Raw genomic sequence first — 57,671 nt, 5'->3', positions numbered from 1 at the left:
GGCAAATACGCGAAGAACCTGAACTTCAATACATTCCTCGCGGCATTCCCCATGCACCGCCCTCGTTATTTGGTGCTGTCGATCATTGACGCCCCGCTTTCCGGTGAGCGTGGCGGGCGCCTGGCGGCCTTCAATGCCGCGCCGATGGTGCGCGACATCATCGAGCGCGCCGCACCACTCCTCGGGGTTCGACCGTCATTCGGGAACCCGCAGGCATATCCTTTGATGAACTACTGAATAGGCGATGAACCCATGTCATTCGCAGATACTGAATTTTCAGATTATTTGATGATCTTTCCCCCGACGGGCGACATTATCCATATTCTCTATTTCGTTGCGATTGTCGCAGAGGCCATGACAGCCGCACTCGCCGCCGGCCGTCGCGAAATGGATTGGATCGGCGTATTTCTGCTTGGATGCATTACCGCCCTCGGCGGTGGAACCGTGCGCGATGTTTTTCTGAACCACTATCCGCTATCGTGGGTCGAAAATCCCAGCTATCTCCTCGTGACGGGATTATCTGCGCTGACGACGATCCCGATCGCCCGATATATGTATCACCTGCGCAAGATGTTCCTTTTTCTTGACGCGATAGGACTGGTCGTCTTCACCGTCATCGGCTGCCAGATTGCGTCAAACCTCAACCTGCCGCTGGTTGTCGTGGTGGCGGCAGGCGTGCTGACTGGATGTCTGGGCGGCGTACTTCGGGATATCCTGTGCAACGAAGTACCGCTCTTGTTTCGTTCGGAACTCTATGCAACCGTCTCGGTCTTTACGAGCCTGATCTACTTGATCGTGCCCCTCCTGGGGGTTTCCCACGCGATATCCTCGCTCGTCGCAATGGCCCTCGGGTTGATGCTCCGGCTCCTTGCAATACGCTGTAACTGGTGTGTACCGACATTCATTTACACGAAAGACCCTCATTGAGGAGCGAGCGCATTTTTCACCGCCGCAAGGCCGCGGCGTAAAAACGGATCGGAGTGCACGTAAAAGAACTGCACTCCACGCGCCCGCCAGTGCGGGATTTCTTCCAGCGTTGCAAGCGTGCCGGCGATCTTTCCCGCTGCGCGAATTTTTTCGACGGCGACGGCGACCTTGTCGATCACCACGTCCGGGCGCGGTTCGCCGAATGGCGGTGCGGGCGGATATCCCATGTCCTGCGACAGATCGCCGGGGCCGATGAAAAACACGTCTATCCCCTCGACTGTCAGCATCTCCTCAAGAGCGTCGACTGCATCGACGGTCTCGATCATGGCGATGACCAGCCGCTTCTCATAATCGGACGGCAGGGCGTAACGCACCGCATCGACAATTGCCCGGGCCTCGTCGGCATTGCTGACCATGGGCACCATGATCCCGTCGGCGCCGGCATTGAGGTAGCGGATGATGATCGGCCGTTCGTGCGAATGCGGGCGCACGATGGCAGCACCACCCACCGAGCGCACCACCTGCCCGGTTGCCCGCACATCCTCGAAGCTCCAGGTGCCGTGCTCGCAATCGACGAAGACCGCATCCGCGCCAAGTTCCACCAGCCGGCCGGAAAGACCTGAATGTGTATGGTGCGGCGTGAACATGCTGATAGCCTCACCCGTCGCAAGACGGGCGCGCAACTTTGCTCCATTCATGGAAGTCTCTCCCTTACTTCTTTTTCAGCATATCTGGCGTGTCGTCCGGCGCCCCTACCCAGCGCGCGATCTCTATGTCTTTCGAGGTGTCGCGCATATGGGTCGGGCAGATGTGCAGTTCCGGAATGACCGCGCTGTCACTCAGGCTGGCGCAAAGCACGATGGCGCGGGCCACGTCATGCGGGTCCATCATCACGGCGCGTTCTTCCTTTAATGGCGGACGCGCGCGGTTGTTCATGATCGGCGTGTCGGTCTCACCCGGCAGGATGGTCGTCGCCCGGATACCCTGGTTGCGATAGGTATTGTGCAGGAAGGTCATGAAATTCTTCACGCCCGCCTTCGCCGCGCCATAGGCCACGCCGCCCAGCAGGTTGGGATTAAGCGCGGCGAGCGAGGAGACGGTGATGATGGTCCCCTCACCCTTTTCGATCATCTCCGGCAACACGGCCTGTGTCAGGTTGAACACCGCAGTCAGATTGACGTTGAGGGTGGCGTTCCACTCTTCCTCACTGATGAAGCGGGCGTTGAGCACCTTGCTGGCGGAACCGGCATTGTTCACGAGGATATCAATGGGACCGACGGCCTCCCGGATCGATTTGACCGTGTCGAAGATCGCCTCGCGCGAGGCGATATCCAGCGTGCGGGCGATGGCCTTGCCCTTCTTCTTTTCGATCAGTTCCGCGACTTCCCGCAGAGGATCGAGGCGGCGGCCGGTTAGCACGACCGTCGCTCCTTCCTTAGCAAGCAGGATTGCGGTTTCGCGGCCGATGCCCGAGCCGGCGCCGGTTACCAGCGCAATCTTTCCCTTTAGCAGTCCCATGTCGTCTCCTATTCGGCTGCGGCAGCAATAGCGCCAGAATAGCCGAAGATTTCCTTTGCCGCCTTCGAGGTTACCAGGCCTTCGGAAATATCCTGCTCGATCAATTCGCGCGAGCGTTCGGCGGCACGGCCCCAGCCGCCGCCGCCGGGTGTCTGGACCTCAAGACGTTCACCCGTCCGAAGCACCAGCTTGCCCTTCGGAAAATGCGACTTTCCTTCCTTCATCACCTTGCCCGCGGAGCCGCTCTGGCCTTCCACTACGCCGAAGCAGGGGTGGCGCACGCGTTCCGATGCGAGGTAGATGTTCATCGGGTTCTTGCCGAGATTGCGCAGAACGACACGCTGGCCAAGGCCGCCGCGATGTTTGCCGGCACCGCCGGAATCGGCGATCAATTCCTTGCGTTCCGTCAGGACCGGAACGGCGACCTCGAACATTTCAACGGCCGTGACCTTGCAGTTGGACGGGAAGCTCAGCGTATCCAGCCCGTCGAATTCGGCGCGCGCGCCCTGCCCGCCATGGAAATTCTGCACGGAGGCATATTGCGTTCCGTCGTTGCGCTGGCCGACGCAATTGGCCGCCCAGATCGGCGCTCCGCCGCTATCGCCCAGCACCTTTTCCGGCACGATGCCTTCAAGCGCCTTGAAGATCAGCGAGGGGATAACGTGACCGATCAGGTTGCGCGAATTGCCCGCCGTCCATTCCTGCGGATTGAGAATGCAGCCGAGCGGCGCTTCGTCAGTAATCGGAACGATGCAGCCCTCATTATTGGGGGTTTCCGCATCGAGCAGGCATTTCAATGCGTAGACCGAATGGGCGTAACGGTAGTTGGTGCGGCAGTTGATCGAGTGCAGCACCTGATCCGACGTGCCGGTATAATCCACATGGATGGAATCATCCCTGACGATGACAGAGGCTTTCAGTTTGACGTCGACATCGTAGCCATCGAGCAAGACCTCGGCGGAATAGGCGCCATTCGGCCATTCGCGGATGGCCTTGCGGGTCTGCGCCTCGGAACGGGTGTGGATGGCGTCGGCAAGTCCGTCGACATCGTCCAGCCCGTATTCGTCGAGGAATTTCACCAGTTCGCGGCCCATGACATTGTTGGCGGCGATCATCGATTCCAGATCGCCGCGCACTTCCGTGGGAAGGCGGACAGAGGCTGCGATGATGTCGAACACATCCTCATTCGGAACGCCGGCCTTGAGCAGCTTGACGATGGGGAAACGGATGCCTTCCGCGAAAATGTCGCTGGCCTCCGAATGCAGCGGCGCACCGCCAATATCGGGGAGGTGGGCGATGGACCCCGCATAGGCGACTACTTTGCCGTTCTTGAAGATCGGCGTGATCATCGTTACGTCAGGCAGGTGGCCGGTTCCGATTTCGGGGTCGTTGGTGGCGAGAACATCGCCCTCTTCCAGCTTTTCAACTGGAAACTTCGGCAGGAAATATTTCTGGGCGGCCGCAGGCAGAGAGGTGATGAAGACCGGGATCGACCAAGTGCATTGCGCAAGCGCCCTGCCCTTACTGTCGAGAAGTACGGTGACGTAATCATGGTTCTCGCGCACGATCGGCGAGAACGCCGTCTTGCCAAGCACGTTATCGGCCTGATCCGCGATGAAAATCAGGCGGTTCCACATGACCTGGAGGTTGATCGGATCGTTGAAATCGATAGCGGGTTTCGACATCTGACTGCCCCTTAGAGAATGTTGATCACGAGATTGCCGTGGGCATCGACGTGGAAGGTGCCGCTGGGCCCGACGACAGCCGTCGATTCACGCTGCTCGACGATGGCAGGTCCCTTGACCTCGTGGCCGAGCGGCAGCTTGTAGTGGTCGTAGACCGAGGTCTCGACATAGCCGCTCGCCTCCTGGAAATAGACCTGACGGCTGCCTTTTTTCGCTTCGGCAACGACGGTTTCATGCGGCCGGGTGACCTGATCCTTCTCGCCGCTGGCACGCAGACGCCAGGTGATAACTTCCAGCGGTGCGGCGACGGTACGGCCGAACAATTCGCGGTAGAGCTTGAAGAAGCTGTTGCGCAGTTCTTCGAGGAAGACTTCTTTCGGCAGGCTGCGATCAGGGAGCACCACCGTGATCTCGTGCCCCTGCCCTACATGGCGCATATCGACGGTATAACGATTGGTGATCGTTTCCTTCGGAACGCCGGCGGCCGAAACGACTTCGGCGCCCTGAGCGGAAAGATCATCGAGCAGACGGTTCATCGCTTCGATATCCCAGGCGTCGATCGCCATCGGATGGCTTGCGGAGAGATCGACGGCGACCGGCGCGATCAACAGGCCGATGGCGGAGCTGACGCCGGCGCCCGTCGGGCAGATGATGCGTGAGATGCCGAGCTTGCGGGCAATGCCATAGGCATGCACCGGGCCGGCGCCGCCGAAGGCGACCATCGGCAGCGAACGCGGATCGACGCCAAGGTCGGTCGCATGCATGGCGGCGGCCTTGCTCATGGATTCATTGACGAGATCGTGGATGCCCCAGGCGCAACGCTCGACGGACACATCGAGAGAAGTGGCCAGTTTGGACATCGCCTCATGGGCCGCGTCCTTCGACACCTTGAACGAGCCGCCGACGAAGGATTCCGTTCCCATGTAACCGAGCAGAATATCGGCGTCGGTTACCGTCGGTTCGGTTCCGCCGCGCTGATAAGCGGCCGGTCCCGGCATTGCACCTGCGGAATGCGGGCCGACATCAAGAAGGCCGAGAGGGTTCTTCGCCGCGATGGAACCGCCGCCTGCGCCGATCTCGATCATCTGGATCGACTGGATTTTCAGCGGGAAACCGGATCCCTTGCGGAAGCGCTGGTAGTGCGCGACTTCGAGATCGGTGCCGACATTCGGCTCGCCATCGGGAATAAGGCAGAGCTTAGCGGTTGTGCCGCCCATGTCGAAAGAGAGAACGCTCGCTTCGCCCGCCGTGCGGCCAAATTCGGCGGCGGCCACAGCACCCGCTGCGGGGCCGGATTCGATCAGCCGGACGGGAAGCTCGGCCGCGCGGCTGCTCGGGACAAGCCCGCCCGAAGACGTCATCCAGAGCACCTGACGGTCGATGCCCCTGTTGGCAAATTCCTTTTGCAGATGGGCGACGTGTCCGGACATTTGCGGCCGCGTATAGGCGTTGACCACCGTTGTCGAGGCGCGGTCGAATTCGCGCATTTCCGGGCAGACCTCGGAAGACAGCGAAACGAAGATGTCAGGGTCTTCTTCGCGCAGGAGTGCGGCGACACGCTGCTCGTGCTGCGGATACTTGTAGGCATGCAGTAGGCAGACCGCCACCGAGCGGATGCCCTTCTGCTTAAGCCGTCCCGCGATCTCGCGAATGGTCTCTTCCTTGAGTTCCGTCATGACCTCGCCATCGGCGGCGATGCGTTCTTCAGCACCAAAGCTGTTGGCGCGGGTAACCAGCGGATCGGGATATTTGATGTTCAGGTCATAGAGATCGTAGCGTCCCTCGTTGCGGATACGCAGCATGTCCTGAAAGCCGTCTGTGGTAACGAAACCGGTTTCCACGCCCTTGCGTTCAAGTACGGCATTGGTGACGACGGTCGTCGCACCCAGCACCTGCAGGTTCTCGATCGCAATCGCATGCTTTTCGAGCAGTTCGGACACGCCCTGCACAACGGCTTCGGCCGGATTTTTCGGCGTGCTCAGGACTTTGTGGAGGTGAAGTTCGCCGCTGTCATCCAGGAGCGCGAAATCGGTAAAAGTACCGCCAGTATCGAAAGCCAGTTTTGCCATTGTTTCCCTCGAGCGACCATGCAGCCTCTCTGGCTGCCTTGTGGACCCACAGATCGGGTCCGTTCACTGATGGAAAATTGAAGCCTTCAGCCGGTCTTTGCCAACACAACCTCGGTCTGCCGCCATAGGGTTTGCTTATAGCGAATTTACACGGCGCGAATGCCCGGATGGTGCCCGCTTTTGAGCTTGGTGACGATTTCGAGAAGCACGGAACGCGCCGCCAGAGCCGGTTCGGAAAGCGGCATGTGATCGGAGACGCAAAGCGAAACCGTGGCGTCGATGACGGGGGTTGTCAGCGGATGCAGCTGCGCGCCACTGAAGCTCGGGGTTTCCAGAACGACAGAGGCCGGAAGGATGGTCGAGCCGAGGCCGTCCAGTACCGCAGCCCCCAGCGCAGGCACGGATTCCAGTTCTGAAATGACCTCCGGTTTCGCGCGTGCCCGTGCGAGCCCTTCATCGATTAGCCGGCGAAGGAAATGCGCTTTGCTCGGCAGCAACATCGCGTGGCCATCGAGCGCTGAAAGAGGAAGCGGCTGACCGGGTGCGGCGGGCAGCTTCATGTCGGCGGGCGAGACGAGGAACATTTCTTCGCGAAACAGCGGTTCCAGCGTCACGCCCTTGATGGGATCGGAGGTGTAGATGAGCGCCATGTCCATCTTGCCGGTCATGATCAGCTCGCTCAGGATATGGCCGAAGCTGTCGTTGATATGGACCGTGATGGCGGGAAACCTTGCCCTCATCTCCTTGATGAGAGGCAGCGATAATGCACTCGAAGACGAATAGGTCGCAAGTCCGATGGAGACGCGGCCGGAAAGCGAGCGCTCGGAGCGGTCAATGTCGGTCTGGGCCTGCTCGATCTGCTTCAGCATGATCTGCGCATGGCGGTAAAGGATAAGCCCGGCTTCGGTTGGCGTGATACCGACATTGCTGCGCAGCAGAAGCTGGTGCTTGAAGTGCTGTTCCAGCGAGGCGATCTGCTGCGACAGCGCTGGCTGCGCCACACGAAGAATGCCGGCGGCACGCGACACGCTGCCGGTATCGACGATCTTGACGAAGCTCTTGAGTTTTTTGAAATCGACGCTCATCGGTCCCCACTTTTTGTCGAAACCCTAACGCATCGGGGCGGAAACAGGAATGGATTTCTGCAAGGACGATGCGTAATTTCAATGGGATAGAGCGCTTTTGCATTCATTCGAACACCAAGCGTTGCGGGACGCGCAAAAGAAGCGGACAGCTCCTTCCGCGCGCCCGATCGATTTGTTAGCGCAGCGCTTCCACCGCACGCTCGATGCGGTTGCAGGCATCCTCAAGCACTTCCATGGAGGTGGCAAAGGAGATGCGGAAATAGGGCGAAAGCCCGTAGGCTGCGCCCTGAAGAGCCGCCACACCGACGCTGTCGAGAAGATAGAGGACAAAATCGAGATCGTTTTCGATCACCTTGCCCTCCGCAGTCTTCTTGCCGATCACGCCGGCGCAGCTCGGATAGAGGTAGAATGCCCCGTCCGGGACCATACAGGAGAGGCCGGTGATCGCATTCAGACGCTCACAGGCGTAGTCGCGCCGCTTTTTGTAGACCGCAACGCTTTCCGTCACGAATGTCTGGTCGCCTGAAAGCGCATGTGCGGCGGCGGCCTGGCTAACGGATGACGGGCAGGATGACATCTGTGATTGCAATTTGTTGATGGCGGCAATGAGTGCGGCAGGCCCTGCCCCGTAACCGATCCGCCATCCCGTCATAGCATAGGACTTGGAAACGCCGTTGGTCAGTAGCACCCGATCCTTCAGTTCCGGAACGACGGCAACGAGGGTCTTCATCGGTTCATCCTTGAACCAGACCTGATCGTAAATATCGTCGGACAGAACCATGACATGGGGATGCCGCAACAGTACGTCGCCAAGCGCCTTCAGTTCCGCCTCGCTATAGGCCGCACCCGTCGGGTTTGACGGCGCGTTGAGGATCAGCCACATCGTCTTCGGGGTGATCGCCGCCTCAAGCGCCTCAGCTGTCAGTTTGAACCCCGTTTCCTCCGGGCATGCGACGATGACAGGCGTGCCGTCATTGGCGATGACCATATCGGGATAAGACACCCAGTAGGGAGCCGGGATGATGACTTCAGCACCATTTTCCACGCTTGCCATCAGCGCCAGAAACAGGATCTGCTTGGCGCCGCCGCCAACGCAGATTTCACTATCGCCATAGGTGATGCCGAGACGCTTCTGAAAGTCACCGATAATCGCCTTGCGAAGTGCGGGCGTGCCGTTGACTGAAGTGTATTTGGTCTCACCCCGGTCGATTGCGGCATGGGCGGCAGCTTTTACGGCCTCCGGCGTATCGAAGTCCGGCTCGCCCACCGTCAGGTCGGCGATATCGCGACCGGCGGCCTTTAGTTCCCGGGCACGGGCCGCAGCCGCCGTGCTCGGCGATACCTTTATTCTCGACACGCGTGATGCAGGCACAAAAGTGCTCATGGGATTTCCTCGTCTAGATCTATCGTTATGGGCTTGTCAGTGCGCGGCTTCGAGTTCGCCACGCATCTTTCCGGTCAGGAACAGTTCGCCGAGTTCGTCATGGGTGATATCCGCCGGCTTGCCGTCCCAGATCACCTTGCCGAGACGGAGGATGACCGCACGTTGCGCCACCTCCATGGCCTTCTTGGTGTTCTGCTCGACCAGCAGGATTGTCATGCCGTTCGCATGCAGGCGCAGGAGTTCATCGAACACGATGCCGATTGCGGCCGGCGACAGACCGACCGAGGGCTCGTCGACCAGTAGCACTTTCGGCCGCTGCAGAACCGCCATCGCCACTTCGAGCAATTGCTGCTCGCCACCGGACATGTTGCCTGCAAGCGTCGAGCGCCGTGTCTTCAGGATCGGGAAAAGGTCGTAGACATAATCCCTGTCCGCCTTCACCTTGGCGTCGCGGATGGTATAGGCGGCCATTTGCAGGTTTTCATCGACAGTCATGACCGGGAAGTTGCAACGTCCCTGCGGCACGAAGGATATTCCCTCGCCCAGAATGGCGCGCGACGACAATCCGGCAATGTTCTTGCCGCGCCAGTCGATGCCACCTTCCTTGATGGTGGTCATGCCGTAAAGCGTCTTGAGCAGGGTGGACTTGCCCGCGCCATTCGGCCCCATGAGGGCCACGAACTGGCCGCCCGGCACATCCAGATCGACACCGTTCAGGATATCAAGATTGCCGTATCCCGCGCGCAGGCCCTTGATGGAAAGATTGCTGTTAGCCTCCAAGATAGGCCTCCCTCACACGCTGGTCCTTGATGATGTCATGCGGCAGCCCTTCGACCAGTTTCGTTCCCTGATCGAGCACGACCACGCGCTGGCAGATGCTGGTGACGACATCGATATTGTGTTCGATGACGAGGAAGCTGACGCCCAGCGATTTGTTCGCATATTGGATCGTCTCCACCACACGCTCGATGATCTTCGGATTGATGCCTGCCATCGGCTCGTCCAGCAGGATGAGCTTCGGTTCCGGCATCAGCATCGAAGCGAACTGAATGAGCTTCTGCTGGCCGCCAGAAAGATTGCCGGCCGGCTGGTGGCGAACGTCCCACAGTCCTGCCGTCTTGATCAGCTCGCGCGCCCGTTCCCGGAGCCCGGCCACGCGACGGCGCGACATGCCGCCGAGACCGAATGTGGATAGCAGCGAGGGAAAGGTGAACATCTGGCCCGCGATGACAAGGTTCTCCTCAACGTCGAGCGCTTTGAAGGTGACCGTCTTCTGGAACGACCGCAACATGCGGCCTTCGCGGGCGATGCGGTTGAGCGACCAGCCGGTGATGTCCTGTCCGTCCAGTATCACTTTGCCGGTGTCCGGCCGGGCAAGCCCGGTGCTGCAATCGAAGAAGGTGGACTTGCCGGAACCGTTCGGGCCAATCAGCCCGGCGATTTCGCCACGATTGATGTGCATGCTGACATCGTTGACCGCCTTGACCGCGCCATAGGACTTGCTGAGGTTCTTTATCTCGAGAATGGGAAGATGAGCGGTCATTTCGAACCTCCGATCGCGTTCCAGAAGCGATTAATCAGGGGGGCGAAACCCTTCTTAAACCAGAAGACGAGAACGAGAAGGCAGAAGCCATAAGCGATCATCCGCACTTCAGGCGCGACGCGAAGCGCCTCTGTCAGTCCGACGAAGAGCAGGCTGCCGAAGACGGTTCCGGAAATCATGCCCGCGCCGCCGCCGAGAACGATGATCAGCATCGTCGTTGAATAATACATCTGGAAAGTCAGCGGGCTGACCACCGTCAGATAATGGGCGTAAAGGCAGCCCCCGACCCCGGCAAAAACGGCGCTGAGCATGAAGACGATCAGCTTATAGCGCCATGTCGGGACACCGAGGGATTCCGCCAGCGTCTCGTTTTCACGGATGGCGACCATGTTGCGACCCGCCGGCGAGCGGACGATCGCCCATGCAGCAAGCGTGCCGAGCACACAGATGGCAAGCGCCAGATAATAAAAATTGGTCGTTCCGCTGACGGTAAAGGAAAGTGGGCCAAGTTCGAAATAGGGTTTCGGGATGCCGGAGAGGCCCATGTCGCCACGGGTCAGCGAGATCCAGTTCTTGGCGATTGCCTGGCCGATGATGACGAAACCGAGCGTACACATGACGAAGGACGTCGAGCGAAGACGCAACGCCGGAATGCCGAGCGGCAGGGCAATCGCGCCGGTAACGAGGCCGGAGGCGATGAGGTTCACGTAAAACGGCGTCTCGAAATGCACCGCCAGCAGGCCCGCCGTATAGGCGCCGATGCCGAAGAACGCCGCCTGAGCCAGCGATAGCAGACCGGTATAGCCGACGAGCAGGTTGAGCCCGTGCGCCGGCAACATGAAGATGAGCGCGATGATGAGCGAGTGCGTGACGTAGCGCGTGCCAATGAAGGGCGCGGCAAGTGCTAAGACGATCAGCACGGCGGCGAGCGGAATACGCAGATCGCGGCGGCGAGCCTGGGGAACGGTGTCTGTGAGAGACATGTCTAGTCCTCAAAATTCGAGAAAATTCGGCTGGCGCGGCTTCTAGAAGCGCGCCTGCGTCGAAAACAGGCCGTGCGGACGCCACATCAGCATCAGGATCAGCGTTGCGAAGCCAACGGTGTCGCGGAACTGCAGCCCGACATAGGTGGCGACGAGGCTTTCCGCGATGCCGAGGATCATGGCCGCGAAGAAGGTTCCCCTCACATTTCCAAGACCGCCCATGATGATGATCGGCAGGGTCTTGAAGGTGATGAGTTCACCCATGCCGCCGTAGACGCTGACATTGACCGGGGCGGTCAGAACGCCCGAGAGTGCAGCGAGCGCCGCTCCAAGGACGAAGGTCCGCAACACGACCTGGGACACATCGATGCCGACCACGCCGCAGCATTCGACATTCTGCGAGACCGCCCGCATCGCCATGCCGAGACGGCTGTAAGTCACCATCAGTTCAAGGCCAACGAAGACAATCAGACACACGGCGAGAATTATGATGCGCTGCTGCGCCAGCGTGAAACCGAGAATGGAAACCGGCTCGATATAACCGCCGGCGAAGAATTTGTAGCCGCCGCCGAAGACGAAAATCACAGCGTTCTGCAGGATCAGCGCGATGCCGAGGGTGGCGAGAACGCCGGACTCCGCCGGCGCTCCCACCATTCTGCGCATCACGAGCTGGCCGACCACATAGGCCACGACCACGGTGGAAAGGACGCCGACGACAATCGAAGCCTCATAGGAAAGGCCGAGATAATCGACGGCAAACCACGCCCCGAAGGTTCCGAGCATGTAATATTCGCCATGAGCGAAGTTGATGGCTCTCAGCACCCCGAAAATCATGGTCATGCCGACGGCGACGATCGCGTAGACGGAACCGGTGACGATCCCATTTACGACTTGCTCGAGAATTGTCGAGAACATGGCTGTACCCCTCCCGGTCTGTCAGTTAGCAGGGTACTGGATTTCCGCCGTATAAGCGCCCTTGATACTGGGCTTGCCGTTCTCGATCTGGAGAAGGATCATCGGAAGGCGCGCCTGGTTGTGGTCATCGAAGGTGACTTCGCCGACCGGGCTTTTGTATTTGATCTTGGAGAGAGCCTCGCGGACCGCCTTGCGATCTGAACTTCCGGCTTCCTTGATCGCCTGGGCGAGCAGGTTGACGGTATCCCAATGCACATAGGCGTGATTGTTCGGGGCCTCTTTATATGTGGCGGTGAATTTCTCGACGAAGGTCTTGCTAGCCGGGCTATCGAATTGCGGTAGCCAGGCGGCAGCCTCCACAGCGCCTTCCATGGCCTTGGGCGCAGCCTTGATTGTCTTTTCGGTGTTGAATTCACCGTTACCGATCAACACGACCTTGCCGGCCAGTCCAAGTTCCAGCATCTGGCGGGCAACAATTGGGGTCGTATCGGCCAGACCATACATGATGATCGCCTGCGCGCCGTTATCGCGGATCTTCGCAAGCACGCTGCGGAAGTCGACCTCGCCTTCCTTGTAGTAATCCTCGCTGAGGATCTCGCCCTTGAAGTCGGGAAGGTATTTCTTGGTGAAGGTGATGGCAGAACGGCCGTAATCGCTGTCGACCGACAGCACCGCGAACTTGGTGAAACCACGCTGTTCGGCGGCGTATTTCGCCACCACAAGCGCGCGGTTCTCATCCGTTGGATAATTGCGGAACGTCCATTTGAAACCGCCGACACCCGCTTGATAGGTGATCTTCGGGTTGGAGGAAGCGGCATTCAGAAGCAGAACCTCCGCATCTTCCGCGACAGGCTGCATGGCGAGCGTGACCGAGCTGGAGACATCGCCGATGACGAAATCCACCTCGTCCTGATCGATCAGGCGGCGGGTGGCCGAAACGCCTTCAACCGGCGTGCCCTGGCTGTCGGCGTTGAAGAGTTCGATCTGCTGGCCATTGATGCCGCCGGCCGCATTGATGTCCTTTACCGCGAGTTCCGCGCCATGCATCGAGAAAGCGCCGTAGCGCGCATTGGGGCCGCTCATCGGCGCCACGAGGCCAAGCCTGATCGTGTCGGCCGCATAAGCGGAGACGGACATGGCTGGCGACAGGCTCAGGATTGGAGCGACTGCTGCGGAAACCAGTAGAAGTCTGCGAGTAATGCCGTTTTTCATGTTCCCACTCCTTTTCGGATTTATCTGTTCCGGCTTGATGCCGGGCGAGCCTTTGCCGCTTTTGCGGTTCTTGTCGATCAACGTCATGCTAATCATTCAGGCAGAGTAGGTTCATCCCCAGACGTTTTGCCAACACAAGTCCTTTCTGCCGCTATAGCGTTTCCTTATGCCGGCAGCCATTTCTCTCGTTCTAGACGCGACGCTTCGTTTTTTGCATGGCTTCCATGCAGGCAAACGCCTGTATTTTTTGCGTCTGAATGAACATATCCTGTGCAACACAATTGAAGGAACCTATGAAAATGAAACTCCACGACACCGTTCGCAACTACTTCCGCAATCGCCGCGCCATGGCCGAACTTAGCGCGCTCGACGACAGAAGCCTTTCCGACATCGGCGTTAGCCGCTCGCATATCCGTTCTGCCGTGGAAGGCCGCCGCTAAAGAATAGGGTGGCCGCTGTAGTCGCACAGCAAAGTCTCGCTCATCGACAAGTCTTGTTTCGAGGCAAATAATGTGAGTGCGGTAGATTCAGCAGCATAGAGCCGCAAAGTCATTCCTGGCTCATTCTTGCCTAGCCACGACTATATTCGATGTATCTGGTGCGTCTCATGGCCCGACCTATTCGCGCCTGCGCTTGCCCAAGCGGGCCTTTCGTCCGACCGGTTGGTCATCTCGAGGCAGGCGATGGCAAGACCGTGCTCGCCTGCATGGAAGAATGAGCCGTCGGTAGGTCTGGGTGCGGTTGTCGCCGAAGGAAGCGCCTCGATCGGCATCGCGCTCCGCCGTTGGTGCCCCCCAACGCTGGCGATTTCGGGCAGCCGACGCCGCGATGACACGTTGGCACATATCGACGTTGCCCTCCGACGCCCTCTCCGCTTCCAGCGTCGGTCGGCACCGCTGGCTTGTCGAATTGATCTGCATCGCTACGGCAATTCTTGCGCTTTCGACGCTGACGCTGTGCAAATTTCTTCGATGTGAAAAAATCGGATGACGCAACAAATCTACACTTGACGTTAGGTTGAATTTAATACTCTATTGCCACGGGAGGATAAGGAAGTGAGTTAATTTAATCATTCATCCTATATTGGGGCTAAAATGACTATATTTATTGTCGTGCCAGATCAATTTTCAGATTTCTCTAATAATTGTGGAGCTTTGTCATTCTCCAATGCCTGCGAAATGCTGAAATCCCGCACTCACGCTGCCGATGACGTCTTCATTCAGGGGCAAGGCCTCAGTGAAAACGAATTAATATCTTTTGAAGCTACTGCCCATCTTAATGATGCGACGAAATCACTTGTCTTTTGGACAGGAAACGATCGTCCCAAACCGGCAACCTCCAAGCTCACCCATAAACATCGACCTGAAAACACCCTGATTTCAACGCCACTTCTGATTGGAACCGACCACTACCGCTCTCACCTTATCTTGTCCGCCCAAAACGAGCTTTTGCTCGATCATGTGACTGGTCAGCATGTGCAAGGGATGGTCTTGGTCGAAGCTTGCCGGCAGATGTTCATTGCCGTGAGCGAACTCGCCTACATGGGCGGCGAACCCCGGAAATCCTACGTGGTTTTCAATCAAATCGCGGCCAAATTCGTCAACTTCACCTTCGCCTTGCCGGCGCAGATTGAGTATCGCCTGGTAAACCTCGACGATACACGACCGGACAGAATCGGGATTTCATCAGCTTTGAGCGTTTGGCAGAACGGTTCAGTGACCACCGAACTTAATGTCGCTTATACTCTTTTCGAACCAGGGATGCTGAAGCCAAAAGAGATTGCCAAGGGCAAAGCGGCGGTCGCAGCCTACGCTGCCACCGTCGAAGAAGCCCTGTACCCACAAGCGCTCGTTGGATGAATGTCATGGAGACCTCACCGATCATAGCTTTCTTCGATGTGGACGAAACCTTGATCCGCACCAAGAGCATGTTCTCATTCCTGCGCTTCCTTGGCCAGCACGGTCTGGCCAAGGACACGGAAGAGACCATCGATCGCTTATACAAGTTAAGTGCGCATGGTGTGGACCGTTCGGAAATCAATCGCCTGTACTGGATGTCTTATCGGGGCCTTGACGCTGAAGACGTCAAAAGTGCGGCACGTCACTGGCTGGATGAAGCCTGCGGGGCCGACCGCGAGTTTTTAATCACGGTCACAGTGAAACGGCTTCGGGCACATCAACAGTCTGGCCACCGGATCGCGCTCGTTTCAGGTTCGGGGATAGATATTCTCCAACCCCTAACGTCCCTCATCGGCGCCGACTACACTCTGGCGACCAGATTGAAAGAATTGAACGGGCGATATACCGGCGAGATCGTTCTTCCAGTCATGATTGGCGAGGGCAAAGCGCAAGCAGCATCGACATTGGCTGCGCAACTGAAGGCAGAGCTTCGAAACTGCTTTGCCTACGGCGATCATATTTCCGATTTGCCACTCCTCAATCTCGTCGGACATCCAGTGGCCGTTGGCGAAGAGGGAGCTCTTGGGGACCATGCCCGCGGTCTTGGGTGGCCGGTACTATCGACAAGTGAGTTTTCAACCGCGGGGGCTGCAGCGTGAATCCGGTTCTCATTTCGAAAAGCATACTCATGCTCGGTATTGCAAGCTGGATGACCGTTGCTGTCATTAACAACGCGACGGATCCGTTAACAAACAGGTTCTTTCTTGGGGCGATGCTTGAAATGCGCCTTCTTGAAAACGAACCCGCCGGCTTGGGAAGCGGCCTTCTCTGGCGAGCCTGGGCGATACCTGGGGTGGCAACCGCGCTGCTTTGGGGTATCGTCACGGTTCAAGCTGCAATCGCGATCTATCTTTGGAAGGCAGCGCTGCAGTTGACTATCGCAACAATTCGCAAAGCTCAAGAACCGATCGAGGCAGCAAGAGCGACTGCGGTAATGGCACTGAGTAGCTTTATGGCGTTGTGGTTCGCGTTCATGGTCGGTGGCTTCTGGTTCGGATACTGGATCAAACAGGGACCAATTCAGCAGGTTCACATGACACTGTTGATCATCAGTATTCTTTCTACAGGATATGTTGCCAACCGGCTGCTGGAACAGCCACGGCCCGAATAAGCGATTTGAACCATTGAGCGAAACCGGCAAAGGAGTTAAAGCTTCAGTCAGGTGTAGATAGCACATTACGAAGGACCGGATATTGCCCTATAAGATGCAGATTGGCGAACTGGCTGCGCGCGCAAATGTCAGTCATCGCACGATCCACTATTACGAACGGATAGGACTTTTGGCACCCACCGAGCGGGAAGGAGCCGGCTATCGCTATTACGATGAGACGGCGGTCAAACGCCTGGAAAAAATCGCAGTTCTGAAAAGCCTTGGCCTCAGTCTCGATGAGATCGCCAGTGTCATCGACCTGTATTTCTCAGACGGGACCGGTATTCGTGGAAAAACAAAAGTTCTGGAAATTCTCGAAGGACAACTGACGAAAACAAACGCTCAACTCGTAGAACTCAACTCGTTCAAAACCGATCTTGAAGCGAATATCGAGCGGATGAAGATGTTGATAGCGCAGGCCCGTGCCTAATCAAGTCAATGGCGAGAATAGCCGGCACTTAAATCTACACCTGACGTTAAGTTGATATTTTGCATAAACAGCCTCAACCGGAGTTAAAGTTATGACAGTCCGACACGCCAGCCTTCTCATGCTCCTGATGTCATGTGGCTTTCTGGTCGTCGGCCAGCTCTATGTGACGATACCGCTTGTAACCGATATCGCGGGCCGGTTCGGTATAACACCAGCGAACGCTGTCTTGTCCGGCTCGGCCTTCGGATTCGCTTATGCGGCCGGTTTTCTGATCTTTGGTCCGCTATCCGATCGCTATGGGCGCAAGAGAGTTATTCTGGTGGGTCTTATCGCAACGGCCCTGGCAACGTTTCTGGTAGGGTTGGCGCCGAATTTCGCCATATTATTGAGCGCCCGCGCTATTCAGGGCTTTGCCGCCTCAACATTTCCACCAGCCGCACTGTCGTTGGTAGCCGAAGAACTGCCGCCGCAACATCGGCCCCTGGGTGTCTCGCTGATGAGTTTCGCCTTCCTCGGCGCGGCACCCCTTGCACAATTCTTCGCCGCGCGGTCGAGTGGCGGTTTGCCAATAATCATGTTTGAGCTAAGCCCTCTCTACTTGATCGGTGCCGTTGGATTGTTCTTTGCCGCAAAGAGCGGTGGCAATGCCCAAGCAGTGCAAACGAGGAACCCGAAATCCCGATTGATGCAGTTACTGCGCGATCCTCTCGTTGTGTCGGGATGGGCGGCGGCGATTACGGTGCTGTTCGGCTTTGTCGTGTTTCATGCTGGCGCTCAAGCGCTTGGCGGCGGGGCCGGTATTGACCTTCAGACACTCCGCCTGGTCGGGTTACCTCCCCTGCTTCTGGCTTTCGCGGCTGCTCCGACGACGCGACGCTTCGGCCCCACGCTGACGGCACGTTTGGGTTTGATCATCGCAGCGTTAGCCCTGGCAGTCGCCGCAGTTGGCGGAGCGGTGGCATTGACTGTTGCGTCGGTGTTCCTGTCGGGCGGCGTGGCTCTGGCCGTGCCGGGACTGATCGCCACGGTCGCGGGGCGTGCCACGAACGTTAACCGCGGGCTGGCGCTCGCCATCTACAGCTTCTGCCTGTTCCTCGGTGCGAGCTTCGCACCGCCCATCACGCAATCGCTCGTGGGCTTCGGCTTGTTGCCGCTTTGGTTCCTGCCTGCCGGACTTCTGCTCGCAGCCTTGATCGGCATTACCGCCACGAACCGCCGTCCACAAAACGCAACTCAGCACTGAAAGAGGTGATTGTTATGCTCCGTACCCTGTCAGCGATAGCCGCAACAGTCCTCGGTGTCATTGCCGGTAGCGCCGCCACCTCCCTGGCGGATACGAAGAAAGGAAATGCCGTGACCGCCGCAAGTCCCGTGATCGAATCTGCCGATACCACCGTCGCCAAGATCATGCCACCCGGTTACGCCGAAATCGCACAACGACGCGTGACGGTAGACGGCGAAGGCGCACAGCTTGTCCGCTACGAAAGAGCTGATCGGCGTAACGCCGACCTTGGAGGTGAGCACTTCAGCGTCATCGTTGCAGACGATGGCCGCCTGAAAGGCTTCACCCGCATGGACCTTGATCTGGTCGGCGGCCGATTGCCATCGCGGGAAGACACCCAGAAGATCGCTATGGATTTTCTGCGAACCGCTGCGCCGGACCTGCTGCCGGGAATGAAAATCAGCTGGATCGAACCGCATGACGAACCGCTGCGCGCCACGCGCAACGGTCGCACCGAAAACTTCACTCTCACCGGTATGAAAGTGAAGATGCGCAACGGTGCCGATGGTCGCTGGATGTGGGTGATCGTCGGAGCCGACCGCAAGGTCATGGTCTTCGAGCGCGATATTGTCTGGGTGACATTTCCGGGCCACCGCAAGACCGAAAAATGGCTGCATGATTCCTGGTTGGTCGAGCAGGGGCACAAGGTTCGTCCTTCCTAACAGACACAGAAGAAAGGAATACTGGAGATGGGTGCAATCGTTGTTGTGGGTGCCGCCCGAACGCCGGTAGGAGCGTTCAACGGAGCCTTTGCGAGCCTTGCTGCGCATGAATTGGGCGCAGTCGCTATCCGAGAAGCTTTGGCTCGAGCGCATGTCAAGGGTGCGGAGGTGGACGAAGTGATCCTTGGCCAGATCCTCACGGCCGGACAGGGACAAAACCCGGCACGTCAAGCCTCGATGGCCGCGGGTTGCCCGGCCGAGACCACGGCTTGGGGACTTAACCAGCTATGCGGCTCTGGCCTTCGTGCCATCGCGCTTGGCCTGCAACAGATCAAGAATGGCGATGCCCAGATCGTGGTAGCGGGTGGACAGGAATCCATGTCCGTGGCTCCCCACTGCGCGTATTTGCGCGGCGGCGTCAAAATGGGCGACTTCAAGATGATCGACACCATGATCAAGGATGGTCTCACCGACGCCTTCTTCGGTTACCACATGGGCACCACCGCAGAGAATGTGGCACGTCAGTGGAATGTGACGCGAGAGACCCAGGACAAATACGCGGTGGCCTCACAGAACAAGGCCGCGGCAGCACAGAAAGCCGGCCGCTTTAAGGAAGAGATCGTCCCAATAATCGTGAAGGGCCGCAAGGGCGACACGGTGGTGGAAGACGATGAGTATATTCGCCGCGATACAACGTTCGACGGATTGCAGAAGCTACGTCCCGCCTTCGATAAGGACGGCACCATAACAGCCGGCAACGCATCGGGAATCAATGATGGGGCGGCCGCAGTTGTGCTGATGAGCGAAGAAGAGGCTGTACGGCGAGGCGCGACACCGCTGGTGCGGATCGTATCGTGGGCGACCGCGGGCGTTGACCCGCAAATTATGGGAACAGGCCCAATCCCGGCTGCGCGCAAGGCCCTAAAACAGGCAGGCTGGTCAGTGTCTGACCTTGATCTTGTGGAGGCCAACGAAGCCTTCGCCGCACAAGCCTGCGCGGTCAATAGCGACATGTCGTGGAATCCTGAGATTGTGAACGTCAATGGTGGCGCCATCGCCATCGGACATCCGGTCGGCGCATCCGGCGCACGTATTTTCAATACGTTGATATACGAAATGAAGCGCCGGGGCGCGAAAAAGGGGCTGGCCACGCTTTGCATAGGCGGTGGAATGGGTGTCGCGATGTGTGTCGAGCGCGGTTGATGTTGCCATCCCAACACAATTGAAAAGCGGCATCTCGTCGCCGTGGCACGCGCATCCACGGGATCGCTCGAGGGTCGGTGCTGAAACCAATAAACTTGATTAGTGGAATGCCAAAATATCCATCAACTAAACCCGTGTAGAAAAAATTGAAGAAGTGTTTTATGCATGATCCCCTCACCGAAGATGCCGTTGCGAAATACATCTCAGCTCGTGGGTGGGTGTGCGAATATCCATCGTAGCGTCGTGGAGGACGAGGTCTTCCAAGTGGACGAGTTCGCCGTCGATCCACAGCGAGGCGCAGGCGTCGGTGAAATGAGAGCGCTCGGTCCATCCTGGCCCGACATGCGATCGGGCCATGCGCTCGTCCAGACGCGCAAGTTCGACACCGGCCCGAAATGCCGGCTCCAACGAGGCTTTCATGCTGATTTTCGAAACATCGTAAGCCATTGATTTTATGGCAAACAATTTGCTAAACGAACTCTATATAAATATTTGAGTTTCTCACATGGTACGGTTAAGGGTTGGACTTATAACCATCGATAAGCATAGGTTGTCTATGGTTAGAAAATTTCTATATTTCACTTCATAAATATACAACGCACGGCAATACACAGCGTATGCCGATATTTCAGTGATTAGGGAAATAAATACTCTACAGCGCTATTTCATTATTATACTGCGTGACAATGCTCGTTCTCGCGAGGGCGTGTGTGCGTCATCGGAAAGATATGCATTCCGCGTTGGCGCTTTCGGCTTGTCAGAGTCGCGACATTAAACTGCCGCCACATCATATATCCCTCGGGCACGCCGCAAGATCCGCGCGAACGTGCGCCCCTGCTTTGCACCTGTTACTTTCGGAATTTGTGTTTTATGTCGGGGATTTAGGGTCGATGATCTTAGCTGTCTAGCGTACTGGATCGTAGTTTTAGGCTGTCGCGGGATAGTGTAGCGTAGTGATTGGTTGCGGGGGCGAGCTTTCATCTTTACTTGCGCTCCAAGCAAGTAAAGATGAATAAAACAGCGCCTCAGAAAGAATATATCGGCGTGAATCTTCGGCGCTTACTCACAACGTAATGGTTCAGATCGACCTGGCGACACCTGTTCTGATGAGATCTGCTTTTATCTCAAAACGCTTCCTCTCACCGGATTTCTAGCGGTCTCGCCGCCAGATAAGCCCTGCCAGAACGAGCATCATGAGGTCTGCCATCGGCGCTGCCGCCCAGATGCCTGTTTCCCCCCAGATCAAGGGAAGTGTCAGGGTCAGTGGAATGGCGAACAGATAGGTTCGGCCCAGCGAGAGGATCGCGGTCTGACGCACCTTCCCAACGGCTTGTACATAGCTCGCGGCCATCAGGACAGGACCGAAGGCGAAGTAGGCGGCAACATAGACCGGAACAATCCTGGCCACTTCCAGCGCCACCGTGGCATCGCTCACGAAGAGCCATCCAAGGCCATCGCGCGCCAGGCTCAGGGTCAACTGAGTAAGGAGGCCATAAACCGCACTGACACAAATGGCCAAACGCAATGTATCCGATGCCCTGTCGGCTTGTCCTGCCCCAATGGTGTTGCCGACAATCGCCTGAAGGGCGAGGTTCATGCCCATAAGGGGCAGAAACGCGAAGGTCATGACACGCATGACGACGCCATATGCGGTCACCATGGTTTCCTGATTGTCAAGATTCAGGCGATGCAATGAGAATAGAACCGCCGCGGAACTCAGGGAGAGACCGATGAAGTTCATGCTTCTCGGTATTCCCAGGGCCAGCATCTCACCCCAACTTCGACCAATCCGAAAACCGACAACTGGCAAAATGCCCTTGCCCGCCATGCGATAGCCAATGATGAGCAAAAGCGCAATTAGCTGTGCCAGCGCAGTTCCGCCAGCAGAACCAGCGGCTCCGAACTGGAAATAGCCGATCAGCAATGTATTGAGAGCAATATTCGCAAGCGTCAGGATTACACCGGCCATGGCCATGAACGCCACGCGCCCCTCGGTGCGGAGCGCGTCCGAATGAACTGTCAGCAGAAACATGACCGGCGCTGCGACAAAGGAGACCGCCAGAAAGCGCCACCCCGTATCGGCGAGGTGCTGGTTGCCAGCTGCCATCCAGGTAACGATCACGCCGCCACCGAGGAAAAACAGGGCGATCGTAACCACACCAAGCACGACAGCCAGACCCTGTGCCGAAGCGAGGACCTCACAAGCCTCTGACATGTCACGCGCGCCAAGACGGCGCCCAAGCACGCTGGCCATGCCGGAACCGACAATAGCTGATGCCGCCACCAGTAGCATGGAGAAAGGAAAGACCAGTGTTACCGCACCAAGCGCTTCGGGCCCGACAAAGGCACCCAGTAGCATAGCATCGGCGACGATCAGCATCCCATTGACCATGGTCACAAGGATGATCGGCAGGCTGGTTCGAATAAAAACGGAAGAAATCGATCCACGCAGGAACGAATTGGTCGGCACGGAGGCCGAACGGTTTTGCTCACTCATCTCAACATTCCAAAATGGGCAAGTCGGATTTTCTGAGTGGGCGCTTGCATTGCCACCGCACCAACTACCCAAAAGGGGATATTGCGATCAGCTTGTACGAGCAGGAGTTCACCAATGACAGGGTGTCATGCAAGCGGCAGGCCTCCTGAAGCCGGGAGATTTATATGACTGCATCGCTACGCGGTCAAGCAAAACCCAGTCGCCCTCATCCTGTTGGCTGAGGGACGACATTTACCCAGAACCGTCAGTTCAGGTTCCACCTCGAGCTGGGCAGCAGGTAGCATAGGTCCAACGGCAGCTTCGGGGGCATCTCGGCGTCCGTCAGAACGGCTGGAAAGAAGGAGTGTTCTTGTCACAAAATTTGTCGCTCCATGGCCAAAGCGCCCAGCTTTCAAGCTAAGTTGGGAAGCCGTCACGCCACCTCAAGGTGTGAGGGTTCCATTCCCTGCGCGATAGGCGGCGCAGAAGACTCCGAATGCGGGTGGGAAGAGTTAAGTCGCCGAGCCACGATATCGTGGTTGAGCCACAGGACGGGACCGGAGGGTTCCGAAGATTCGCCAAAAATTAGCTGCCCGGTTGCCTTCACAACGAGACCGCTCAGGAGGTCGCTGATCATCACCTTGCCATCCCGATGCATCTGGGTGATCTCGTTTGACGTGCCAATGGTCAAATCGGCCTGTGCCTGACTGTTTGCCATGGGCCAAGCCGAAAAGACATAGAACGGGCGCATGACCTCGCTGGCCTGCATGGCGGCGATCTTCCGGAAAACATCCTTCATGGTTAAGCCATCGGCCAGAAGCTGCTGGCAGGCCTGCCACTGTTCGTCTGCCCATTGGCCGCCGTTTTCTTTCTTCAACGCAAGCAGCAGCGGTATGAGGGGCAGCTCGATACCCGTGAACACATCGGACGAGTTGGTCCGGATTTCGGGACAGTTATAGACAGTTGCCTTGATCCCTGTCGCCCAAGCTTCCTCTGCAATGCCTTCGAGCCGCATCTTCGCATATCCCTGGGTGTAGTTGGTATAGGTCTGCCAACGATAGCTCCCATCGATCAGGACCGCCGATCCATGATAACCATAGGCCGTATATCGCACTTGTCCGCCCGAAGCTTCGACGCGCTCGCGGATCGCCGTGCTGAAATCAATGAGATGGCGAAAGGTGTTTGCGGAGACATCGTCAAAATTCTGCAGAATGAGCTTTCCCATGTCACTGTCGAGCAGGGTCTGCGAAGACATGTGGCGGGCGCCAGTTCCCTTGTAGATTCGATTGGCGACGACCAGGAATACCTTCGCCTTCGGAACGCCCCCAGCCATTGTGTGGGCGAAGAAAACATTGCGGCCAGCGCTAATCATTCCGTCTAGAACGGTCATGACCCTTGAAAGCGACTCCGTAAAACGCGCAGTAGCGATGTCGCGGCATTGCCCGACATAGTCCCAGTCGAGCTTGTCGTGTTCCCAGCTCTCCAAGGTCATCTTTGCCAGGAGATCGGTGGGAGTTGGACCGTCTGCGGGCGCATCGAGATCGAAACCCGCCATAAGAGGTATGTTGATAATCCTGCCGCCCAGTTGGGCCTCCGCCGAAGACAGTTCCTCGGCGTCAAGCGGCCGGAGCGCGTTGTTCTCGTCGCGCCGCCCGACGGTGATCCCCACAATCTCCATTCCAGCCCGCTTGGCTTCGTCAAGCAAGCCGGTGGCGTATCCGCGGCCGAATAGTTCGCCGAACAGTACGAAAACATCGCCCTTACGAAAGACCGTGTTTTCGGAAAGACTATTCAGTGCAACCGGATTTTCCATACTGTCAACTCTTTGCCTCGCGTATCGTAGAGCAATGGCTCACACGACCTGTGATAAAGACATGACCGCATAGTCGCCGGATGGGAACTCATTTTCGGTGACCGTTCATTTCAAAACGTGAAATCAATCCCCTGTTGTTCTTACACTGCAGCGAAATGCCAAAGCCGTTGGAGACAGGCGCACCGATACCAAAACGAATTGCTTCGAAACGCTCGTCTACGGATGCTTGAGAGGCTATCGGCGTTTCCTGAGGCGCAAAGCAGCCCTATTTTTTAATGCCGGGAGGCGGCTTGCATCGAGACTTATGCAATTTACAAAGTTCTTGATGCAAATCGAACCGGCGACACTGCTGTTAACGGAGGCTCCGTTTCCAACGATATGTCGACCCTTCGACATGATGGACATGCGGCGAAACAGCCACCATAGTGTCGAAAAAAGCGGCGCACCACACCGACGCTCAATAACGGGCGAACCAACGGACGGGGCCGAAATACCGGTGAAGGTCGAACCTTTACGGGAACGAAGGAACAATCCGGACAACGGTCCGCGCCTTGGTCGATACAGGTTCGGCCTGCGTGCTGGCTCAGTTTGATACCCTACTTGCATGAACTGGTTGTCCCTCTCTGGAGGATAAGGCTAATGAAAATGAGAGTTCTCAGTGAGGCTGTTCTCGCCTTGATGCTTTCCACCGCAATCGCCTCCGCGCAGCAGGCGTCCGACACGGTGGCGCCCGAGAAAGCAACGGATGTTGCGACTGCCAAACGTATCGAGTCAAAGAGCTTCATGGTGGCGGCGGCCAATCCGCTGGCGGCTGAGGCGGGTCGCGACGTGATCGCAGCGGGTGGTAACGCCATCGATGCAATGGTGGCGGTGCAGGCCATGCTCGGCCTCGTTGAACCGCAGAGTTCCGGTCTCGGCGGCGGGGCCTTCCTGGTCTACTACGACGCAAAAAGCGGCAAGCTAACAACGTTTGACGGCCGCGAGACGGCGCCCATGGAAGCCACGCCAAAGCTCTTCCTGGATGACAACGGCCAACCGCTTAAATTCATGGACGCAGTGGTCGGCGGCCGCTCCGTTGGCACACCGGGAACAGTGCGGCTTCTGGAGGAAGCCCACAAACGCTATGGAAAGGCGGAATGGGCAACCCTCCTGAAGCCTGCGGAAACGCTGGCTACCGAGGGCTTTAAGGTGTCACCGCGCCTTGCCTCCCTGATCGCGTCCGAGGGCGACCGGTTGAAGAAATATCAAGAGGCCCGGTCATATTTCTTCGACACCTCCGGGGCCGCCCTGCAGACCGGTGCCCTGTTGAAGAACCCGGCCTATGCCGAAACGCTTGCGGTGCTCGCCAAAGGGGGTGCCGATGCTTTTTATAGAGGGAGAATTGCCGAGGCGGTCGTCAACACCGTGCGTGGGGCACCCGACAATCCCGGCGTGCTATCGCTGACCGATCTGTCCAACTATCGCGTGATCGAGCGCGAACCTGTCTGTCTCAATTATCGTGCTCTTGATGTGTGCGGCATGGGACCGCCCTCTTCGGGCGCCATCGCCGTCGGCCAGATACTAGGCTTGGTGGAGAATTTCGATTTAAGGAGCCTGGGGCCGAAAAATGGCGAAAGCTGGCGCATTATCGGCGATGCGCAGCGTCTCGCATTCGCCGACCGCGAGCGTTACGTCGCTGATACCGATTTCGTGCCACTGCCGATCAAAGGCTTGCTGGACAAGGCCTATCTAGGCGAAAGGGCAAAGCTGCTCGACGGCGACAAGGCGCTGGCCAACGATGCCGTCAAGGCTGGCGAGCCGCAATGGGACCACGCGCTAGTTTTCGGCCGGGATGCCGCGCTAGAGTTGCCTTCCACAAGCCATTTTGTCATCGTCGACGGGGATGGCAACGTGGTCTCGATGACGACGACGATCGAAAATGGCTTCGGCTCGCGTCTGATGACGAACGGCTTCCTGCTCAATAACGAGTTGACGGACTTCTCCTTCAAGACCCATGACGGCGGCCTGCCGATCGCCAACCGCGTTGAGCCCGGCAAACGGCCGCGCTCCTCCATGGCCCCGACTATTGTGATGAAGGATGGAAGACCACTGCTCGCCATTGGTTCCCCCGGCGGCAGCCAGATCATCGGCTATGTGACACAGGCGTTGATCGCCTACATTGACTGGAGCATGCCGGTTGAGGCGATCGTCGCCCAGCCGCATCTCATCAACCGGTTCGGGACCTACGACATCGAGGCCGGCACCAGCGCGGAAGAACTGATCGGGCCGCTGAAGGCGCTGGGTTACGAGGTGAAACCGGGCGAGATGAATTCCGGTTTACATGCTATCGAGATAACCGCTCAGGGTTTGGCCGGCAGCGCCGATCCACGACGCGAGGGAATGGTTGTAGGGGAGTGAATGTTGGCGCCCAATCAGAACATATTTTTCGCCGCGATGGTGCAAACGGGCCTGATGCAGGCGGCAGCCGCACCAGTCTGATCAGATATTGAGCCTTCGAGTGAGACATATGCATTTCCTGGGTGTCGACTGCGATCCACCACTCGCTTTAGTGCTTGAATGTATTCTCACGATGCCATTTTAAAAACTGGGGGTGCGGGCGTTCGTGAATACCTACCGGCACGATCGCTCTTCTGGTCTTGTTGATAAGACCTTGGATGCTGTCGCGATCGTTTGCATGGCGTGAAATCAAGACCTCGAGATCGTCCGACAAGCCGATAAGGCCACGATCGAACATCCAGTGTGCAGTTCCGGAAAGCGCGATGCCATTCGACAGAATGTCCGGGCCGTTCGCTTCAACGGGGCGAATATGGGCAGCATCGACCTCGGCGCGACCACCGCCGTTTATCAGCTTCAAGCCTGTTATCGCGCATCGTTTATCGTAGGCCTGCAAGACCAAGCGGCGAAACAGGCGATCGCGAACGATGCGCGATGAAAGGTGCGTCACTCGCGCCCTATCCTGCTCGAATATGAAGGGAGCTTGGGTGCTCTCAGCGAACCCGTCCGGCAATACCGCGTCGATTAGCTCTCCCGATCGCGGCAGCTCAGGTTGATCTTCCGCCAGCCCAATAGACAGAATGCGGTTGAAATCTGCAGCTGAGATTGGCCGAACTGCTGCTTGAGCCCTTCCCGAAATCCGCCCCGCTTCGTTAAGCACCCCGCGCTCGATCACACCGTCTGGCCCGCGGAAGGGAACGGCGTTGACGAAATCGAGATAGCTGCCGGGTTCGATCAGAGCCAGATACATACCGGGCGCTTTGGGGTCTGGAATGACCTGTGCGACTTTGGCCACCGCGAAATATCCGCGTGTCGCCGCCACCTTTCGCGGCTCGTAATAGGTGATCCAGTCTCTCATGCAGGCCTGGACACGGCCAAGATACTGGCTCGGAAACTGATACTGCTCAGCCGGGCTGTCGTCATAGATCGAATCTGTGCGGTGAATGAAAACCCCGAATCCCATACTCGATGTCTACCATGGTGACTGCGATTCAAACCAGGGAGATCGGTTATTATGCATGCCACCAAGCGCGTCGTGCTTTACGCACGTTGCAACCATCGTCTGGATCTTTAAGCAGTACGCCGACGGCATGAGCCCTGTCAGGATCGCTGAGGAACTCAATGCACGCGGTGTATCCGGTCCTCGCGCCCGACTTGGCAGGGGACCGCAATTCGCTGGCATTGAAATCGCGGCAGCGGCATTCTGAACAATCAGACCTATATCGGGCTGGTCGCCTTCAACCGCCTCGCCTATCGGAAAAATCCCGCGACAGAACGTCGGGTCTCACGGGAGAATGCCGCCGAGCTACACGTCGTCCACGAGGTGCCATCGCTCAGAATCGTTGAGGATTCCCTTTGGCAAATTAATCTATGAAAGGTTCTTTTGATAAAGAAGCAGGACCGTTACGAAGGTAATAAAACCCATCACGGTCAAGCATAAGGCTCGTATCTTTGCCGCCCGGTCACGATGAATTAGTGCGGCTGCAAGAGTGCAAAAGGACCAGACACCTGTGACGATGATCAACAGCCAAGAATATAGAAACGGACCGAGGTCGTAACCGCCACCGCCGATCGAGGCTCCAGAGCTCGTATCGATCTGAACTACGATCAGCGAGAAGACGGGTATTACAAGTATCGAGAGCCACACCCAAAACCACTTATTTTTCATCAAAGGTAACTCACCCCAAACATACAGGTTCCGTCAGATCAGTGGCGGATGATGCGCTTCAAATCGGCTCGGCAATGTCAACGTTCCGTCTCGGTTCATGGCCAGGTTGCCAACCTCTTTCATCTCGATCGGAAACATTTCACTGTCATAAACCACCGCGAACTCCGCGCCAGCGCCGTCACCCCCTGTCGTGAAATTGCATTGTCGACCGTGCTCTGAAATTTGGGATGCGTGTCTTGCCGCGGCTCCGATCCTTGAAGGCGACGTCACCCTTTCGGCACCCGTCACGACAATGCACTGCCGCGAAGTGTTGATCTGCCAGCCTCATGCGCCTTCGCCCTTTCTGTGATTAGGCATGGAATAAGGACCCCGCACATGGGGTGATCGGCGTCCAAACGGGACCCCCATCTGCAATGGGGTTACAACAGCCTCCGGTTTCATCGGAGGCTTTTTGTTCGGATGCTTATTGTGGAAACAATTCTGAAGATACGGCGGCTAGCCCATGTTCAGGGCAAGTCGATCAAGGCGATCTGCCGGGAGTTGGGCATATCGCGGAAAGTGGTGCGGAAGGTTTTGCGCACCGATGAGACGGAGTTCAAATACGAACGGACCCGTCAACCTCAGCCGAAGCTCGGCCCCTGGCGCGGTCAGCTCGATGGAATGCTCCTCGCCAATGAGGCCAAATCTTCTCGCGAACGGCTGACACTGATCCGGATATTCGAGGACTTGCGCGACCTCGGCTACGAGGGCGGTTACGACACAGTCCGGCGTTACGCCCGAACATGGGCGAAGGAGCGCGGGTCCGTGACGGCGCAAGCCTATGTGCCGCTCTATTACGCGCCGGGCGAGGCCTACCAGTTCGACTGGAGCCACGAGATTGTCGTGCTGAACGGCGTGACGACGACGGTGAAGGTTGCGCATATCCGGCTCTGCCACAGCCGGATGATGTATGTGAGAGCCTATCCGCGCGAGACGCAAGAGATGGTCTTCGACGCCCATGACAGGGCGTTCGCTTTCTTCGGCGGGGCCTGCACGCGCGGCATCTATGATAATATGAAGACCGCGGTGGAGACGGTCTTCGTCGGCAAGGAACGGCAATACAATCGCCGCTTCCTACAGATGTGCAGCCATTACCTGATCGAACCGGTGGCCTGCACGCCGGCGTCGGGGTGGGAGAAAGGCCAGGTCGAGAACCAGGTCAATCTGGTGCGCGAACGCTTCTTCACGCCGCGACTGCGCTTCAAATCCTACGATGAACTGAATGGCTGGTTGCTGGACAAGTGCATCAGTTACGCCCGCGCTCATAAGCACGTCGATCAGACGGAGCGCACGATCTGGGAGGTGTTCGATGCGGAGCGGCCGCACCTGGTCGGCTATCCCGGCAAATTCGACGGCTTCCACGCTGTGCAGGCCTCGATCGGCAAGACCTGCCTCGTGCGTTTCGACAACAACAAATACTCGGTACTGTCTACGGCAGTCGGCCGCCCTGCCGAGATACATGCCTATGCAGATCGCATCGTCATCCGGCAGGATGGCGTGGAAATCGGCCAACACGATCGCTGCTTCGGCCGTGGCGAGACGATCTATAATCCCTGGCATTACGTGCCGGTCCTGACCCGCAAACCGGGAGCACTGCGCAACGGTGCGCCGTTCCACGACTGGGTTTTGCCCGCCGCCATGGAGAAGGTGCGCCGCCGGCTGAAGGCAATGCATGACGGCGACCGGCAGATGGTGTCGATCCTCGAATGCGTGGGCCTGGACGGGCTCCCCGCCGTCGAAGCGGCCTGCCAGGAGGCGATCGATCAGGGCGTGTTCTCGGCCGCCGTCATCATCAACATTCTGGCCCGCAAGCGTGATCCGCAGCCGGCCGCCATCCTTTCCATCCCCGATGCGCTTCGCCTGACCCATGAGCCTCTGGCCGACTGCGCCCGTTACGACAGCCTGAGGAGGGCAAGCTGATATGGAACGATCCCAAATCCTCGACATGATGGGCACGCTGAAGCTGTTCGGCATGCGTAGCGCCTATGACGAGATCATGGCCTCCGGCATCAAGCGACAGCACGAACCGCCGCGCATCGTCGGTGACCTGCTTCAGTCGGAGATCGCCGAGAAGCAAGCGCGCTCCATCAAATACCAAATCACCGTCGCCAAACTGCCGCTGGCCAAGGACATCGACGACTTCGACTTCACCGACACGCCGGTCAACGAAGGCCTGGTGCGCCAACTCGCAACCGGGGCCTTCCTCGCCGAGCAGCACAATATCGTTCTGGTCGGCGGAACCGGCACGGGAAAGTCTCACCTGTCCATCGCCCTTGCTCGTGCTCTGATCCGCAATGGCGCACGCGGCCGCTTCTTCAACGTCGTCGACCTCGTCAATCGGCTCGAGACGGAGGCACGTAGCGGCAAACAGGGACGGCTGGCCGACTTCATCACCAGGCTCGACTTCGTCATCATGGACGAACTGGGCTATCTCCCATTTGCCCAGGCGGGCGGCCAGCTCCTCTTCCACCTCATCAGCAGGCTCTACGAGCGGACGTCCATCATCGTCACGACGAACCTGGCCTTCGGCGAGTGGCCGGCCGTATTCGGCGACGCCAAGATGACCGCCGCTCTGCTCGACAGGCTCACCCACCATTGCGAGATCGTGGAAACCGGGAACGAATCCTGGCGCTTTAAAAACCGCTCTCAAAGCTCACATGAGGATTTCGTCGTCAAGATCAATCATCGTTTCATAGCGTGCCCCTTCGATTTCGTATCGAACCCATGGTCTGAGCCACCTTGCTTGACGCGGCACGTTTCCTTCACCGGTTCAAACTCACATACGGTCGCCGTTTTGTCCGGCAGCACCATTATCCCGCTTGCGTAGCGGCAAGGCTCAGGAGAACGGGACCAATCTAAAGCGCGGCATTTGAAGCCCGACTTCGAGGCGGTTCGCTCACCTGGATCCGCCAGGAGTGATCAGTCCTGGAAGATTGTGTGTTCGGCAATTTTTTGGTTGTCAGGCGGTCTTCATGACAGCCCCCTCGATGAGAACACCCGCAGTGACAAATTTCCACAGTGCGATAAGGAGTTTGCGCGCCAAGGCAACTATCGCGGCTTTCTTTAAGCGTCCACCATTCGACTGAACCCGATCCACAAACCAACGGCTGAGCGCTGATGCTGGCTGATTGCGTAGCCACAGCCACGATAGTTGGATCATCGTAGTGCGCAGCCGAGGGTTCCCTGCCTTTGAGACACCCTGCTCGTGGTCGATGGTCCCGCTCATCCATGGGGTTGGTGTCAAACCGGCATAGGCGGCAATCTGCCGCCTATTATCAAAATGCCGGGACAGGGCTTCGGTCCAAAGAACGGCGGCAAATTCAGCGCCAACACCCTTCAAGGACAGCAGCATCGCTGCGGGCGAGGTTGCCTCAACCGCTGGCTGGTCCTCCATCGATAGAAGAGAATTACGCTCGCTCTCCACTGCAGCGATCTGCTCTAGCAGCAACTCGAGACGGTCGAGTTCCCGATTGATTTGAGCCTTCAAGTGTTTCGGTAACTCACGCCCATCTCCAGTCTGAAGCTCCTCCAGCCGCTGACGGCGATCTTTACGGAGCGGCTGATAGCCGCTGACGCCTTGAGTAAAGAGTAGCCCCTTCACGCGATTGACATGCCTGACCCGCTCAGCAATCAAAACTTTGCGTTCCCGGCAAATCCGACGCCGATCTTCGTCACTCGGATCTGGCGCTCTGACCATCGCACATACGCGTGGCTCGCCGCGCTTGAACGCGAGCAATGTGCGCGTCAGAGCCTCTCCATCGATCTTGTCGGTCTTAGCACGCCGACGTCGACGGGAAGTCGCGATCGAAGCTGCGTCGACGACGTAACTCTCGATGCCGTGAGCCTCCAGCACGCGGTGTATCCAGAAGCCGTCCAATCCTGCCTCCTGGATCGTTACGATGGGAAATAATTTCCCTGTTCTCAATCGCGCCTTCTGCTGTAGCTGCTCAAATCGTTCCAGCAACTCGGCTACATTGCCACCGGCCACTACATGCTTCGACATCTTCTCGCCGCTGCCTGGCGACAACGAAGTGATCAACCAGGTCGATCGGCTCAGTTCCAATGACACAAAAATTGCGCCAAGATCGATGCGGACAGCGGTCGGTTGAATGGATGCAGGTTCCATAAACTGCTCCTCCTGAGCGAGTGTTTAGATGCAACCTCACTCTGCCAGAGCGGCGGCCGCTGTTCACTCCTCATGGGATCTAAAGCCGAAAAGACAAACAACCCGCGCCCGCAGGCCCTTGCGCTAAATGGAGAGCCCCGGGCCTACGCGCGCTGACCCGATGCAACTAGAGGCAGGGGTCCCTTTTGGGAGCCGATAAGGGGTCCCGTTACGACGCCGATTGACATGCCGCCACATCATATATCCCTCGGGCACGCCACAAGATCCGCGCAAACGTGCAACCCGCTTTGCACCTGTCGATTTCGGGATTTGCGTTTTATGTCGGGGATTTAGGGTCGACGATCGTAGCTATTCAGCGTGCTGGATCGTGGCTTTGGGGTATTGTTGGATAGTGTAGCGTAGGAAATGGTTGCGGGGGCCTGATTCTATAGAGACTTGCAAATTCAGCTAGTTAATAAGCACATCTGCGGAAATCGTTTCCACTTGGTCCATTGTGCCCCAATTCGGACATCCACCTCAAGTGATGAACTGAGCGATTTAGGGCCGCAAGATGGCGGTCCGCTTTCGGTTCGCACATGCGAAGAGCAGCCGCTTTGTTGTCCCATAACATTTACCGATTTGGTGCAAGTTTACCCGCGCACGGGATTTCCCCTATACTAAGTCTATCCTTTCGCTGTTAACGGGCGAGCAACTGGATCATCACTGAAATGAAGGATTACGTGGGCCGCCGACCTGAGCGCCGTAAAGGTCTACTCCGGCACGGCCGATGGTGATGACGTCGAGCGTTTTCTGCATGTTCGCGTCTCTGATACGTGTTGAACCGCGCCCGCCTCGGCGCAGACGACTTTCTGCCGGAAGCATGCCGCCGGCAGCGAATTGATCTTGAGCAGGGGTCCGTTTGGCGGCTCCTAGATCGCCTGCGGTTTGAAGTCGCTCTTGGCGACTGGCATGACGGCTTGGAGCAGCGCCACAGACTTCTCCAGACCTTCCAGGCTGTTCAGAAGGACGTCTTCATGCTCGATGGAAAGCCAGCCGTCGTAGCCTGCCATCTTCAGCCTGTAGCAGAACTGCCGCCACCATTCCTCTCCGTGGCCGAAACCGAGCGTGATATAGGACCAGCTCCTGGCGGGAATGTCCATCAGGCTCCCGTTCTCTAGGAGGCTGCCCACGGCCTGTTTCGGAGAGTTCAGGAATGTGTCCTTGGCATGGACGTGATAGACGGCCTCGCCGAGCGCTTCCGCCGCCACAAGAGGATCGGCGCCCATCCAGAAAAGATGGGAGGGGTCCAGGTTTGCACCGATGACCGGGCCCACCGCCTCCCGCAGTCTGAGCAGGGACGGAACGTTGTAGACGCATTGGTTGCCATGAAGTTCCAGCGCGATGCGTTCGACCCCGTGTTCCTTTGCCAGCGCAGCGATCCTCGTCCAGTACGGGATAAGTTTCTCCTCCCATTGATACCGGAGTATGGCCTGCGTTTCGGGAGGCCAGGAGGAAACCACCCAGTTCGGCATGGTGTCCGTTGCGTTTCCGGCGGGGAGGCCCGACATGGAGCAGACAGTACTAACCCCGAGCTCGCCGGCCGCTCGGATCGTATCCTCAAGGCCCTGCCCTTGCGCAGGGTCAGTCGGATGCAGCGGGTTTCCGTTGGCGTTGAGGCTGATGACCTCCAGTCCACGGTCTGCGAAGGACGCGAGGAAGCCCTTCCGCACGTTACCGTCCTTCAATATCCCCGGCAGGTCAAAGTGCGGAGCGGTGGACCAGCCGCAGGTGTTGATTTCCACCCCGGAAACCCCGAGCCGGCGGGCATGGTCGAGCATCTCGTCGAACGGCAGACCACCCAGACTGTCTGAAACAAAACCCAGCTTCATGCGTAGAACTCCGGCTTCATGATCATCTCCACGGGCATCTTGTGTCCCTTGTTCAGCGCTTGCACTCCCGCCTCGGCGACGACGGCAGCGCAGTACCCGTCCCAACTGCTGGACGCCGTCTCTGGGAACAAGCCGCTCTCCGCGAAGCGCAGGAATGCCCTGTTCTGACGCCGGTAGGCCTCATGGTAGCGGCCACGCCAGTCGGCCTCGTAGCTCGTGCTCTGTCCCAGATTACGGTCGACCCGCGTGTAGTTCACCGGATTCATCGCTATAGTCGCCTTTTCGCCCACCAGTTCGGCACGAACATCGTAGCCATAGGCTGCGTTGTTGTTGATCTCGATGTTGACAAGCTGACCGTCCGCCGTCTCAAGCACCATATGAACGGGCGCGACGAGGGTGTCGGAGCGCTTTGGCTGGAACGCAGAAATCGAAATGTATTCGGTGCCAAGGACATGGCGCACCACGTCGAATTCATGGGGTGCCGAATTGGTAATAGCCATCGCACCGGTAAAGTCGGCAGCCGGGGTCGCCACGTTGCGGTGGAAGTTGTGCATCATGAGGGCTCGGCCGATCGCGCCATCCTGCACGGCTCGCTTCATCTCGACGTACGACTGATCGAAGCGGCGCATGAAGCCAAGCATGATGAAGCGCTCACCAGCCTGCTCCTCCGCCTTGAGGATATCGAGGCACTCCGATGACGATTGCGAAAGGGGCTTTTCACAAAGGACCCGCTTGCCCGCCTTGATGCAGGACAACGAAAGGGTCGCGTGCGTAAAGTCCGGGCTCGCAATGATGATCGCATCGACGTCCGGTCGTGCCGCGATACCATCCGGATTCACGTCCACATCCCGAGCGCCGTAGCGGTCAGCGACTTTTCTCGCCCGATCAGCGTCCATGTCGCACACGACCTGTAGCGTTGCGCCCGGCAGATCTTCCGCCACGATCTTTGCATGGTCTGCCCCCATCAGTCCCGCCCCGATGATTGCGATCCTGGTACCCATTTCCTATGATCTTCCTGTAACTGATGAAAGGGATGGCCGGCGCCAGCAGAGCACCGGCCTGTGTCGTTGCGTGCCGGGCCTCGTTTCCCGACACGCTTCCCTTGGGAGGGTTATTTCTTTGCGTACTGATCGACGTTTTGCTTGGTGATCGAGGCAAACGGAACCAGCTTTTCCGCCGGCGCCTGTTCGCCCTTCTTCAGGCCTTCAACAACCTCAAAGGCAGCCTTGGCCTGCCCTGCTGCATCCTGGAAGATCGTCTGGGACATCGTGCCGGCCTTGATGGCGTTGAGCGCGTCGGCCGTGCCGTCGACGCCCGAGATCAGTACGCCCTTAAGGCGATTGGCTCCCTGCAGGGCTTCGAGAGCACCAAGCGCCATCTGATCGTTGGCAGCAACGATGGCATCGAAGTTCGGGAAGCTCTGGATCCAGTCTTCCGTGACCTTCATGCCCTCGGCGCGATCATAGTTGCCCGATAGACTTGCGAGCGTCGTAACATCCGATCGGCCGAGCGCATCCTCAAACCCCTTCTTCCGCTCCTGCGTGTGGGAGAGACCCGGCGTGCCTTCGAGATAGAGGATCTTCGCATCTTTCGGCAGATTCGCCTTCATGTATTCGCCCTGAAGGCGGCCGGCATCGATGTTCTTTGAGCCCACAAATGTATATTTGCCGCCAGCAGACTGGATCCCGAGAGCGATCACGGGAATGCCCGCCTCATTGGCCTTTTCAACTCCAGGCACAATGCCCTGATAGTCGACCGGCACGACAACGATGGCATTTACCTTCTGCGCGATGAAGTTATCGATCTGGTCGAGTTGCTTGCTGACATCGTTATTCGCGTCAGAGAAATTGACCGTCACTGCCGGGTCAGATTTGGCAGCCTCGATGAAGGCATTCTTACGTGCCATGACGAACACGTCGGTGTCGGCCATGTTAGCATAACCGACGACGAACTTGTCGGCTGCTGTTGCGGCGGTTGCAGAAAGCGCGGCCAGAGAGACTGCGCAGGCGAAAGCAAATTTTGCGATAACTTTCATGGTTTCCTCCCAAAGGGTGTGTGTTGGTGCAGGGGCGGAAATCCCGCCGACACAGAGTTATTTCCGGGACAGAAGGTCCCTGGAACGGGTTTATGCCTTCTTCTTGCCGCGGGCTGATTTCGTCCAAACATCAAGGATCACCGCGATCGCAATGATCAGACCCTTGATGATCTGCTGCCAGTAGGAGCTGACATTCATGAGATTGAGGATGTTGTTGATAACGCCGATGATCATGGAGCCAATGATCGTACCGGTGATGGTTCCGGTCCCCCCCATCAGACTGGTGCCACCGACAACCACGGCCGTGATCGCGTCAAACTCGTAGCCAACGCCGCCTGCGGGCTGGCCGGAATTGATACGCGACATCAGAACAATGCCGGCAACGGCACAGAGGACGCCATTGAAAATGAACGCCTTGATGACGATGCTGTCGGGGTTGATTCCGGAGGCAAGTGCGGCACGCTGATTCCCGCCGACGGCATAGACGTATCGACCGAACTTGGTTTTGTTGAGCAGAAGCCACGACAGGACGACCACTACCGCCAGAATGAGCACGGAGATGGGGACTGGGCCTAGTGAACCCTGTCCTATGACCTTGAAGTCACCGAGGCCAGTTACGGGCGATCCGCCCGTATAGAGCAGAACGGTTCCGCGTGCGACCGTCGTCATGGCAAGCGTCATAATGAACGAGGGGATTCGGAAGAACGTGATTACGAAGCCGTTGATCGTGCCAGTTATGACACCCACGACAAGACCGGCTGCGACCGCAAGTACGATGCTGCCGGTCATCGACATCACGCTTGCCGCGATTACCCCGCAAAGAGCAAGAACCGAACCGAGGGAAACGTCGATATGCCCCAGGATGATGACGAAGGTGATGCCACAGGCCAAAAGACTGACAACAACCACCTGTCTCAGGACGTTAGTGAGATTTGCTTCCGTCAAAAACGTCGGGCTCAACATCGAGGCCAGGATGCAGATGCCGACGAAGATCAGGACGGTGCCGTACTTGCGATAGATCTGGGAGAAGCTCATCTCCCGTAGACCCCGCAACACCCGTCCCTCCCGCTTTTCTGCTCCTGCTACTGGATCTATACTCATCAATGTCCTCCCGTGGCGAGGCGCATGATGCTTTCCTGCGTCGCCTCGCTCCTTGTAAGTTCACCGGTCACCCGGCCTCCGCTCATCACCACCACGCGGTCGCTCATCCCGAGAATTTCGGGCAGCTCGGATGAGATCATGATGATCGCGAGCCCTTGGCAGGCGAATTCGGTCATGAGCTTGTGAATTTCCGATTTGGATCCCACGTCGATCCCGCGCGTAGGCTCATCGAGAATGAGAAGCTTCAGATCGCCCAGCAGCCATTTCGCAAGAACGATCTTTTGCTGGTTGCCGCCGCTCAAGTTCTCCACAGTCATCGCTGTGTTGGGCGTTTTGATCTGCAGCATCTTGATCATGTGCTGCGCAGCGCTTTCCTCCTGCCGTTCGCTGATGAACAGCCGCGAGGTGAACTTCTTGAGGTTTGCCAAAGAGATGTTTTCGCCCACGGACCGGCACAGAACCAGGCCCTCCGACTTGCGATCCTCGGACACCATGGCAATGCCGCTGGCGATCGCGTCCCTCGGCGAGCCAAGCTTCAAAGCAGCGCCGTTCAGTCGGACCACTCCGGCGTCGGCGCCATCAAGTCCAAAAATCACGCGCGCGACCTCGGTTCGGCCGGCACCTATGAGACCCGATAAGCCTACAATCTCGCCAGCACGAACACTGAAGCTCACGTTTTCGAAGACGCCGTGGCGGGTCAGGTTTTCGACCGACAGGACGACCTCACCGATCGGCACTTCTTCTTTGGGAAATACCTCGGAAATCGTCCGCCCGACCATCTTAGAGATAAGCGTGCCTGTATTGTAGTCACTAGCCGGTCCCGCAGCGATATATTGACCGTCGCGCATGACGGTAATGTCGTCGGCTATCTGGAAGATCTCATCCATCTTGTGCGTGATATAAATGATGGCGACACCAGCGGCTTTCAGCTCGGCGATCTGCCGGAAGAGCATCGCGACTTCGGTGTCGCTGATTGCTGATGTCGGCTCGTCCATGATGACAAGAGAGGCTTCGCGCGAGATTGCCTTGACGATCTCGACGAGCTGCATGGTCGCGATCGACAGTTCGCGCATTTTCGTGTCGGGGCTGTAGCGCAGGCCTACGCGGGCGAGCAGGACCTTTGTTTCGTTGTTCATCCTGTCGAAGTCAACGAACTTGGACAGAAGCCCGGTTTCGGCGCGGACAGGTTCGCGACCGAGAAAGATGTTTTCGGCGATCGTCATATCGAGCACCGGGCTAAGCTCCTGATGAATCATGGAAATGCCGCGATCGAGTGCCGCTGCAGCATTCTGATGATCGAGCTTTTCGCCCCGAAAATAGATCTCGCCGCCATCGATCGCGTACATACCGCTCAGAATCTTCATAAGGGTTGACTTGCCCGCGCCGTTCTCGCCAACGAGCACGTGCACGGTACCGGCACGGACCTGGAGGTTCATCTCGTCAAGCGCGAGCACACCGGGGAAGGCCTTGGTGATTGACCGCATCTCAAGGACAAAGTCGTTTTCGTCATTTATAGGCGCGCGAGCGCCGCCGCCGCCCGATAGCGGCGCCACCTTCAAGGTCGCGGACATGAAAGATTTTCCTCCAAATGAAAGGACTCTCCCAAGTCCTCTCTGCCTTAACGGCGGTATTTCATGAGGAACAAATCACTAAAACCGACCTGATTGTCAACTTAGGGATGGATTTTACTCTCAAATACTCTCATAATTGACTTCATTTTATGAGAGGCTTCGATGTCCCGACCGACTATCCCAGATCTTGCCAAAGCTGCCCGCGTGAGTATTTCAACGGTCGATCGCGTTTTGAATGGCCGCGACCCAGTCCGCGCACAGACCGCCGAACGGGTTCTCAATGCCGCCCGGGAGATAGGCTATCACGGAGTCACGGCGATTGAGCGGCGGCTGGAACACGACAAGCCAGTTATCAAGTTCGGCTTCCTTCTCAAGCAGTCGCATCGAAAGCTTTACCAGATGTGGGGCGAACTGCTGACGGCGGCCGTAGAAGCTTTTCCGGATGCGCATGGGCGACCGATCGTGAGGTTTATGAACGATCTCGCACCAGACAAAGCTGCAGAGGCAATCTACTCCCTCAGCCGGGAGGCGGACGTGATTGGGATAATTACGTCAGATCATCCGCAGGTGAACCACGCCGTAGACGGTCTTGCCGCCGAAGGCATTCCCGTCGTGACGATGATCTCTGACCTCTCAACTGCCGCACGCGCGGCTTATGTCGGCAACGACTGCGTCAAGAAGGGTCGGACCGCCGCTTGGTTCATAGCGGGACTCAATGCCAACGGCGGCAAGGTCGCTGTCTTCGTTGGCAGCCATCGGTATCTGGCCCAGGAGCTCAACGAAATGGGATTCCGGTCGTATTTTCGAGAAAGCGCGCCCGGCTTTCAAATGCTGGAAACGGTCGCCACTCTTGAGGAACCCGAGATCGCATATGAAGCCACTTGCCGTCTTCTCCAAACCGAACAGGATTTGGTCGGACTTTACGTTGCCGGCGGCGGCATCACCGGCGTAATGCAAGCCCTTCGCGAGAATGGCGGGCCTGTGGCACAACGCCCTGTCGTCATTGCTCACGAGCTGACGAATGAAACGAGGGCAGGTCTTGCGGAGGGGTTGATCAAGGTGGTCCTATCCCATCCTGCAAGGCTACTGGCGGAGACTCTGGTCCGAGCCATGGCAGAAGCGCTTGACGCTGATAGACCAACTACTCTTTCTCAGCACATTCTCCCCTTTGAGTTTTATTCAGCGACAAACATCTAGTGCAACATTGATTGCTAGCGCCGGCGGTGATCCGTCCGCGACGCAATCCGCGGGTTGCGTCGGACACTTTTATGCAAGCGCGTGACCACCAAGCGGTAATCCGGGCCCTTCGGGCCGATCGGTGTCTTGCCCTTCAGGCGCACAGTCATCGACTCTCCGCCCTCGGAGCTGAAGGTAAGCAAATGTGTCCGAGACAAGCCGTAAAGTTTCCGAATGCCGACGCCCTACTTTCTGCTTGTGGTGCGCAAGCTCCGCGAATGCCTACAGCCGGGAGAGCCCAAACGTTTTCCTGATGCCGCCATCCAATGCCTTGGCTGGAATAAACCGTTTCAGGCGGCTCAGAAGCGTAGCCTGTTTTCCAACCGGCCTGCGCATTTTGTGAGGACCTGTGATTGCTGCCATGATTTCGGCAGCAACAGTCTGAGGACTGCTTGCCGTCCTAATGGCGGAAAAAACGGCCTCATTGGATTTGGCTAATTGAGTGGCGTAGTCATCGATACGCGTCTCCGTCTGCTTCGCATTGACATCGAGACTTGTCCTCGTGAACGTTGGCTCGACCAGGACGGAGCGAATGTTGAATTGCCGAACTTCGTGGTCAAGCGTTTCAGACAGTCCCTCCAACGCATGCTTGCTGCTGGCATAAAGGCCCATATAAGGTGCGGGGAGAAAGCCGAGAACCGAACTGACATTGACGATCAGACCGGAATTCTGCTGTCGCATCGCAGGCAATACCGCTCGTATCATGCGCAGTGGGCCAAAGAGATTGGTTTCAAAAAGGGCCTTCGCCTCATCGTCCGACGTGCTTTCGACCGGCCCGACAAGAGAGACGCCTGCATTGTTCACCACGACATCAATCCGGCCTGAACGAGACAGAACCCAATCGACGAATTGCCTCACCGACTCGTCATTGTCCACATCGAGACGCCCGTACTCGACACCGTGAACCGGTCCACTTTTGTCCGGATTGCGCGATCCTGCAAACACCTTGAACCCATTCTGTGACAGCAACCTCACGGTCGCCTGCCCTATGCCGGAGGATGCTCCGGTCACCACAACAATCTTGTCTGTCGACATCTACGCTCTCCAAAACTAGCGTTGGACTAGAAATCAATTTAGATTTCGTTTGTAATCTATAACTCCGTTAGATTGCAAGCGAAATAAAACGCGCTTGCAGAAATTGAGGAGGCACATGGTCAGAAGCGGGAAACATCGGTCGAGTTAATGCGGGATTCTCGCCTGGGGAGTGACAGGTGTGACGGATGCTTATGCCGTCAATTCACGCCGTTCGCCTGTCCGCTGGTGGATTGCCCAGCGCACGCTGGAACGCGGATCGTTGCTCGCCTCTTTCGACGTAGTCCTGCAAGCCAGGGCTATCCAGCAGAATATCAGAGTGCTTGAGCGACCGCAGTACGCTCACCATCATGAGATCACCGGCGCTGAACTGAGCCCCCTCAAGCCACTCCTTCCCTCCAAGCGTATCGACCAGTTGCTGGAGCCGCTGACTGAGATGACCAACGCTGCCAGAGGCGATACAGGGCTCGATCGTATTGACCGCTGCAAACATCCACATGATGGAACGCGAGCGCGCATTTGCTTCATCGGGAAGGAGGCCAGCGAAACGCTGTGCTATGTGAAGCACGATCGCACCGGATTCGAAAAGAATGAGATCGCCCTCCTGGTAGATCGGCATCTGGCCGAATGGCTGTATTTCCAGATATTCGGGGCGGCGCATCTCGGAAAAAGTCAGATACCGTAGAGTGTAAGGCTAGCCGACTTCCTCGAGAGCCCACCTGACGCGCATATCCCGGTGATATCCCCTACCCCCGTCCGGCGGATGTTTGAAGATGGATACGACAGGGTTCATGTCAAGGCTCCTCATTGGCAGGATTGAAGCGGGACGAGGGCATGGTTTCCGAAAGGGTCCAGTGGGCACGCAAAACACACGCCACCTCTCGCCAGGCAGTATTATCACTCCGCGGCATCATCTGCTGCGGAGGGACGGGTTGGCTATTCCGCAGCAAGCGAATGCTGCGCTGTTTCCGAGTTTCCGTGCTCTGTCGAACCCATGTCTGCCTTGGGTGGCTTGATGCGGAACCATGCAGCATAGAGCGCCGGCAGGAAGAGCAGGATGATGAGCGTACCCACCGCCGTTCCGCCGATAAGCGTGTAGGCCATCGAACCCCAGAAAACCGAATGCGTCAGGGGAATGAAGGCTAGGACCGCGGCAAGCGCCGTCAGGATGACGGGCCTCGTTCGCTGCACCGTGGCTTCGATAACGGCATGATAGTCGTCCAGACCCGCGGCCTTGTTTTCCTTGATCTGCTCGGTGAGGATCAACGTGTTGCGCATGAGGATGCCCGCCAGGCCGATAAGACCCAGGATCGCGTTAAACCCGAAAGGCTGGTTGAACAGGCTCAGGGTCGGCACGACGCCTGCAAGACCGAGCGGTGCTGTCAGCATCACCATCGTCATCGTCGACAGGCTGCGCACCTGAAGGATGATGACGATCAGGGTCGCTGCGATCATCAGTGGGAACACCTTCACCAGGGCGGTATTCGCCTTGAGGGACTCCTCGATATTGCCGCCCATCTCGATTGTGTAGCCAGCAGGCAGAGATGCAATGAGTGGCTGAAGAGCGGTCATCACCTGTTGCGAAACCTCCGGCGGTTGCGTCGCCTCGTTAATGTCGGATCGGACCGTCACCACAGGCGTTCTGTCACGGCGCTTGAGGATCGGTTCTTCGAAGCGCACCTCCGTGTGGCCGATCTGATCGAGGGGGATCGCACGGCCGTCTCTCGTCACGAGCGAGAAGTCCCCGAGTCTGGCAGGATCGAGGCGGATTTCGCCGGCACTTCTCGCCACGACAGGAACGTTTCGGATGTTCTCACGGACTTGCGTGACGGGAACGCCACTCAGCAGGAGCTGTATCTGCTGGGCAGCCTCGGCGGACGACATGCCGATGAGGTTCAGGCGATCCTGATCGGGAACGAACCGGACAACGGGTGTTCGATTACCCCAGTCACGGTTGGCATTTCTGACATCAGGTACCGAGCTCATGAGAGCAAGTGCCTGCTCGGAGATTTTGTACAGCTCTTCGGCATCCGGTCCTTTGATCCGAAACTCGACGGGGAATGGCGTGTAGGGGCCAAAGACGAGTTGCGTCACGCGGACGAATGCCTCGGGCGCCAGCCCTTGCGCAACGGCTTCCCGAAGACGCAGTTTCAGCACCTCACGCTCATGGGCGTCGGATGTCAGCACAACGATCTTCGCGAAGGCAGGATCGGGCAGTTCGGGCGACATGGCGAAGAAGAAGCGGGGGGCGCCCTGGCCGATGTAGCTGGTGGCGATCTTCGCTTCGGGTTGCTGCTTCAACCACGCCTCGAGTTTCTTGACCGTGGCGGTCGTCGTTTCGATGCTCGTGCCTTCTGGCATGCGGACTTCGACAAGAACCTCAGGACGGTCCGATGTGGGGAAGAACTGCTGCTTCACCGCACCCATCCCGACGACCGAAAGCGCCATGACAACGCCAACAATGGCGCAGGTCAGGAACTTGTGCTTGACGGTGAATTCAATCGCACCGCGCAGGCGTCTGTAGTTCGGCGTATCGTAAATCGCATGATGGCCGCCTGCCACCGGCTTGATATCGGGCAACAGCTTTACGCCGAGATAGGGCGTAAAGATCACCGCCACGAACCAGGAAACAATCAGTGCGAAACCGACGATCCAGAAGATATTGCCCGCATATTCACCCGCTGCAGAGGCGGCGAAACCGACCGGCATCAGGCCGATAATGGTCACAAGCGTTCCCGACAGCATCGGTGCCGCAGTGTGGCTCCAGGCATAGGCAGCCGCCTTGATGCGATCCATACCCTCTTCCATCTTCACGACCATCACCTCGATGGCGATGATGGCGTCGTCGACCAGCAGGCCAAGTGCCAGGATCAATGCACCGAGCGTGATGCGGTCGAAGAAGCGCCCTGTCTCGAGCATGATGATGAAGACGACAGCAAGCGTCAGAGGCACGGCCAGAGCCACCACGATGCCCACCCGCCAGCCGAGCGCAATGAGGCTGACGAAGAGCACGACGCCGAGGGCCATGGCGAACTTCACCATGAATTCACCCACCGCCGCGTCAATGTTGACGGCCTGATCGCTGACCTTCGTCAGCGTTATGCCAAGGGGCAATGATTGTGCGATCTGGCTCGAGCGCTCTTCAAGAGCCTTGCCAAGCTCCAGACCATTCCAGCCCTCCTGCATGACCACGCCGAGCATGATGGCCGGCTCGCCGTCATGACGGATGACATAGCCTGCCGGCTCCTGATAACCCCGGCGTACCTCAGCAATGTCGGAAAGCTTCAACGCGCGGCCGGAAGCGACGATGGGCGTATCAGCGATAGACTGAACACTGTCATAGGCACCGTCGAGGCGAATGAAGACCTGCGGACCCTGCGTATCGATCGAGCCAGCGGGCGTAACGGTATTGCGCCGTTGAAGGGCTGCGGCAATGTCCTGAGGAGATATGCCGAGCGTGGCGAGTTTCTCATAGGAGAAGTCTACGAATATCTGCTCGGGCTGTTCGCCGAGAATGTTGATCTTCTTCACGCCGGGAACATGAAGCATGTCCTGCCTGATCTTTTCCGCTTCCCGGACGAGATCGCGCATCGGCATGCCCTGCGCCTTGAGAGCGTAAAGGCCGAAGCTGACGTCGGAGTATTCGTCGTTCACGAATGGTCCCAGAACACCCTGCGGCAGGTTTCTGGCTTCATCGCCGAGCTTCTTGCGCGCCTGATAAAATTCTTCAGCGACGGCGCTTGGCGGCGTATTGTCCTTGAGCGTGACGGTAAGATAGGCAAAGCCGGGGCGCGTCGTTGTCTCGACCCGGTCGTACCAGGCCAATTCCTGAATGCGCTTCTCCAGCGGCTCGGCAACCAGATCCTGCATCTCGCGCGCGGTTGCGCCCGGCCAGACAGTCGTGACAGTCAATGTCTTGATGGTAAAGGAGGGGTCTTCGGCGCGTCCCAGCTTGACGAAAGCATAGACGCCGGCAAGCGACAGAAGGACGATGAAGAACAGCGTGACGGCGCGTTCGCGAACCGCAAGGGCGGACAGATTGAGGTTCATCAGTTTGTCACCTCTTTTGTCCCAACGCTGGTGCGAACTTGCGCTCCATCCTTCAGAAGATGTGCGCCAAGCGCAACGACCTCCTCTCCCGGCTTGACGTTAGTGACGACCACTTTCTCTTCGCTTACCCGCTCTACTTTCACATCACGAAACTTCACGACGGACGATTGCTGATCGATCACCCAGACACCAGTGCGCGTCCCGTCATCCAACAGGGCGCCTATCGGCAGTTCGGCGTGGTTTTGCGCATCCCTGTTCTCGATTTCGATGGTGACGGTCGCCCCCAGTGGAGCATTGGACGCGGCCCCTTCAAGCACCCAGCGCGTTTCATAGGTGCGGGTCTGCTGATCGGCAGAATCGGAGATCTGGCGCAGCTTGGCCTTTTCGGCATTGTTTCTGCCATAAACCGATGCGGAAGCCTGAACTCCAATGTCAGGACGCATGGTTTCGGGTAACCAGACAATGGCTTCGCGCGGACCAGACTTCGCGAGCCGGACAACCGGCTGCCCGGCGGTTACCACCTGGCCCGGCTCACCGAGCGTCTCGACAATGGTTCCATCTGCATCGGCAACGAGAACCGCATATTTTGCTTCGTTCTCCGCGACATCGGCGTCAGCCTGAGCGGCGGCCAACTGTGCCGTCGCCGTATCCAGCAGGGCCTTCGATCGTTCATATTGCTGCGTCGAGGCAGCAGAGGTCTTCACCAGCACGGCAAAGCGTTTCTCATCGGCTTTCGCTTGGACAAATGTCGCCTGTGCTGCGATGACAGCGTTTCGCTTGGCGGTCAGAGCAAGACGAAGATCGGTCTCGTCAAGCCTCATCAATGGCTGTCCAGCGCTTACCTGCTCCCCGACGTCGACAAAACGTTCAACGATCTTTCCGGGAACGCGAAAGCCGAGATTACTCTGGACCCGGGCACCAACGGTTCCGGTAAAGCTGCTGCTCGAATTGCCAGGAAGCCTGGCCGTCGCGAGGTTGACCAGTGGCGCCAAAGTCCGGGGATCGGCAGCCTTTGCCTCGGGTGCCTGCGTCGGAAGCAGCAGCGCTGCGGCTCCGCCTGCGGCCAGCGCCAGCACTGCTGCTGCAGTGACAACAAGTTTCCGTTTCATTTCATCGCCCCTTCTTGACGGCCATCCTGAAAATATTAGATTGCACTCTAACTCTAAAAGACATATAGATGTCAAATGAAATCTAATTGGAGGTCCACATGCGAGTGAGCCGTTTACAGGCAGAGGAAAACCGGGAACGGGTGATCAACGTCGCCAGCCGCTTGTTTCGAGAGCATGGTTTCGACGGGATTGGCCTGAAAGACCTGATGAAGGGTGCGGGGCTCACCCAGGGTGGATTCTACAAGCAGTTCGCATCCAAGGACGATCTTGCGGCGCTTGCATCACGGCGTGCTCTCGAGAGCGCCACGAGAAGGTGGTCTGATGCCGCAGCAGACACGTCGGATCCGCTGGAATCGATCATCACCTTCTACCTTTCCAAAGACCATAGTGGCGAGAAGGCAGAAGGATGCCCGCTCGTTGCTCTCGGCTCCGACGCTGCGCGTCAAACCGCCGAAGTTCGGCGCCCGTTTGAAGACGGTATCCGAGCACACTTCGAGGTGCTTGAAGAGCTTATCGGAGAGGGTGGCGATAAAGCTCGAAGCGAAAAGGCCATGGCAATATTGTCCATGATGGTCGGTGCGGTGACGCTGTCCAGGATCATTGGGGATGAAGCGCTTTCGACGAGTGTACTCGATGCGGCAGCGAGCGAGGTCCGGCGCATTGCTGGCCGCGATGGCGGCTAACGGATGGTTTTTGGATATTCGTCGCCGATAGCTGTCACAGCTCGGCCGTAGCCCCACGCTATCAGAAGAGAATAGCGCGAACCGCATGTCCCAAGTTCACGACCGGTCATTCGGTCGGGTGCCGAAGGCATGCCAAAATTTTGATCGTTAACAGGTGGAAATGCAAATGCGTCGTGTCGTTGTCACGGGAATGGGAGCCGTCAGCCCCCTTGGTGCAAATGTCGATATCTCCTGGTCCCGGCTTCTTGCTGGCAAAAGCGGGATCCGACGGCTGGGCGACGACATCGTCGGGGATTTGCCTTCAAAAATCGGAGGCGTGGTCCCTTCCCTGGCTGAAGATCCTGAAGGAGGATTTGATCCTGACAAGACCCTGCCCTCGAAGGATCAACGTAAGGTCGACCGCTTCATCATCTTTGCGCTGGCGGCGGCGGAAGAGGCTCTCGCACAGGCGAACTGGAAGCCAGCTTCCGAAGAAGGAAAACTGAGAACGGCGACAATCATCGCATCGGGCATCGGTGGCTTTCCCGCGATAACGGAGGCGGTGCGTACCGTCGACCAACGCGGCGTCCGCCGCCTCTCGCCCTTCACCATTCCATCCTTTCTCGTGAATCTCGCTGCCGGACAAGTCTCTATCCGGCATGGTTTCAGAGGCCCGCTGGGAGCGCCGGTGACGGCATGCGCCGCCGGCGTTCAGGCGATTGGCGATGCAGCGCGACTGATCAGGTCCAATGAAGCCGACATTGCGGTTTGTGGCGGAACCGAGGCCTGTATGAACATTGTCAGCCTTGGTGGTTTCGCAGCGGCAAGATCGCTATCGACAGGCTTTAACGAGACCCCGGCCAAGGCCTCACGTCCTTTCGACACCGCCCGCGACGGCTTCGTGATGGGTGAAGGCGCAGGCATCCTCGTCATTGAAGCGTTGAGCCACGCCCTTGCTCGTGGTGCGACGCCGATTGCCGAACTCGTCGGGTACGGCACGACAGCCGACGCCCACCACATTACCTCAGGCCCAGAGGACGGAAGCGGCGCGCGCAGGGCGATGGAGATTGCCATCGCCCAGGCGGGTATCGCCCCGCACGAAATCGGCCATCTGAACGCACATGCGACTTCGACCCCGGTTGGAGATCTCGGAGAGCTCAGAGCAATCAAGAGCCTGTTCGGCCAAAAGAAGTCGATCGCCGTCAGCGGCACGAAGTCGGCGACGGGGCACCTGCTGGGGGCCGCCGGCGGCCTTGAGGCTATTTTTTCGATCCTGGCGCTCCAGCACCAGATCGCGCCCCCGACCTTGAATCTCAGTTCACCAGACCTTGAGGCCAATGGCATCGACTTTGTCGCAAACGATGCCCGACCTCTCGATGTTGAGTATGCGATATCCAATGGCTTCGGCTTCGGTGGGGTCAATGCAAGTGCAGTGTTTCGACGCTGGCCGAAGAGAGGCAGTCGAACGCCATTGGCTGATGTCAATCGGCGTCGTAACGGGACCCCTTATCGGCTCCCAAAAGGGACCCCTGCCTCTGGTTGCATCGGGTCAGCGCGCGTAGGCCCGGAGCTCTCCATTTAGCGCAGGGGCCTGCGGGCGCGGGTTGTTTGTCTTTTCGGCTTTAGATCCCATGAGGAGTGAACAGCGGCCGCCGCTCTGGCAGAGTGAGGTTGCATCTAAACACTCGCTCAGGAGGAGCAGTTTATGGAACCTGCATCCATTCAACCGACCGCTGTCCGCATCGATCTTGGCGCAATTTTTGTGTCATTGGAACTGAGCCGATCGACCTGGTTGATCACTTCGTTGTCGCCAGGCAGCGGCGAGAAGATGTCGAAGCATGTAGTGGCCGGTGGCAATGTAGCCGAGTTGCTGGAACGATTTGAGCAGCTACAGCAGAAGGCGCGATTGAGAACAGGGAAATTATTTCCCATCGTAACGATCCAGGAGGCAGGATTGGACGGCTTCTGGATACACCGCGTGCTGGAGGCTCACGGCATCGAGAGTTACGTCGTCGACGCAGCTTCGATCGCGACTTCCCGTCGACGTCGGCGTGCTAAGACCGACAAGATCGATGGAGAGGCTCTGACGCGCACATTGCTCGCGTTCAAGCGCGGCGAGCCACGCGTATGTGCGATGGTCAGAGCGCCAGATCCGAGTGACGAAGATCGGCGTCGGATTTGCCGGGAACGCAAAGTTTTGATTGCTGAGCGGGTCAGGCATGTCAATCGCGTGAAGGGGCTACTCTTTACTCAAGGCGTCAGCGGCTATCAGCCGCTCCGTAAAGATCGCCGTCAGCGGCTGGAGGAGCTTCAGACTGGAGATGGGCGTGAGTTACCGAAACACTTGAAGGCTCAAATCAATCGGGAACTCGACCGTCTCGAGTTGCTGCTAGAGCAGATCGCTGCAGTGGAGAGCGAGCGTAATTCTCTTCTATCGATGGAGGACCAGCCAGCGGTTGAGGCAACCTCGCCCGCAGCGATGCTGCTGTCCTTGAAGGGTGTTGGCGCTGAATTTGCCGCCGTTCTTTGGACCGAAGCCCTGTCCCGGCATTTTGATAATAGGCGGCAGATTGCCGCCTATGCCGGTTTGACACCAACCCCATGGATGAGCGGGACCATCGACCACGAGCAGGGTGTCTCAAAGGCAGGGAACCCTCGGCTGCGCACTACGATGATCCAACTATCGTGGCTGTGGCTACGCAATCAGCCAGCATCAGCGCTCAGCCGTTGGTTTGTGGATCGGGTTCAGTCGAATGGTGGACGCTTAAAGAAAGCCGCGATAGTTGCCTTGGCGCGCAAACTCCTTATCGCACTGTGGAAATTTGTCACTGCGGGTGTTCTCATCGAGGGGGCTGTCATGAAGACCGCCTGACAACCAAAAAATTGCCGAACACACAATCTTCCAGGACTGATCACTCCTGGCGGATCCAGGTGAGCGAACCGCCTCGAAGTCGGGCTTCAAATGCCGCGCTTTAGATTGGTCCCGTTCTCCTGAGCCTTGCCGCTACGCAAGCGGGATAATGGTGCTGCCGGACAAAACGGCGACCGTATGTGAGTTTGAACCGGTGAAGGAAACGTGCCGCGTCAAGCAAGGTGGCTCAGACCATGGGTTCGATACGAAATCGAAGGGGCACGCTATGAAACGATGATTGATCTTGACGACGAAATCCTCATGTGAGCTTTGAGAGCGGTTTTTAAAGCGCCAGGATTCGTTCCCGGTTTCCACGATCTCGCAATGGTGGGTGAGCCTGTCGAGCAGAGCGGCGGTCATTTTGGCATCGCCGAATACGGCTGGCCACTCGCCGAAGGCCAGGTTCGTCGTGACGATGATCGATGTCCGCTCATAGAGCCTGCTGATGAGATGGAAGAGGAGCTGGCCGCCGGCCTGAGCAAATGGGAGATAGCCCAGTTCGTCCATGATGACGAAGTCGAGTCTGGTGATGAAGTCGGCCAGCCGCCCCTGCTTTCCGCTGCGTGCCTCCGTTTCGAGCCGATTGACGAGGTCGACGACGTTGAAGAAGCGTCCGCGTGCGCCGTTGCGGATTAGGGCGCGTGCGAGCGCGATGGACAGGTGGGACTTCCCCGTGCCGGTTCCGCCGACCAGAACGATATTGTGCTGCTCGGCGAGGAAGGCTCCTGTCGCAAGCTGGCGCACGAGCCCTTCGTTGACCGGCGTGTCGGTGAAGTCGAAGTCGTCGATGTCCTTGGCCAGCGGCAGCTTGGCCACGGTGATCTGGTATTTGATGGAACGTGCCTGCTTCTCGGCGATCTCCGACTGAAGCAGGTCACCGACGATGCGCGGCGGTTCGTGCTGTCGCTTGATGCCGGAGGCCATGATCTCGTCATAGGCGCTGCGCATGCCGAACAGCTTCAGCGCGCCCATCATGTCGAGGATTTGGGATCGTTCCATATCAGCTTGCCCTCCTGAGGCTGTCGTAACGGGCGCAATCGGCCAGAGGCTCGTGGGTCAGGCGAAGCGCATCGGGAATGGAAAGGATGGCGGCCGGCTGCGGGTCACGCTTGCGGGCCAGGATGTTGATGATGACAGCGGCCGAGAACACGCCCTGATCGAGCGCCTCCTGGCAGGCCGCTTCGACGGCGGGGAGCCCGTCCAGGCCCACACATTCGAGGATCGACACCATCTGCCGGTCGCCGTCATGCATGGCCTTCAGCCGGCGGCGCACCTTCTCCATGGCGGCGGGCAAAACCCAGTCGTGGAAAGGCGCACCATTGCGCAGGGCTCCCGGCTTACGGGTCAGGACCGGCACGTAATGCCAGGGATTATAGATCGTCTCGCCACGGCCGAAGCAGCGATCGTGCTGGCCAATCTCCACGCCATCCTGCCGGATGATGATGCGATCGGCATAGGCATGTATCTCGGCCGGACGACCGACTGCCGTGGACAGCACCGAGTATTTGTTGTTGTCGAAACGCACGAGGCAGGTCTTGCCGATCGAGGCCTGCACTGCGTGGAAGCCGTCGAATTTGCCGGGATAGCCGACCAGGTGCGGCCGCTCCGCATCGAACACCTCCCAGATCGTGCGCTCCGTCTGATCGACGTGCTTATGAGCGCGGGCGTAACTGATGCACTTGTCCAGCAACCAGCCATTCAGTTCATCGTAGGATTTGAAGCGCAGTCGCGGCGTGAAGAAGCGTTCGCGCACCAGATTGACCTGGTTCTCGACCTGGCCTTTCTCCCACCCCGACGCCGGCGTGCAGGCCACCGGTTCGATCAGGTAATGGCTGCACATCTGTAGGAAGCGGCGATTGTATTGCCGTTCCTTGCCGACGAAGACCGTCTCCACCGCGGTCTTCATATTATCATAGATGCCGCGCGTGCAGGCCCCGCCGAAGAAAGCGAACGCCCTGTCATGGGCGTCGAAGACCATCTCTTGCGTCTCGCGCGGATAGGCTCTCACATACATCATCCGGCTGTGGCAGAGCCGGATATGCGCAACCTTCACCGTCGTCGTCACGCCGTTCAGCACGACAATCTCGTGGCTCCAGTCGAACTGGTAGGCCTCGCCCGGCGCGTAATAGAGCGGCACATAGGCTTGCGCCGTCACGGACCCGCGCTCCTTCGCCCAGGTTCGGGCGTAACGCCGGACTGTGTCGTAACCGCCCTCGTAGCCGAGGTCGCGCAAGTCCTCGAATATCCGGATCAGTGTCAGCCGTTCGCGAGAGGATTTGGCCTCATTGGCGAGCAGCATTCTATCGAGCTGATCGCGCCAGGGGCCGAGCTTCGGCTGAGGTTGACGGGTCCGTTCGTATTTGAACTCCGTCTCATCGGTGCGCAGAACCTTCCGCACCACTTTCCGCGATATACCCAACTCCCGGCAGATCGCCTTGATCGACTTGCCCTGAACATGGGCTAGCCGCCGTATCTTCAGAATTGTTTCCACAATAAGCATCCAAACAAAAAGCCTCCGATGAAACCGGAGGCTGTTGTAACCCCATCGCAGATGGGGGTCCCGTTTGGACGCCGATCACCCCATTTGCGGGGTCCTTATTCCATGCCTAATCACACGCAATGGATGTTGAGTCAGCTTCCGCTCGCCCTGTCACTTCACAATCGATTCATCGACCACAGAATCTGCCCTAGCGTTGTGCTAGGGGTAAAAACGACTTCGGCCTCCCGAAGGAGGCCGATTAAAGTCTTGATAGTCATGTAAATTTTGGTTGCGGGGGCAGGATCTAATCTTCACTTGCGCCCCGAGCAAGTAAAGATGGTTGCGGGGACGGGCAAACATCACAACTTGCTCTTCGAAGCAGACGCATGACCTGTAATATCTGCCCGCGCAACGCGTAGTTGCTACCTTGTCCGCAGTTTTCGAAGGTCAATTCAATACGTCTCAAAACGAGTCGATTACGCTCAAAATTCGTATACAGCCTCATCAAAATCAACCCCGAGCGAGAATAAGGTAAGCGAAATATCCGATGTAGCAGCAGACGAAGCCCGCGCCTTCGGCCCGGGAAAGTCTCTTGCCGCTGAGAAAGGCCGGAACACAAAGCAGCGTGGCCGCCGCCATGACGGGGATGTCGACGGAGATCAGGTTGTCCTCCACCGACATCGGATTGCCTGGAACCAACATGGTCAGGCCCAGGATAACAGCGATGTTATAGAAGCCGCTGCCGAGAAGGTTACCGACGGCGATGTCGCGTTCGTTGCGCATCGTCGAGACGATTGTCGTCACGAGCTCGGGGCTCGACGTGCCGATAGCGACGATGGTCAGGCCGATGCGGGCCTCGGAGACCTGCAGCCGGCGGGCGAGTTCGGTCGATCCCCAGACGAGCCAGTCGGCGCCTGCAACGATTATCGCAATCCCGACAACCATGGCTACTGCGCTGATCGATCCTGCGTGCGGATCCTCCCGCACCCTACGAGGCAGGGCAGGCAACTCTTTCTCGGCCTGGGAGATTCTCTTGCGCGCACTCCGGACGATCAGGATCGTATAGCCGACCCCGCCAAGCAGAAACATGATGCCCTCGGTCCGCGATAGGGAGCCGTCTGCTGCTAAAGCCCAGAAGGCCGCTGCGGCGACAACCATTGCAGGAAGCTCAAACCTGAGCGAGGCGGGCTCCAAGACCACGGGTCTGAGGAGCGCGCACAAGCCAAGGATAAACAGCAGGTTGAAGGTGTTCGTGCCGGCGATGTTGCCGACCACCAATCCTCCCTCTCCTGACAGGGCGGCATCGATGCCAACGGCAAGCTCCGGCGTGCTCGTTCCGAATGCGACGACTGTAAGTCCGATGACCAGCGGTGAAATGCCAAGCTGGCGCGCGAGCGTCGAACCGCCCCGCACCAGCATTTCGGCTCCGCCGACGAGAGCCAGCAGGCCAGCTACCGACCAGATAATTGCGACCGTCACAGCATTCCCTCCGGCGCGAGCGCCGAACGAGCAGCTGAGCTCACGTTCCGGTCTGCGACCACCTCCCGGATCAGCCGATCTCACCCACAGGCTGGATATATGTCACGGTAAGATGATCGGGGAACTTCAACGCCGTTTTGACGGCTGTCCGGTCCACGGTACCCAAAAGGCACGTGCCGAGCCCTTCTGCGGCGCAGAACAGATAGACATTCTGCGCCATGATGGCCGAGTTGACGCGTGCGGCGATGACCAGTTCTTCTGGCGCGGACGTCGCGATATCGCCGGCGGCGGCCGCCAGCTTCTCGCCGTCCGAAACATAGATCAGCACGACCGGTGCACGCCGCACGAACGCCGTGGGGCTGACATCGGCGCGGATATCCGCATCGGACACTTTTTCGAGTGTATTGGCAGCAGAATTGTAGAGGCTGACGCCATCCTCGAGGGCGACATAGATGTCGACGTCCTTCGAGCCGTGCCAGGCGGGTGCTGTGGTCTTGCCTTCGTCCGGGCGGTTCACGCCATTGGCTGCCCACAAGACTTCCAGCACTGTTTCGCGGGGAACGTCGGCACGCCCGAAGCGCTTTGTCGAGCGGCGCTGCTTAAGAGCCTCCTGCACCGAGACACTGGCGGCACCGCCTGCGGGCGTCTGTGCGTTGGCCGCACCGACGATGCCAGCGGATGCGGCGGCACTGGTTCCGGCGAGAAAAAGCCTTCTCGAAAGCTGTTGTGTCATGATCTGTCCTTTCCTTTTTGTGAAGAGTGTCAGCTCATGTCCATTGCCGCGAAAGGGCATTGAGGACGTCGGTACGGCTGATCTGGCCAACAAGGCGGCCATGGCGAACAACGGGGAACCGTCTGAACGAGCTTGCAACGAAACGCTCGCAGGCTTCGACGATATCGATGCCCGCATCGAGCGTTTCGAGCTCGGTACTCATATAGTCGGCGACGCTGCCGCCCCATTGTTTGTAATAGGAGGCGTTGAGCGCGGCCTTCAGGCAATCGCGCTTCGACAGGACGCCGACGAGATCGCCCGCGTCGTCGATCACGCATGCGCCCGACACTTCGTTCTGCATCAGGACGGAGACGGCGCGCACGATTTCCATGTCCGGAGTCAGCGTGATCAGGTCGGTGCGCATATGATCGGCAACCGTGTCGAGCTTCATCGTTTCATTCCTCCGGGTCTTTCGCACGCTTGGCACTTGCCGCCGCAGGCCGCGCCACCGCACGATCCTTTCAGTGGCGCGCGGCCGGCAAGAAGGCCGGCGGACAGCGCCAGCATGGCGACCCCGGTCAGAAGAATGGCGGCGATAACCGTCTGCATGTCTCATGCCCTCCCGTGATCGACGAAGAGCCTGTTGGCTCTGACTTCGAGGCCGTCCGGGTTTCGCAGCAGATAAAGCACGGGCAGACGATTGGCGGTGGCGAAGGCAAGGCCGCGTTCGGACCCCATCACCAGAAGCGCTGTCGCAAATGCATCGGCCTCCAGCGCCGTCGGGGCCAGGACGGAAACCGAGGCAACGCTGTTGTGAACCGGCTCGCGGGTGGCGGGGTCGATCGTATGACTGTAGCGGCGGCCGGCAATCTCATAGGCGTTGATGGCGTCACCCGAGGTGGCCATCGCCATGTCTGTCAAGGGAAGTGCCGTATGGATGCCCGTGCGTAGCGGATCTGCAATGCCCACGCGCCAGGGAGCGCCGTCAGGTCTCCGGCCGCGGGCAGAGACTTCACCTCCCACCTCGATCAGGAAACCAAGCACGCCCTGCGCAGCCAGGTGTTCTGCAAGCCGGTCCACGGCGTAGCCCTTGGCAATGCCGCACAGATCGAGCGACAGTTCCGGCTCCGCCTTGGATAGGCCTTCGGCGCCGAGGGCAAAAGCGATATGAGGACCGGATTGCCCCGATGCGATCGGCCCGAAACCGTAACGATGGACATCTGGCCCGACGCCCGGATCGAACGCGCCATCGGTCAACCGCGCGATCTCCAGGGCTTTGCCAGCGACGGTTCTAAATGGAACGGAGACTGCGAACGGTGCAGTGCTCGAGCGATGGTTGAATTGAGAAAGCTCAGAATCGGCGCGAAACGGGCTCATCGACTGATCGATCCCCGCCAGTATTTTTCGCAGGTCCGCACCAAGCCCACCGGCATCGGCGTCAGCGGGTACGGTGACCTGCCATCTCGTGCCGAAGGCGCGACCGGAGATGCGCACCAAATCGCCAGCATCGGCCCACGCGAATGACGCCATGGACATCAGTCCAGCCAGGCCACCCAGTCCAAGCAAAATGTCGCGCCGAGTCTTCATGCTCCTAGATCCCGAAATCGTCATTGAAGATGCTTTCGCGTTCGACGCCGCATTCATCGAGCATCGCGTAGACGGCTTCGATCATCAGTGGCGGTCCGCACAGGTAATATTCGCAGTCCTCCGGCGCCGAGTGATCCTTGAGATAGGCCTTGAAGACGACGTCGTGGACGAAGCCCGTCTCGCCTTCCCAGGCGTCGTTACGGGCAGGCTCCGATAGAGCCGGCACCCAGCGGAAATTCTGGTAGCGTCGCGCAAGCTCATCGAATTCTTCGGCGTAGAACAGTTCACCCCGGCTGCGCGCGCCATACCAGAAGCTGATCTTGCGCCGGCTTCCCTGCCGTTCAAGCATGTCCGTTATGATGGCACGTAAGGGGGCCATACCGACGCCGCCGCCGATGAAGACCATTTCGCGCTCGCTGTCCTGAGCCCCGAAGTGACCGTAAGGACCGGCAACTTCGACGGCGTCGCCTTCGCGCAGCCCGAACAGCCACGACGAAACGATGCCGGGAGACGCCTGCGGTTTGGCAGGCGGCGGCGTGGCCAGACGGATGTTGAGGACGATCAGGCCAGCATCACGGGGCCGGCTGGCGACAGAATAGGCGCGAGAGACCGACTGGGAGCTCTGTGACGAGAGCTTGTCTATGCCGAGCTTCTTCCATTCGGCGGCGTGCTGCGGCTCCAGCGCGATGTCGGAAAAGTCGAGGCGGTAGGCAGGTGCCGTGACCTGAACGAAATTGCCCGCGCGAAAGTCGAATTGCGCACCCTCCGGCAGGGCGAGCACGATTTCCTTGATCAGCGGTGTGACGCTGCGCGATGACGCCACGCGGCATTGCATCGTGGTGATGCCGAGGACCTCGTCCGGCACGGTGACAGCGACATCGTTTCGCACGACGATCTGGCAGGCGAGGCGCGTTCCCGCCCGAACGTCGGCAGGCGAAAGTCGAGCGCGCTCCGTCGGCAGCGGGTCGCCTGTTCCCGAAACCCCGCTCACCCGGCACAAGCCGCAAGTTCCGGCGCCCGCGCAACCCGAGGGTACGGCGACGCCGTTGGCGTTAAGGATGTCGAGCAGTTTGAAGTTAGCCAAAGCCGCGATCTCGCGCTTACCATTGACGGTGACCGCGACAGGCCGTGACGGCAGCAGATAGTCCCGGACCGTATGGACAAGAGCTGCAAGTACGACGAGCAGCACGGAAATGAAGCCGATGCCGAGCAGGATC

The 57,671-nt window shown here is 58.3% G+C and carries 47 protein-coding genes and 5 pseudogenes (2 of these 52 cut by a window edge); 19 read left to right on the top strand and 33 right to left on the bottom strand.

What is annotated here, in order from left to right:
- On the top strand, window positions 1-237 hold the end of the coding sequence (locus tag JZY08_RS21180) for a penicillin-binding protein 2 (RefSeq protein ID WP_253204080.1). Its footprint begins 1,500 nt before the window's first position; the window shows 237 of its 1,737 coding nt (coding positions 1,501-1,737); its start codon lies off the left edge, out of view; its stop codon occupies window positions 235-237.
- Window positions 238-252: 15 nt separating this feature from the next.
- Window positions 253-927 carry a trimeric intracellular cation channel family protein gene (locus tag JZY08_RS21175; RefSeq protein WP_253204079.1) on the top strand — a complete coding sequence of 225 codons (675 nt, stop codon included), beginning with the start codon at window positions 253-255 and terminating at the stop codon, window positions 925-927.
- Here the strand turns inward: JZY08_RS21175 and JZY08_RS21170 are convergent.
- From JZY08_RS21170 to JZY08_RS21120, 11 genes are all read right to left on the bottom strand, one after another.
- A complete protein-coding gene (locus tag JZY08_RS21170; RefSeq protein ID WP_216331608.1) occupies window positions 921-1,625 on the bottom strand; it encodes an HpcH/HpaI aldolase/citrate lyase family protein in 705 nt (234 codons plus the stop codon). The genes JZY08_RS21175 and JZY08_RS21170 overlap by 7 nt on opposite strands.
- Window positions 1,626-1,638: 13 nt before the next feature.
- Complete coding sequence (locus JZY08_RS21165) at window positions 1,639-2,445, bottom strand: SDR family oxidoreductase (protein ID WP_216331607.1); 807 nt, start codon at window positions 2,443-2,445, stop codon at window positions 1,639-1,641.
- A gap of 8 nt (window positions 2,446-2,453) precedes the next feature.
- Window positions 2,454-4,130, bottom strand: coding sequence for a hydantoinase B/oxoprolinase family protein (locus JZY08_RS21160; protein ID WP_216331606.1), 1,677 nt, complete (start codon window positions 4,128-4,130; stop codon window positions 2,454-2,456).
- A gap of 11 nt (window positions 4,131-4,141) precedes the next feature.
- Window positions 4,142-6,199, bottom strand: a complete 2,058-nt coding sequence (locus JZY08_RS21155) for a hydantoinase/oxoprolinase family protein (protein WP_216331605.1) — start codon at window positions 6,197-6,199, stop codon at window positions 4,142-4,144.
- Between the two features lie 146 nt (window positions 6,200-6,345).
- Window positions 6,346-7,284: a nitrogen assimilation transcriptional regulator NAC gene (gene nac, locus JZY08_RS21150; protein ID WP_216331604.1), complete on the bottom strand. Its 939-nt coding sequence runs from the start codon at window positions 7,282-7,284 to the stop codon at window positions 6,346-6,348.
- Window positions 7,285-7,459: 175 nt separating this feature from the next.
- Window positions 7,460-8,668, bottom strand: a complete 1,209-nt coding sequence (locus tag JZY08_RS21145; protein ID WP_216331603.1) for an aspartate transaminase — start codon at window positions 8,666-8,668, stop codon at window positions 7,460-7,462.
- Window positions 8,669-8,704: 36 nt separating this feature from the next.
- Window positions 8,705-9,448: an ABC transporter ATP-binding protein gene (locus tag JZY08_RS21140; protein ID WP_216331602.1), complete on the bottom strand. Its 744-nt coding sequence runs from the start codon at window positions 9,446-9,448 to the stop codon at window positions 8,705-8,707.
- Window positions 9,438-10,211: an ABC transporter ATP-binding protein gene (locus tag JZY08_RS21135; RefSeq protein WP_216331601.1), complete on the bottom strand. Its 774-nt coding sequence runs from the start codon at window positions 10,209-10,211 to the stop codon at window positions 9,438-9,440. Before JZY08_RS21135 ends, JZY08_RS21140 begins: the two co-directional genes overlap by 11 nt.
- The gene (locus JZY08_RS21130) at window positions 10,208-11,194 is read right to left on the bottom strand and encodes a branched-chain amino acid ABC transporter permease (protein WP_045019936.1); all 987 of its coding nucleotides are present in this window, start codon (window positions 11,192-11,194) and stop codon (window positions 10,208-10,210) included. The genes JZY08_RS21135 and JZY08_RS21130 overlap by 4 nt, the downstream gene beginning before the upstream one ends.
- A 42-nt stretch (window positions 11,195-11,236) precedes the next feature.
- Window positions 11,237-12,109, bottom strand: a complete 873-nt coding sequence (locus JZY08_RS21125) for a branched-chain amino acid ABC transporter permease (protein WP_045019934.1) — start codon at window positions 12,107-12,109, stop codon at window positions 11,237-11,239.
- 21 nt (window positions 12,110-12,130) lie between these two features.
- Complete coding sequence (locus tag JZY08_RS21120; RefSeq protein WP_216333472.1) at window positions 12,131-13,321, bottom strand: ABC transporter substrate-binding protein; 1,191 nt, start codon at window positions 13,319-13,321, stop codon at window positions 12,131-12,133.
- A gap of 299 nt (window positions 13,322-13,620) precedes the next feature.
- Between JZY08_RS21120 and JZY08_RS21115 the strand changes: the two genes are divergently transcribed.
- The 8 genes from JZY08_RS21115 to JZY08_RS21080 all read left to right on the top strand — a co-directional run bounded on the left by JZY08_RS21115 (window position 13,621) and on the right by JZY08_RS21080 (window position 20,006).
- Window positions 13,621-13,761: a DUF1127 domain-containing protein gene (locus JZY08_RS21115; RefSeq protein WP_102024263.1), complete on the top strand. Its 141-nt coding sequence runs from the start codon at window positions 13,621-13,623 to the stop codon at window positions 13,759-13,761.
- Window positions 13,762-14,415: 654 nt separating this feature from the next.
- Window positions 14,416-15,180, top strand: coding sequence for an AfsA-related hotdog domain-containing protein (locus JZY08_RS21110; RefSeq protein WP_216331600.1), 765 nt, complete (start codon window positions 14,416-14,418; stop codon window positions 15,178-15,180).
- A 5-nt stretch (window positions 15,181-15,185) separates the two neighbouring features.
- Window positions 15,186-15,878 (top strand): HAD family phosphatase, encoded by a 693-nt coding sequence (locus JZY08_RS21105; protein WP_216331599.1) that lies wholly within the window; start codon window positions 15,186-15,188, stop codon window positions 15,876-15,878.
- Entirely contained in the window at window positions 15,875-16,390 is a 516-nt protein-coding gene (locus JZY08_RS21100; protein ID WP_301183737.1) for a DUF2165 family protein, read from the top strand. The genes JZY08_RS21105 and JZY08_RS21100 overlap by 4 nt, the downstream gene beginning before the upstream one ends.
- An 82-nt stretch (window positions 16,391-16,472) precedes the next feature.
- A complete protein-coding gene (locus tag JZY08_RS21095; protein ID WP_216331597.1) occupies window positions 16,473-16,859 on the top strand; it encodes a MerR family transcriptional regulator in 387 nt (128 codons plus the stop codon).
- 91 nt (window positions 16,860-16,950) lie between these two features.
- On the top strand, window positions 16,951-18,102 hold the full coding sequence (locus tag JZY08_RS21090; protein ID WP_216331596.1) for an MFS transporter: 1,152 nt from the start codon (window positions 16,951-16,953) through the stop codon (window positions 18,100-18,102).
- Between the two features lie 14 nt (window positions 18,103-18,116).
- Entirely contained in the window at window positions 18,117-18,803 is a 687-nt protein-coding gene (locus tag JZY08_RS21085) for a hypothetical protein (RefSeq protein ID WP_216331595.1), read from the top strand.
- A 27-nt stretch (window positions 18,804-18,830) separates the two neighbouring features.
- On the top strand, window positions 18,831-20,006 hold the full coding sequence (locus JZY08_RS21080; RefSeq protein ID WP_216331594.1) for an acetyl-CoA C-acetyltransferase: 1,176 nt from the start codon (window positions 18,831-18,833) through the stop codon (window positions 20,004-20,006).
- 204 nt (window positions 20,007-20,210) lie between these two features.
- On the opposite strand, the pseudogene JZY08_RS21075 reads toward JZY08_RS21080, so the two are convergent.
- The 3 genes and pseudogenes from JZY08_RS21075 to JZY08_RS21065 form a co-directional block, all read right to left on the bottom strand.
- Window positions 20,211-20,462 (bottom strand): annotated as a pseudogene (locus JZY08_RS21075) (hypothetical protein); the annotation flags it as partial.
- A 694-nt stretch (window positions 20,463-21,156) separates the two neighbouring features.
- A complete protein-coding gene (locus JZY08_RS21070; RefSeq protein WP_216331593.1) occupies window positions 21,157-22,503 on the bottom strand; it encodes an MATE family efflux transporter in 1,347 nt (448 codons plus the stop codon).
- Between the two features lie 412 nt (window positions 22,504-22,915).
- Window positions 22,916-24,295, bottom strand: a complete 1,380-nt coding sequence (locus JZY08_RS21065; protein ID WP_216331592.1) for a hypothetical protein — start codon at window positions 24,293-24,295, stop codon at window positions 22,916-22,918.
- 639 nt (window positions 24,296-24,934) lie between these two features.
- On the opposite strand from JZY08_RS21065, the gene ggt reads away from it, so the two are divergent.
- Window positions 24,935-26,692, top strand: a complete 1,758-nt coding sequence (ggt, locus tag JZY08_RS21060; protein WP_216331591.1) for a gamma-glutamyltransferase — start codon at window positions 24,935-24,937, stop codon at window positions 26,690-26,692.
- 148 nt (window positions 26,693-26,840) lie between these two features.
- Here the strand turns inward: ggt and JZY08_RS21055 are convergent, their stop codons facing one another.
- The gene (locus JZY08_RS21055) at window positions 26,841-27,752 is read right to left on the bottom strand and encodes an HNH endonuclease (protein WP_216331590.1); all 912 of its coding nucleotides are present in this window, start codon (window positions 27,750-27,752) and stop codon (window positions 26,841-26,843) included.
- On the opposite strand from JZY08_RS21055, the gene JZY08_RS27790 reads away from it, so the two are divergent.
- The 4 genes and pseudogenes from JZY08_RS27790 (at window position 27,733) to istB (JZY08_RS21040) (ending at window position 31,323) form a co-directional block, all read left to right on the top strand.
- On the top strand, window positions 27,733-27,996 hold the full coding sequence (locus JZY08_RS27790) for a recombinase family protein (RefSeq protein ID WP_367303908.1): 264 nt from the start codon (window positions 27,733-27,735) through the stop codon (window positions 27,994-27,996). The two genes, JZY08_RS21055 and JZY08_RS27790, sit on opposite strands and share 20 nt — an antisense overlap.
- Window positions 27,997-28,502: 506 nt before the next feature.
- Window positions 28,503-28,676: pseudogene (locus JZY08_RS27615) on the top strand (IS6 family transposase); the annotation flags it as partial.
- Window positions 28,677-28,916: 240 nt separating this feature from the next.
- A pseudogene (gene istA, locus JZY08_RS21045) lies at window positions 28,917-30,476 on the top strand (IS21 family transposase).
- Window positions 30,418-31,323, top strand: coding sequence for an IS21-like element helper ATPase IstB (istB, locus tag JZY08_RS21040; protein ID WP_246669768.1), 906 nt, complete (start codon window positions 30,418-30,420; stop codon window positions 31,321-31,323). The pseudogene istA (JZY08_RS21045) and the gene istB (JZY08_RS21040) overlap by 59 nt, the downstream one beginning before the upstream one ends.
- A 132-nt stretch (window positions 31,324-31,455) precedes the next feature.
- Here istB (JZY08_RS21040) and JZY08_RS21035 read toward each other — a convergent pair whose 3' ends face one another.
- The 6 genes from JZY08_RS21035 to JZY08_RS21010 form a co-directional block, all read right to left on the bottom strand.
- Entirely contained in the window at window positions 31,456-32,622 is a 1,167-nt protein-coding gene (locus JZY08_RS21035; protein ID WP_072495381.1) for an IS110 family transposase, read from the bottom strand.
- A gap of 908 nt (window positions 32,623-33,530) precedes the next feature.
- Complete coding sequence (locus JZY08_RS21030) at window positions 33,531-34,490, bottom strand: sugar phosphate isomerase/epimerase (protein ID WP_216331588.1); 960 nt, start codon at window positions 34,488-34,490, stop codon at window positions 33,531-33,533.
- Complete coding sequence (locus JZY08_RS21025) at window positions 34,487-35,491, bottom strand: Gfo/Idh/MocA family protein (protein WP_216331587.1); 1,005 nt, start codon at window positions 35,489-35,491, stop codon at window positions 34,487-34,489. Before JZY08_RS21025 ends, JZY08_RS21030 begins: the two co-directional genes overlap by 4 nt.
- Window positions 35,492-35,601: 110 nt before the next feature.
- Entirely contained in the window at window positions 35,602-36,525 is a 924-nt protein-coding gene (locus JZY08_RS21020; protein ID WP_142913345.1) for a sugar ABC transporter substrate-binding protein, read from the bottom strand.
- Between the two features lie 90 nt (window positions 36,526-36,615).
- The gene (locus JZY08_RS21015; protein WP_142913344.1) at window positions 36,616-37,626 is read right to left on the bottom strand and encodes an ABC transporter permease; all 1,011 of its coding nucleotides are present in this window, start codon (window positions 37,624-37,626) and stop codon (window positions 36,616-36,618) included.
- The gene (locus JZY08_RS21010) at window positions 37,626-39,197 is read right to left on the bottom strand and encodes a sugar ABC transporter ATP-binding protein (protein ID WP_216331586.1); all 1,572 of its coding nucleotides are present in this window, start codon (window positions 39,195-39,197) and stop codon (window positions 37,626-37,628) included. Before JZY08_RS21010 ends, JZY08_RS21015 begins: the two co-directional genes overlap by 1 nt.
- A 162-nt stretch (window positions 39,198-39,359) precedes the next feature.
- On the opposite strand from JZY08_RS21010, the gene JZY08_RS21005 reads away from it, so the two are divergent.
- Window positions 39,360-40,394, top strand: a complete 1,035-nt coding sequence (locus JZY08_RS21005) for a LacI family DNA-binding transcriptional regulator (protein ID WP_142913342.1) — start codon at window positions 39,360-39,362, stop codon at window positions 40,392-40,394.
- A gap of 261 nt (window positions 40,395-40,655) precedes the next feature.
- Here the strand turns inward: JZY08_RS21005 and JZY08_RS21000 are convergent, their stop codons facing one another.
- The 4 genes and pseudogenes from JZY08_RS21000 to JZY08_RS20985 all read right to left on the bottom strand — a co-directional run bounded on the left by JZY08_RS21000 (window position 40,656) and on the right by JZY08_RS20985 (window position 46,624).
- Window positions 40,656-41,468, bottom strand: coding sequence for an oxidoreductase (locus JZY08_RS21000; RefSeq protein ID WP_216331585.1), 813 nt, complete (start codon window positions 41,466-41,468; stop codon window positions 40,656-40,658).
- A 202-nt stretch (window positions 41,469-41,670) separates the two neighbouring features.
- Window positions 41,671-42,258 (bottom strand): annotated as a pseudogene (locus JZY08_RS20995) (glutathione S-transferase family protein).
- 143 nt (window positions 42,259-42,401) lie between these two features.
- Window positions 42,402-45,515: an efflux RND transporter permease subunit gene (locus JZY08_RS20990; protein ID WP_216331584.1), complete on the bottom strand. Its 3,114-nt coding sequence runs from the start codon at window positions 45,513-45,515 to the stop codon at window positions 42,402-42,404.
- Window positions 45,515-46,624 carry an efflux RND transporter periplasmic adaptor subunit gene (locus JZY08_RS20985; RefSeq protein WP_077984683.1) on the bottom strand — a complete coding sequence of 370 codons (1,110 nt, stop codon included), beginning with the start codon at window positions 46,622-46,624 and terminating at the stop codon, window positions 45,515-45,517. Before JZY08_RS20985 ends, JZY08_RS20990 begins: the two co-directional genes overlap by 1 nt.
- A 98-nt stretch (window positions 46,625-46,722) precedes the next feature.
- On the opposite strand from JZY08_RS20985, the gene JZY08_RS20980 reads away from it, so the two are divergent.
- From JZY08_RS20980 to JZY08_RS20970, 3 genes are all read left to right on the top strand, one after another.
- Window positions 46,723-47,307 (top strand): TetR/AcrR family transcriptional regulator, encoded by a 585-nt coding sequence (locus JZY08_RS20980; protein ID WP_142913339.1) that lies wholly within the window; start codon window positions 46,723-46,725, stop codon window positions 47,305-47,307.
- A 166-nt stretch (window positions 47,308-47,473) separates the two neighbouring features.
- Window positions 47,474-48,868 carry a beta-ketoacyl-ACP synthase II gene (fabF, locus tag JZY08_RS20975; protein WP_253204078.1) on the top strand — a complete coding sequence of 465 codons (1,395 nt, stop codon included), beginning with the start codon at window positions 47,474-47,476 and terminating at the stop codon, window positions 48,866-48,868.
- A gap of 123 nt (window positions 48,869-48,991) precedes the next feature.
- Window positions 48,992-50,158 carry an IS110 family transposase gene (locus tag JZY08_RS20970; RefSeq protein WP_072495381.1) on the top strand — a complete coding sequence of 389 codons (1,167 nt, stop codon included), beginning with the start codon at window positions 48,992-48,994 and terminating at the stop codon, window positions 50,156-50,158.
- A gap of 132 nt (window positions 50,159-50,290) precedes the next feature.
- On the opposite strand, the gene istB (JZY08_RS20965) is transcribed toward JZY08_RS20970, so the two are convergent.
- The 8 genes and pseudogenes from istB (JZY08_RS20965) to nqrF all read right to left on the bottom strand — a co-directional run.
- Window positions 50,291-51,196 carry an IS21-like element helper ATPase IstB gene (gene istB / locus JZY08_RS20965; protein ID WP_253204077.1) on the bottom strand — a complete coding sequence of 302 codons (906 nt, stop codon included), beginning with the start codon at window positions 51,194-51,196 and terminating at the stop codon, window positions 50,291-50,293.
- Window positions 51,129-52,697, bottom strand: a pseudogene (gene istA, locus JZY08_RS20960) (IS21 family transposase). The gene istB (JZY08_RS20965) and the pseudogene istA (JZY08_RS20960) overlap by 68 nt, the downstream one beginning before the upstream one ends.
- A gap of 489 nt (window positions 52,698-53,186) precedes the next feature.
- Window positions 53,187-54,155, bottom strand: coding sequence for a calcium/sodium antiporter (locus tag JZY08_RS20955; protein ID WP_112585299.1), 969 nt, complete (start codon window positions 54,153-54,155; stop codon window positions 53,187-53,189).
- A gap of 70 nt (window positions 54,156-54,225) precedes the next feature.
- Window positions 54,226-54,888: a nitroreductase family protein gene (locus tag JZY08_RS20950; protein ID WP_162707404.1), complete on the bottom strand. Its 663-nt coding sequence runs from the start codon at window positions 54,886-54,888 to the stop codon at window positions 54,226-54,228.
- 34 nt (window positions 54,889-54,922) lie between these two features.
- On the bottom strand, window positions 54,923-55,318 hold the full coding sequence (locus tag JZY08_RS20945; RefSeq protein WP_112585295.1) for a CBS domain-containing protein: 396 nt from the start codon (window positions 55,316-55,318) through the stop codon (window positions 54,923-54,925).
- On the bottom strand, window positions 55,315-55,476 hold the full coding sequence (locus JZY08_RS20940) for a hypothetical protein (RefSeq protein WP_192800255.1): 162 nt from the start codon (window positions 55,474-55,476) through the stop codon (window positions 55,315-55,317). Before JZY08_RS20940 ends, JZY08_RS20945 begins: the two co-directional genes overlap by 4 nt.
- A gap of 3 nt (window positions 55,477-55,479) precedes the next feature.
- Window positions 55,480-56,397, bottom strand: coding sequence for an FAD:protein FMN transferase (locus JZY08_RS20935; RefSeq protein WP_216331583.1), 918 nt, complete (start codon window positions 56,395-56,397; stop codon window positions 55,480-55,482).
- 61 nt (window positions 56,398-56,458) lie between these two features.
- Window positions 56,459-57,671, bottom strand: partial view of an NADH:ubiquinone reductase (Na(+)-transporting) subunit F gene (gene nqrF / locus JZY08_RS20930; protein WP_112585291.1) — the 3' portion only. Its footprint extends 8 nt past the window's final position; 1,213 of the gene's 1,221 nt are visible here — the last part of the coding sequence; the start codon falls outside the window, past its right edge; the stop codon is at window positions 56,459-56,461.

Source organism: Rhizobium sp. X9 (assembly GCF_018873185.1).
GTDB lineage: Bacteria > Pseudomonadota > Alphaproteobacteria > Rhizobiales > Rhizobiaceae > Agrobacterium > Agrobacterium oryzihabitans.
Note: the sequence above shows the minus strand (reverse complement) of the source record. Positions and strands in the feature narration are given on the sequence as shown.

Excerpts from the sequence above, each read along its gene's own strand:
- JZY08_RS21115 (WP_102024263.1), top strand. The coding sequence starts at position 13,621 with ATGAAACTCCACGACACCGTTCGCAACTACTTCCGCAATCGCCGCGCC.
- istB (WP_246669768.1), top strand. The coding sequence starts at position 30,418 with ATGGAACGATCCCAAATCCTCGACATGATGGGCACGCTGAAGCTGTTC.
- JZY08_RS21110 (WP_216331600.1), top strand. The coding sequence starts at position 14,416 with ATGACTATATTTATTGTCGTGCCAGATCAATTTTCAGATTTCTCTAAT.
- JZY08_RS21065 (WP_216331592.1), bottom strand. The coding sequence starts at position 24,295 with ATGGAAAATCCGGTTGCACTGAATAGTCTTTCCGAAAACACGGTCTTT.
- JZY08_RS21005 (WP_142913342.1), top strand. The coding sequence starts at position 39,360 with ATGTCCCGACCGACTATCCCAGATCTTGCCAAAGCTGCCCGCGTGAGT.
- JZY08_RS21055 (WP_216331590.1), bottom strand. The coding sequence starts at position 27,752 with ATGGGATTCGGGGTTTTCATTCACCGCACAGATTCGATCTATGACGAC.
- JZY08_RS21160 (WP_216331606.1), bottom strand. The coding sequence starts at position 4,130 with ATGTCGAAACCCGCTATCGATTTCAACGATCCGATCAACCTCCAGGTC.
- JZY08_RS21085 (WP_216331595.1), top strand. The coding sequence starts at position 18,117 with ATGCTCCGTACCCTGTCAGCGATAGCCGCAACAGTCCTCGGTGTCATT.
- JZY08_RS21030 (WP_216331588.1), bottom strand. The coding sequence starts at position 34,490 with ATGAAGCTGGGTTTTGTTTCAGACAGTCTGGGTGGTCTGCCGTTCGAC.
- JZY08_RS27790 (WP_367303908.1), top strand. The coding sequence starts at position 27,733 with ATGAAAACCCCGAATCCCATACTCGATGTCTACCATGGTGACTGCGAT.
- JZY08_RS20970 (WP_072495381.1), top strand. The coding sequence starts at position 48,992 with ATGGAACCTGCATCCATTCAACCGACCGCTGTCCGCATCGATCTTGGC.
- JZY08_RS21000 (WP_216331585.1), bottom strand. The coding sequence starts at position 41,468 with ATGTCGACAGACAAGATTGTTGTGGTGACCGGAGCATCCTCCGGCATA.
- JZY08_RS21175 (WP_253204079.1), top strand. The coding sequence starts at position 253 with ATGTCATTCGCAGATACTGAATTTTCAGATTATTTGATGATCTTTCCC.
- JZY08_RS20945 (WP_112585295.1), bottom strand. The coding sequence starts at position 55,318 with ATGAAGCTCGACACGGTTGCCGATCATATGCGCACCGACCTGATCACG.
- JZY08_RS21125 (WP_045019934.1), bottom strand. The coding sequence starts at position 12,109 with ATGTTCTCGACAATTCTCGAGCAAGTCGTAAATGGGATCGTCACCGGT.
- JZY08_RS21025 (WP_216331587.1), bottom strand. The coding sequence starts at position 35,491 with ATGGGTACCAGGATCGCAATCATCGGGGCGGGACTGATGGGGGCAGAC.
- JZY08_RS21120 (WP_216333472.1), bottom strand. The coding sequence starts at position 13,321 with ATGAAAAACGGCATTACTCGCAGACTTCTACTGGTTTCCGCAGCAGTC.
- ggt (WP_216331591.1), top strand. The coding sequence starts at position 24,935 with ATGAAAATGAGAGTTCTCAGTGAGGCTGTTCTCGCCTTGATGCTTTCC.
- JZY08_RS21130 (WP_045019936.1), bottom strand. The coding sequence starts at position 11,194 with ATGTCTCTCACAGACACCGTTCCCCAGGCTCGCCGCCGCGATCTGCGT.
- JZY08_RS21035 (WP_072495381.1), bottom strand. The coding sequence starts at position 32,622 with ATGGAACCTGCATCCATTCAACCGACCGCTGTCCGCATCGATCTTGGC.
- JZY08_RS21145 (WP_216331603.1), bottom strand. The coding sequence starts at position 8,668 with ATGAGCACTTTTGTGCCTGCATCACGCGTGTCGAGAATAAAGGTATCG.
- JZY08_RS21155 (WP_216331605.1), bottom strand. The coding sequence starts at position 6,199 with ATGGCAAAACTGGCTTTCGATACTGGCGGTACTTTTACCGATTTCGCG.
- JZY08_RS21105 (WP_216331599.1), top strand. The coding sequence starts at position 15,186 with ATGGAGACCTCACCGATCATAGCTTTCTTCGATGTGGACGAAACCTTG.
- nac (WP_216331604.1), bottom strand. The coding sequence starts at position 7,284 with ATGAGCGTCGATTTCAAAAAACTCAAGAGCTTCGTCAAGATCGTCGAT.
- JZY08_RS21020 (WP_142913345.1), bottom strand. The coding sequence starts at position 36,525 with ATGAAAGTTATCGCAAAATTTGCTTTCGCCTGCGCAGTCTCTCTGGCC.
- JZY08_RS21015 (WP_142913344.1), bottom strand. The coding sequence starts at position 37,626 with ATGAGTATAGATCCAGTAGCAGGAGCAGAAAAGCGGGAGGGACGGGTG.
- JZY08_RS20950 (WP_162707404.1), bottom strand. The coding sequence starts at position 54,888 with ATGACACAACAGCTTTCGAGAAGGCTTTTTCTCGCCGGAACCAGTGCC.
- JZY08_RS21010 (WP_216331586.1), bottom strand. The coding sequence starts at position 39,197 with ATGTCCGCGACCTTGAAGGTGGCGCCGCTATCGGGCGGCGGCGGCGCT.
- JZY08_RS21070 (WP_216331593.1), bottom strand. The coding sequence starts at position 22,503 with ATGAGTGAGCAAAACCGTTCGGCCTCCGTGCCGACCAATTCGTTCCTG.
- JZY08_RS21170 (WP_216331608.1), bottom strand. The coding sequence starts at position 1,625 with ATGAATGGAGCAAAGTTGCGCGCCCGTCTTGCGACGGGTGAGGCTATC.
- istB (WP_253204077.1), bottom strand. The coding sequence starts at position 51,196 with ATGGAACGATCCCAAATCCTCGACATGATGGGCGCGCTGAAGCTGTTC.
- JZY08_RS20940 (WP_192800255.1), bottom strand. The coding sequence starts at position 55,476 with ATGCAGACGGTTATCGCCGCCATTCTTCTGACCGGGGTCGCCATGCTG.
- JZY08_RS21165 (WP_216331607.1), bottom strand. The coding sequence starts at position 2,445 with ATGGGACTGCTAAAGGGAAAGATTGCGCTGGTAACCGGCGCCGGCTCG.
- JZY08_RS20980 (WP_142913339.1), top strand. The coding sequence starts at position 46,723 with ATGCGAGTGAGCCGTTTACAGGCAGAGGAAAACCGGGAACGGGTGATC.
- JZY08_RS21090 (WP_216331596.1), top strand. The coding sequence starts at position 16,951 with ATGACAGTCCGACACGCCAGCCTTCTCATGCTCCTGATGTCATGTGGC.
- fabF (WP_253204078.1), top strand. The coding sequence starts at position 47,474 with ATGCGTCGTGTCGTTGTCACGGGAATGGGAGCCGTCAGCCCCCTTGGT.
- JZY08_RS20935 (WP_216331583.1), bottom strand. The coding sequence starts at position 56,397 with ATGGCGTCATTCGCGTGGGCCGATGCTGGCGATTTGGTGCGCATCTCC.
- JZY08_RS21135 (WP_216331601.1), bottom strand. The coding sequence starts at position 10,211 with ATGACCGCTCATCTTCCCATTCTCGAGATAAAGAACCTCAGCAAGTCC.
- JZY08_RS20990 (WP_216331584.1), bottom strand. The coding sequence starts at position 45,515 with ATGAACCTCAATCTGTCCGCCCTTGCGGTTCGCGAACGCGCCGTCACG.
- JZY08_RS20985 (WP_077984683.1), bottom strand. The coding sequence starts at position 46,624 with ATGAAACGGAAACTTGTTGTCACTGCAGCAGCAGTGCTGGCGCTGGCC.
- JZY08_RS21080 (WP_216331594.1), top strand. The coding sequence starts at position 18,831 with ATGGGTGCAATCGTTGTTGTGGGTGCCGCCCGAACGCCGGTAGGAGCG.